The sequence below is a fragment of the Paenibacillus sp. FSL L8-0638 genome (assembly GCF_038593075.1).
In the GTDB taxonomy this organism is placed as follows: Bacteria; Bacillota; Bacilli; order Paenibacillales; family Paenibacillaceae; genus Paenibacillus; species Paenibacillus polymyxa_D.
Genome location: NZ_CP151960.1, coordinates 3,116,372 through 3,174,042 on the forward strand (window position 1 = coordinate 3,116,372; position 57,671 = coordinate 3,174,042).

Sequence of the window (57,671 nt, forward strand, 5' to 3'; positions counted from 1 at the left end):
GTATCGGAATGGCTGCCGTTGTTACGTCCCCCGCACTTCCCATAGTTTGGGCCAGCATTTCAGCACTTGTCTAACCGCATGCTGTCCCGGTAAGTTTTGGCTTACTGCATAATATCACAATTTTGTAACCTTATCCGCATGAAAATGTTGGGAACCCTGAACATCATACTACACTCGTTACAATTTTGTCATCAAGAAATCGATATTTGTTACGAAAGTATGGGGAAATGGTGACAAAAAAAGAAGAGCCCTCCGTCAACGGAGAGCTCTTTTATGATTAGATCAACACTTTCTTACAATACTTTGGCAAGAAAATCACGAGTGCGATCATGGCTTGGAGTGCCAAATACCTGGTCTGGTGCACCCTGCTCCACAATTTGACCGTTATCCATAAAGATAATTCGATCGCCTACCTCGCGGGCAAAGCCCATTTCATGCGTTACAATTACCATTGTCATACCGCCTTCGGCGAGCTTCTTCATTACATCCAGAACCTCTCCAACCATTTCAGGGTCCAATGCAGAAGTCGGCTCATCGAACAGCATTACGTGCGGCTGCATGGCCAAAGCACGCGCAATCGCAATACGTTGCTTCTGACCACCGGATAGCTGGTTCGGATAGGTATTCTTCTTATCCTCGAGCCCCACGGTACGCAGGAGTTCTAATGCAATTTTTTCCGCTTCCTTACCTGACTGTTTTCTAACCTGCGTCGGTGCAAGCGTCAGGTTCTGCAACACTGTTTTGTGTGGGAACAGATTAAAATGCTGGAACACCATCCCCATTTTTTCCCGGGTTACATTAATATTATGACCACGAGCTGTAATCGGCTCGCCCTCAAATAAAATCTCCCCATCCGTCGGCTGTTCTAACAGATTCATACAACGCAAAAACGTACTCTTCCCCGAACCGCTGGGACCGATGATAACGACAACTTCTCCTTTGGCGATATCTATATCAATGCCTTTTAAAATCTCATTCTTGCCGAACGATTTACGCAATTGTTTAACGGTGATCACTGGCTCTCAACTTCCTTTCCCATAAACCAAGCAGCTTAGACAAGCTGAATGTCATTACAAAATAAATAGCGGCTGTGATTATGAACGGACTTAATCCTTCATAGGTAATATTCTTAATGACCTGGGCTTGATACATAATATCCACCATACCAATAGTCGAAATAATGGAGGATTCTTTAATAATTGTAATAAACTCATTACCGATAGCAGGCAAAATAGATTTAAACGCTTGCGGCAAAATGACGTGACGCATAGCTTTGCCTCGTCCCATACCCAATGAGCGTGCAGCCTCCATCTGTCCACGGTCTACTGCCTGGATACCTGCACGGAAAATTTCAGCCAGATATGCCGAGCTATTCAGAGACAATGTGATTATACCGGACTGGAGTGGAGTAAAATTGACACCCAGCGTCAAAGCAATCCCGTAGTGAATGATCATGAGCTGCACCAGCATAGGTGTGCCACGCAGGATCTCCACATATGTGGTACCTAACCACTCAATGATGCGTATACCACTCATCCGCAGCAAGGATACGATCAGACCAATGATAAATCCAAACAGTACTCCGAGTGCAGACAGCAACAGAGTGTAACCAATACCCGTAGCGTAAAGACTGCGGTATTTCCAAAAAATATCTACGATGTTATTAGAAGAAACCTGTCGATCTGCCGAGAGTGCACTCGCTTCTGTAGAAAACTTTTCAATCGACCCGTCCGCTTTCAGGCGAGCCAACGTTTTATTTACAGAGGCAAGCAATTCTGCGTTCCCCTTACGTATACCTACAGCAGTTTCTGCTCCGGCATCCTCAGGTACCGCTTTGGCAAGTGTTACGGTGCCATCTAACGTGTACCCTTTAGCAACCGTATCTTCGATCACAACAGCGTTGATACGCTGGGTCCGCAGCTGGAGTACCAGATCGGATATTTTGTCCAGTGAGGTTACAGAGGCATTGGGTACTTTTTGAGCAATTTCTTCCTGAATACTTCCCTTTTGCGCGCCAATCTTCTCGCCTTTCAAAGCAGCCATCGTAGGATATTTGTCTTTATCCTCTGGGCGTACCATAATGACTTGCTTGGAGCGATAATATACATCTGAAAAATCAATGCTTTTTCTACGCTCATCCGTCGGTGTCATACCGGACAGTACCAAGTCTACGCGACCACTTTGCAGAGCAGGTAGCAAAGAGTCAAAACTCATGTCCTCAGGGACCATCTCCGCACCCAAATCTTTGGCGATTTCCTTCGCGATTTCCACATCGAATCCAACAATAGTATCCTTACCGTTAATAACTTTATGAAACTCATACGGCGGAAAGTCGGCACTCATGCCCACTACAAGTTTTTTCTGTGGCTTTGCTTCCGTTCCGTATGCATTGAGCATGGGAAGACCCGTCAACAGCAAGATAACCGCCGTCAAAACCAGGGCGGTAAAACGATATGCCTTTTTCAATCTTTTTTTCTCTCCTTAAATTCTTTATAATAAATAAGATTGTGTCATTATAAATGAATATGCATGATTATGCAATGAATGTTATAGTACAATTTCAGCATACCTAGCGCAGTACCTACATTACAGCTTATATAAAGGAGTTTTCAGCATGGATTTTAAACAGACCATTCAAAAGACAATTGAGCAGCATGCCCCACGCTTTAAGGACATTTCGTTATATATTGGGGCAAATCCTGAACTTGGAAACGAGGAATTTCTGGCCGCTGCCCGTTTAAAAGAAGAACTCATTTTTCACGGTTTTGAGGTCCAGGCACCCGTTTTGGGCATAGAAACAGCCTTTATTGCAACTTACAAAGCTGAAAAATCCGGACCGATTGTCGCTTTTCTGGCAGAATATGACGCTCTGAAAGGTTTAGGACACGCCTGTGGGCACCATCTGATATGCATGATGAGTACCGGTGCTGCCGTTGGCCTCAAGTCGATCATCGACGAAACTGGTGGAGAAGTACGGGTATACGGCACACCTGCCGAAGAAACTCGTGGTGCTAAGGTCCCTATGGCCGCTGCCGGTTTGTTTGATGATTGCGACATAGCACTTATGACGCATCCTTATGATCGTTACGAAAAATCAGGCAAATCGCTGGCGATTGATGCTGTACAATTCGAATTTTTTGGTCAATCCGCTCACGCGGCTGCCAGCCCGCACGAAGGCATTAACGCGCTGGACGCTGTGATTCAAACGTTCAATGGCATCAATGCGTTCCGTCAACAAGTAAAAAGTACAGTGCGTATCCATGGGATCATTAATCAGGGTGGGCAAGCAGCCAATATTATTCCTGATTACGCCTCAGCCCAATTTTATGTAAGGGCCGCTACACGTCAAGAACTGAACCCGCTGACTCGCCGTGTTATTCAAATTGCTGAAGGAGCTGCTTTACAGGCCGGGTGTCGTTTGGAGACCTCCAATTATGAGACTTCTTATGATGAAATGGTCACGAACCGTGTACTTTCCGATGCGTTTACCGCAAATTTGGTGCAGGCTGGCATTTCGCAAGAAGATATAACGGAAGGCGAAGATCATGGCTCCATGGATATCGGAAATGTATCGCTTCATTGCCCTGCTATCCATCCTTACATTCAAGTTATTGACGAGAAGCATGCCTTGCATACACCAGAATTCCGCGATTTGGCGATGCAGGACCGAGCCATGGAAGGAATGCTGCTGGCTGCGAGAACTTTGGCATGGACTGCTTGCGATGTAATCACGAATCCTGAACTGCTAGCCCAGATAAAAAAAGAATTCGCTCTGCTGAATAACGAACGCTAAATCTTAATTCCGTGTTATTTCAGAAAGGAGTAGCCAGCCATGGATAGTATGAGTAGCTTTTGGACGTTGTTTATTGTGATAGACCTCATCATTTTTTGGTTTATATTCCGTGCAATACGCAGGAACCGGGGAAACAGAAAAACACGGCGCCGGAATGCTTTTTTCCTCAGCTCCCCTTCTCCTTCTTCCCTTACGCAGGAGCGTCATCCAGAGATTACGGAGCTGATGCAGCTATTGGAGCAATCCATTCCCGTCTCCTATGCTCATAGCGTAAGGAATCGTGTAATGGAAGCCCACCCAGAGATTACGGAGCAAGAATATGATTGGCGTTGGCATGAGCTAAAACGATATTTTATGCTATGCGCGATTATGAATCGTGTGCCTATGTTCAGTAGTGATGTGGATGAATTATGGCACGAAATGTTGATGTTTACCCGCGAATATCAGCAATTCTCGGAAGCTTTTTTTGGTCGTATGCTTCACCATGCGCCCCATTCTGGCGGCTCTCAGCCGATGCCGGAGGAGCGTGCGTGGTTTGATTGGTTGTATGTGGAATGCTTTGGCTGGAACCGCTATAGCGCCAGTTTGTGGGGGACTTTTTTTAATCATCCATTACCGAACGACGAGCTTTCACACTATTACAAACTCACAACTCCAGCAGGTAACCGTTGGAATACTCAGGAGAATATAGCCATTTCACAGCAAGCCCAACAAGCGGTTCATAAGATTGTACAACATCTGCGCGAGCGGGTGAATAAAGCGGTGGATGATCCTGAGGGTAAGCAATTGCCTAAGGTCAACTATTTACAGGTCGACTATTTGTTATTAGCTGTTGTGTGGTACTCATGGTATCAACCTGAACAATTTGCCATACACATGCACCCGGATGCTACAGGCAATGCCGGATTAGCTAGCTCATCTGGTTGTAGCTCGGCAAGCGGCTGCTCGAACTGGGATACGCATCACTCGCATCATCATTCCTCCCATGACAGTTCTCATCATGGAGGCTCTTCTCACCATGATTCAGGCGATTCTGGTAGCCATTCTTCGTGTAGCAGCGGCTCTTCATGTGGAAGCAGCTGTGGTGGCGGGGGCGACTGATCATAGCAAAAAAGGGAATTCCTCAGCCAAACACTGGCTAAAGGGATTCCCTTTTTCATTAATATGAATATGGTGTTCCTACTCCGCTCAGTCCGTCTTTGTGAGCAAATGGTAAATATCCATATACGCTTCGGCTGAAACATCCCAACTATATTCTCCTGCGAAAGCCGTCTGTGTAAGCTTCGACCAATGCTCAGATTGGCGATAAAAATGAACAGCACGACGAATGGTGTTCAGCATATCATGTGCATTGTAGTTCGTGAAGCTAAATCCATTTCCTTCCCCTGTAGACTCATTGTAAGCCTGCACGGTATCGTTAAGGCCCCCAGTTTCTCGCACAATAGGGATACTTCCATAACGAAGCGCTAGCAGTTGGCTGATCCCGCAAGGCTCAAACCTTGATGGCATAAGATACATATCGCTTGCCGCATATATTTTTCGTGACAGAGGTTCGCTAAAAGCAAGCTGCGCCGACATTTTCAGTGGATAGCGTCCCGCTGCCTCACGGAACCAATGCTCAAAAGCCGGATCCCCTGTTCCCAAAACGACAAACTGGATATCATCATAATACAAAATTTCATCAAGCACTCTCGTTACCAGATCTAGCCCCTTCATATCTACAAGTCGGGTTACCATGGCAACCATAGGTACGTCCGGCCGTACCGGCAGACCCAGCTCCTTTTGCAGACCAATTTTGTTTTCCTTTTTCTTTGTCAGACTCGTTCGGTACTTCGTATAAATACGATTGTCCGTAGCAGGATTATAGCTTTTGGTGTCAATTCCGTTCACAATCCCTGTTAAGCGACCCTGATCTCCCAATTTACGAAGCAGACCCTCAAGCCCATATCCGTAAAATTCCGTTTGAATCTCCTCTGCATAGGTTGGACTCACGGTCGTGACATGATCCGAGTACGTAAGCCCACCTTTCATAAAATTCAGTCTGCCATGATACTCCACACCCTCGGAGGTGAAATAGCTCCCATCCAGGTTGAGCAGCTCAGTTAAGACCTCATACGGAAAATCCCCCTGATACAGCAGATTATGTATCGTAAACACCGTGCGAATATCGCTGTAGAAGGGTAAATGTCGATAATCGGCATTCAGAAGTAACGGAACCATCGCCGTATGCCAATCATGACAATGCAAAATATTCGGCTGAAAGTTCAGTTCAGGCAGCACTTCTAAAATCGCCCGGTTAAAAAAAGAAAAGCGTTCGCCATCATCCATATAACCGTAAATACCGTCACGACCGAAGTAATACTCATTGTCTATAAAATAAACCTTGATTCCGTCTAATGTCAGTTCCTCTATTCCACAATATTGATTACGCCAGCCTACGGCTACTTGCTTTACTGCTACCGGACGTAGAGAATTTTTATAAGTATCGGGAATCCCCGCATATTTAGGCAAAATGATTCGGACGTCGCACCCCGCCTGACGAAGTGCCTTCGGCAGTGCGCCAATGACATCAGCCAACCCGCCTGTTTTAATAAATGGATGTGCTTCTGCTGCCGCAAACAAAATGTTCATATATGCTTCCTCCTTATGTGGTTAATCTGCTTTTTTAGGCCTCCGAGGCGCTTTCTTGAGTATAACGATGCTCAGGGGTGGTATGGTCACCTCCAAGCTGTGAAGCTGACCGTGGCAAGGAATACGGGCGGTCCGTATCATTCCGGTATTTAGCTGGCCACTTCCCCCAAAGTCCTTATGATCACTGTTCAGCAGTTCGATATAACTCCCGGCCTTTTCCAGCCCAATTCGGTAGTTCTCTCTCGGTACGGGCTGAAAGTTAATAAGCACGACCAATGTATCTCCTGGCTTTTTACTTTTACGTAAATACGTAATTACGCTCTGCCCACGGTCCTCCGCCTCAATCCACTGATATCCATCCCACGAATGATCCAGTTCCCATAGTGCCTTTTCCTGAATATACAAATGATTCAGCGCTTTCGTAAAAGCGTGCAGCGAACGGTGACTGTCATAATCCAGCAGAAACCAGTCAAGCTGCTCCTCATCCTTCCATTCGATGAATTGGCCGAATTCCCCTCCCATAAATAATAGCTTTTTGCCCGGCGAAGTGAGTTGGTAACCGAGAAGCGCTCGAAGCCCGGCAAATTTTTGCTCATAGCTACCCGGCATTTTATCAAGCAGCGACTTCTTACCATGAACAACCTCATCGTGCGACAACGGCAGTGTAAAATTTTCGCTGTACGCATAAGCTATGGGGAATGTCAGCAAATTATGGCGCTCCGGCCTCTGATCGAAATTCGTTTCGATATAATCAAGCGTATCGTTCATCCAGCCCATATTCCATTTGTAATTAAAACCGAGTCCTCCATCGCTTACCGGGGAAGTTACCATAGGCCAGGCACTGGACTCCTCTGCCATCATCAGAGCATACGGATAATAGCGGAATACTGTTTCATTCAGTTGTTGAAGGAAGGCAATAGCCTCCTCATTTTCAATACCTCCCTTAGAGTTAAAACGATATTGACCGTCCTGCTTTTCAAAATCCAGCCGTAGCATACTCGTCACAGCATCTACCCGCAGGCCGTCAATATGGTACATATCCATCCAAAATAACGCATTAGATATCAGGAAAGAACGCACCTCCGGTTTGCTGTAATCAAACGTCAGCGTTCCCCAGCCGGGCTTTTCCGCAATCAGCGGATCCGCATATTCGAACAGGGGCGATCCGTCAAACATCCTTAATCCATGAGCATCTTTTGCAAAATGGGCTGGGACCCAATCCATCAGCACTCCAATTCCCGCCTGATGGCAACGATCCACCAAATACATAAAATCATGCGGTTCTCCATAACGGCTTGTGAGTGCAAAATATCCAGTAAGTTGGTAGCCCCAGGAAAGATCATACGGATGTTCACTCAGCGGCATCAGCTCAATATGTGTATACCCCATATCAGCCACATAAGGCACAAGAAGCTCAGCTATTTCCCTGTATGTATAAAACGTACCATCTTCTTTTTGCTTCCAAGTGCCCAGATGAAGCTCATATATGTGTAGAGGCTTTCCATACGGTGCTCTACGTTTTCGGCGCCAAATCGCATCGTTCCAAGTATAACCATCTATAGAAGCTACCACAGAAGCCGTTGCCGGTCTCACTTCAGCACGTACCGCATAAGGGTCTGCTTTCAGAAATCGTTCACCGTTTGCACCCGTAATGTCGTATTTGTAAAAAGTTCCTTGGGATATCCCCGGAAAAAAACGACTCCAAAAACCGGATTTGGGAACCCTATATAAGGAATCCTGTTCCCCATTCCAGTTGTTGCGATCTGTAGCAAGCCCGACATGGAGAGCATGAGGAGCCCAGACCGTAAAGCGGACGCCCTGTTCTCCGTTCTCCACAGTAAGGTGGGAACCCAAAGATCGGTAGCTGTGATAAAGCGTTCCTTCATGAAACAAATAAATATCTTCCGATGAAATAGCCTGTTGCGGAAGAGTTTGGTCTGTCATCACGTCACCACCCTTATATGTTTGTAAGTAAAAATGTATGAATCAGTAATGCATTCGCTTTTGGGTCAAAGCTGACTTGAGTTATTACCCCATTCTAGCCACAATGAACAGAAAAATGACTAGGAAAAAAATAAACCTTAGTTTTTGGGGAATCTTATATACCTAATGGTTTCAAGAGTACCCCATACCGTTTATGTATGTACTACACTGACAACTAAACCGGGAGGGAAACGAAATGTTTAATAAAGAATGCATTGCCATGCTGCTGGCAGGCGGAGAGGGACGCCGTCTTGCTCCCCTTACTTCAACGATTGCAAAACCCGCCGTACCTTTTGGCGGTCATTACCGAATCATCGATTTTCCTCTCAGTAACTGCGTAAATTCAGACATTGATACTGTAGGTGTACTGACGCAATATGAGGCAGAATCCTTGCACGAACATATCGGGGATGGAACACCATGGGGTCTTACAAAAACAGATGACAAAGGAATTACCCTGCTTCCATCTTACAACACAGGTAACGCTGAATACTTAGGAACGGCAGATGCTATTCATAAGAATATTGAATATATTGACAGCCAAAATCCGGAGCATGTGCTTATTTTATCCGGTGATCATATCTACTATATGAATTATCGCGAAATGCTGAACCACCATAAGGAAAAAGGAGCTGCGGCTACCATTTCTGTCATGGAGGTACCTTGGGATGAAGCACACCGTTTTGGTGTTATGAGTGCGGATGAAGATCTACGTGTCACAGAATTTGCAGAGAAACCTGAGAAACCGGAAAGTAATTTGGCCTCTATGGGTATTTATCTTTTCAAATGGGATTACTTGAGAAACTACCTGTTAGAAGACGCACAGGATGCTCAATCCAGTCATGATTTTGGTAAAGATATCATACCTAAAATGTTAGCGGATCAAGAATCCTTGTACGTTTATGAATTCCAGGGCTATTGGAAGGACGTAGGTACCGTTAAAAGCCTATGGGATTCACACATGGATTTGTTACACGAGAATTGTGCGATCGACCTTCAACGTAAGGATTGGCCGATGTATACACGTGAACGCCGCACAAGGTTGAGCGCACAAAAGGTACCTAACCGTCAAACGCAACCATTGGGCAGCTTGTTGCATGATTCCTGTCAAGTAGAGGGCCGAATTGAACGCTCCGTTGTATTTAGTGGTGTCGAGGTAGGTAAAGGATCAGCCATCAAAGAAAGTATCGTTATGCCGGACACACGCATTGGACGTAACGTGCATATTGAACATGCGATTATCGGTGAAGGTGCTGTGATTCGCGATGGTGCTGTCATTAAAGGCAGTCCGGGCGAAATTATGGTCATCGGACCCAATGAAGTGGTATTTGGTAAAATGGCGGTACGGCCGCAAACTACACGTATGCTGAAAGAAGCTTACGAGCGCAATACACGCTTGCGTGCCGAAGGTTTTACTTCATAACGTTACCCCCAATCAAAAACAGCCAGCCCTCCCGATTTGAGAGGACTGGCTGTTTTTCTAATTGCACCTATAAGTAGGCTTTAAATCTATTCTTCAGTGAGTTGTGGTGGTTCCACGGATTGTTCTGCTTGCAGAGCAGGTAATGAAACTGTAATAGTGGTGCCCGCCCCCAGTTCACTTCTGATGAGCATCTGACCATGATGGCGCTCGACAAACTGTTGTGAGATTGCCAATCCCAGTCCAGTACCACCGTTTTGGTGGTCTACCTGGAAAAAGCGGTCTCTTACTCTGGCAAGATTTTCAGCACTAATTCCAATTCCTGTATCTTGTACGGATATCTCGATATTGCCATCAACCCGTTGAAGCGACAGAAAAATAATTGAGCTTTCATGCGAAAACTTGATAGCATTATCCACAATGTTCAAAAATACCTGTTTTAGACGGTTACCGTCTCCATGGACGAAATATGCCGCTTCTTCCGAATCAAGCTGAAGTTTTATTTGCTTCATTTCTGCTTTGGCCCATACGTTCAGCATAATTTCCTGCAAAAGCTCCCGGAGATCTACCGTTCCCATTACAAGCTTCATGGCATTTTGCTCCAGCTTGGAAAAATCGAGAATTTCCTCCACCAAGCCAATCAGCCGATCCGTCTCTTTAGAGATAATCTTCATCCCGATTTTCGTCTCTTCGGGGTCATAGCCGCCAGAATTTAACGTTTCACTCCAACCCTTAATAGATGTAAGCGGAGTACGCAATTCATGAGATATAGATGAAATAAAATCATCCTTGATTTGATTTGTTCTGACAATTTCCTGTGCCATATAGTTCAGAGTCGAAGCCAGTTCACCCAACTCATACCGATAATCGCCTTCAATGCGTGTATCAAACCTCCCCTGAGCCATCTGAGCAGATACATCGCGGATATTATTAATCGGTCTAACAATGGAATTCGCGAGCCCTGTACTGACCACAAATACAATAACCAGTACAGCTGCCATGATGCCAAGAGAAAACAGCGTAATCGTAAACAGCTTATCATTTACCAATTCCAGCGAGGTTGTATACCGAATAACGTACACCTGGTCTCCGACGATATTGTCCAGTTTTTGAGATACCGCCATCACCTGCTGTCCCGTGCTCGGTTGCTTTCCGATCCATTTGCCCGTATCTCCAGCTAATGCTTGTGTCACATCACTTGTTTGCACACTTAGATCTGCTGCAAAATTCGTCGAGTTATCAATTACATTTCCCTGTTCATCGAGCAACTGCAGTTCAGTAAAGGGCAGAGAAAATGTATTTAACAAATACGATTGCAAAGACTGTTCCGGCTCTTTAAATTTGGGTGCAAATTCACTTACCGATTCGATACGGCTTTCGATATGTTTGTAAATGGAATCGTAATAGTACGACCGGAGTGCAAACATAAAAATGACTTCTACTAACAGAAGCGCTAAGAACACTACGAAAAAATAGTGAAGCACAATCTGTCGGCGAATTCCCTTTTTGATCATTGAGACTGACCTTTCCATTTATATCCATGTCCCCAAACTGTTTGTAAAAAAGCTGGCTCGGATGGATTGTTTTCAATTTTCTGCCGAAGACGTCGGATATTCACATCTACAATTTTCGGATCGCCCATATACTCTTTGCCCCATACGTGATCAAGTAGAACATCTCGGCTGAGCGGCGTGTTCTCTTTTTCCAGAAAAAATTGAATCAGGGAAAACTCAGTCGGTGTCAGCTCAATCAGCTGCCCGTTCTTCTTAAATTGCTTAGCAATCAAATCTAGGGTGAACGGTCCAGACTGGAAGGACACTTTGGCTGCTGTTTCACGATGAACATTCACCCGACGCAATAACGATTGAATACGTGCAATCAGCTCCGTTGGGCTAAAAGGCTTGCTCACATGATCATCGGCCCCTACAGACAAGGCATAAACCTTATCCTGCTCCTGTACCTTCGCTGTGAGAAAGATAATGCCGATGCGCTCATTCGTCTCCCGGATTCTCCGACAGACTTCAAAACCATCCATACCGGGCACCATTACGTCAAGCAGTGCAATATCAATATCCCGCACCGTGTTCAAAATATTCAGAGCCTCATGCCCTTCCGACGCCTCCAGCACCTCAAAACCGTTACGTTTCAAATTAATGACGATAAAGCTGCGAATGGATTCCTCGTCTTCCATGATTAAAACTTTGCTCACTCTACTCTACCTGCCTTTCCCCCAGCTTGTTTTTAATGGTTTTACGCGGTTCCAGCTCACTGGATCGCTTAATGCCAATGACCTGCGCATTCGTTCGCCACAGTTGGCTATACCCTTCGTTGTTTCGCTCCCATTGTGACAACGAGAAAAATTTAATTTCCGCTATCGTTTTGTCTGTATCATCCAAAATAAAGCGCAAATAGCTGTCCTTTTTCGAAACTTTCGGATCAATCGTCACCTTACCATGCAGCTCTTTCGGTAATCTGAAGTAGACCTGTTCATTAGAATCACGATACTGCTGCTGCTTAAAAATCGTTCCTTTCGCCCCGTCCCACTGATAGAACGACACAAAATATGGAACCTCATCCAGCGGCTTGTTACTCCAACCTTTAGGCTTCTCCAAATTACCAAATTCCAGAATACCGTCACCATCCACATCACCACTGGCGATGGTCGCATCCTTGAAGGTGACATCCATAAGATTAAGCTTCCTGAGCTTGCCGTGATCCATCACAATAACATTGGAAACGGTAGTGGTCTGAGCAATTTTGGTGTCTATAATAATCCCCTGCCTACCCTCGGCTACCTTGCCAGCAACGACATTATAGACATCTAAGACCTGACTGTCCAAATCCAACGATCCGATTTCCTTAAAGGTTCCCCCACTGAATTGGAATGTTTTAACTGTAAAGAATTCATTACGTCGCAGCGTGATAATCGTCAAATCATTCAATTTATCCCCGTTTAAGTCCATCTTGTTATGGTTAAAATCATCTACGACGAAGTCCGTATAACCTGTAGCATATATTTTCTCCAGAGTTCCTCCGGTATAGGAATACACGATGAGTCCCTTCTGGTCCCCGCCATCGCCACTATCTCCGCTGGAAAAACCCGCTACAATATCGAGTGTTCCATCATTCGTTAAATCCACGAGCTTAAATGACTCCAGCACAGTGCCTTCCCCATCAAACGTCAGCTTCTTTACCCACGTTCCGCCCTGATCTTCAAACAAGGCACCATGTATTTTTACGCTCTCATCTGGCGTTTCATAAAAGAGCACTGCTTCGTCTGTGCCATCATTGTTCAAATCACCCGTTCGAATTGGCGTCGGGTCATCTGGATCATTCGGCCTTAAAGGCTGTACCGCCCCTAGTTGCGTATTCACTGCACCATTCAGTTCCTGCTTCTCGTCAGACATCGTCGGTGTCTCCATCAGCGAAATGGGATCGCTAATAACATTACAGCCGCTTAAAAATCCAGCAAGGAGCAGCAAGGAACAGCAGCCAGTCACCATTCTCAACAGCATTATTTTCACTTCTCTTGCCGTCCCCTTCACAATTTGTTCTTTTCCGCTTGTGTCAATCGTCTTCCCTGAATATCAAACACCAATTCACCATCATTCAACCCCCATATACGGGAAGCAAAGCGTTCAGCCATTTCCAGCGGCAATACAGTCATGATCGTCACCCGCTCGTCAGAACACAGCTTGCGAAAAGTCTCCAATACATGCGCTGCCGAAGCTGGATCAAGTCCATTTACAGGCTCATCAGCTAAAATAACTTTAGCTCCGTGCACGAGAGCACGCGCAGTCGCTACCCGCTGCCGCTCGCCACCGCTGAGCTTGTCGCATTTATCATGCGCCTTATCCAGCAGACCCAGATCCTCCAGTACGTCCATCGCTCCCATATAATCGTCGGAACGCACCATACCGGTCACCATTCTCCACATTGGAGTTTGACCGGATCTGCCAATGAGCACATTTTTAAGAGCGGTTCGATTCATATTTAGATGCGGGTTTTGCTCCAGGTATGCCCATTCCCGCTTTATTTTCATCTTGCCAGTCCAACCGGATTTCAGCACATCATTGCCACCTACAATTAAACTGCCTTCATCCCATGGCTCTTGTAAAGCAAGACAGCGAAGCAGCGTCGTTTTGCCGCTTCCACTTGGCCCCACTATGGCTATGAATTCGCCTTGATGAATTTCAGCATCAATTCCTCGAAGTAGCTGGGTCCGTTCAGGTCCCACTTGTTTGGTCAGCTTCCGAATTTTAATCATCTAAGTGATTCCCCTTTGCGCACCATCAATACTGTTTATATTTTATAGTAAATGTGAAACAAATACCATGCAAACCGCAGTTTTAAACCGCCGTTACTCTTTTTCTGGAAAACAAACCTAACAATCCGAAAACAATGTAACTACCACCAAGGACAAGAAACATGCTGCCTTGAGTTCCAAAGTCCAGCAACCCCCCGCTAATATTAGGTCCGATCACACTTCCCAGATTAAAATGAAAGGATGCCAGTACATTCGCGGCTGCTAAAAATGATTTGGGCAACAGATCAGCGGCGTAGGCCAAACCGAGGGAGAAAAAGGAGCCTACTAAACCACCTGCTAGGGTCAGCAATATCAAAGTGAACATAAAATGATTGCCGCTCCATGGTAGCAACATAAAGGTCATTCCCCCTGCTATGCCTACGCTCATTAGCACCTTTTTACGTCCCCAACGGTCACTCAATATCCCTAGCGGCAGCTGCAGCACTAACCCTCCCAAACTGACGAACGGCAGCAAGGCGGCGATTTCATCGGTATGAAAGCCAATACGCAGGCCATAGACTGGAAAGTTACTGTTCAGGCTCGCTTCCATATAGCCATATAGAAATGCAGGCAAAAGAGCGTACCATGCCCAGCTGTAGCTGCGACGAAATCTTTGAGTGGGACGCGCCTCGGACTCCAGCTTCTCTGGTCTGGAGTCCGGCAGCTTAATTAACACCAACAACAAAACAAGCAAGCACAATAAGGCCAACGCAGCAAATGGAACCAGCATTCCATAATCGAGTAGCCATAATCCCAATGGTCCTAATGCAAAACCCAGACCGTAAGACATACCATAAAAGGAAATGTTTCGCCCTCGCTTCTCTGCTGGAGTCACCAGCAATATCCATAGCTGCGCAGAGTAGTGCAATGCACTGTCACCAATACCTACTAGCAGACGCAGTATGAACCATACCCGAATATCAGGGATTAGCGGAAACAGCAGCAGCGTAATGAGCACTAGCACAAGCCCACCGGCCATCAGCTTTTTAAACCCTAACCAGCCCAATGTCCGTTCTGCCACCAACGTCATTGCGAATGAACCAATATACAGAGCAGCCGCATTCATTCCATTTAGTGAAGATGAAACTCCCATTTGTTCCAACGAGATAGACAAAATAGGTAATAATAAACCTTGGCATAATCCGGCAACAATAATAACAGCAATTAAAATAAAATAATGAACCCGTAACGACGACGACATCCTAGCTCCTCCTGATCTAACAAATAAAATAATTAAAAATCAATATTATGAAATGATTTGCATTTGATTCCATAATCAATAATAATTCTTATCACTATGTATTCCATGCCGTCCTGCCAAACCGGCAAATCACATACAAATTCAGGTGTAATTTGCGTATTAAAGAAGAGAAGAAAAAAATCGCCATCTGAGATGACGATTTTACGGAAAGAGCTTGTCTGGTATGTATCTGACTCCCTTCGGTTAAGGAGCCTCGTATGTTCAATCCGAACCCATTCACGTCACAACGCACTATTTCATATTATAGTGGACAATCCCTGGCAGAACAAGCCATAATAAATAAATGAGCAATTATTAAAATGCTCATGTTTTGCTTATGGACGGGCTTAATTACGTTCACCGCTCTGGGCTAGAAGACAGAATAGGAGGCATTGGGTTCCATGAGTTATCAAATTAAAATAGACACTTCTCCAATTTATGAATTGCTCGGCAGCTTCATGGCCTATGTGACTAAAAAGTGGGTTCAAGATATGGACTTGGGCCATGAATGGATCGACAAGGTAGATGCACGACTACAACATGAAGTTCGTACTGAGCTGGCTACAGCTCAGGATTGCCCTTTTAGCGATTATGACGCACTCTATGCTTGGGCGTTACTTCGTCCGGAATCAGATGAAATATCTGATTATATCTCTTATTTGGACCACGGTCCGGATAAAGATATGTTTGAGTTGCTCGTTCCGCATATCCCTTTTTTAACCTTTGAAGAATCTTTACGCATTCGTAAGGTATACGCACCACTCCTCAAATTGTGGGATCGTGATTATTTTCGGGCCCTGGAAGGCGAACTGCGTGTGTTGGCAGAAGAAGACGCTGCGGAAAAGCGCATGCTGCTGAGTAAAATGGAACCGGAAGCACTGGTTGAATATGCGACAGCTGGACTAGTCGTGCCACACATGGAAGACCTGGATACAGTAGTCCTATTTCCAGTTGTCCATAATCGCCCGATTAATTCATACTGTTTTTATACCCGCACACTGCTGATCCAGTATCCAGTAGATATCCCCGAGGAGAGCGAGGAAGAACCGCCTACGCTTCTGCTACGGCTCACTCGTGCGGTTAATGATCCGCAGCGGCTACGAATTCTGCGTTATGTAGCTCAAGGTCCTAAGTCTCTCGAAGATATGCGCCATGATTTGAGCCGTTTGGAAGATACACTCATGTCTGATATGATGATTTTACGAGTGGCTGGTCTGCTTCGTATTCACATCGGACGTTATCATAAGGAAAAATTCAGCATCCGTCCCGATGGCGCGGCTGATTTACAAGTATTTTTGGAATCCTATATTGGATTGTAATTTGAATTGTACTTTTAGTTATAACCGAAGCAGCGTTAAAGCTTTGGCTTGGAAGGAGTATGCATCATGTCGTATCCGAAGCAGCACATTTTATTTGATCTTGATGACACCTTAGTCCACTGCAACAAGTATTTTGACCTGATCCTCAACCACTTTTTCGATTTGCTTCAGGAATGGTTTGCAACTCATAACCTAACGAAAAATACGATTCGTGAAAAACAAATCGAAATTGATGTGGCTGGAGTTCATCAAGTAGGCTTTGCCAGCGAGCATTTCCCACAATCTTTGATAGATACGTACCAATTTTTCTCAGAACAATTCGGACGCCGTCTCGATTCTCGGGAAGAGCAGGAGCTTCGCTCTCTTGGCCGAAGTGTGTACGAACAGGAAATCGAACCGTATCCAGGCATGGTCGAAACGCTGAACTCCCTCCAAAAAGCAGGGCATTCCCTCCATCTGTATACTGGCGGTGAGCAGATCATTCAAGAAAGAAAGATTGAACAAATGAAACTGGCTACCTACTTTGATGACCGCATCTACATTCGTCAGCATAAAAATGTCGAAGCCTTAGAAGAAATCATCCAAATGAATCGCTTGGACCGAAACATCACTTGGATGATCGGGAATTCTCTGCGCACTGATGTATCTCCAGCCCTTGCCGCAGGTATTCACGCTGTCTATCTCAAGCAGCCTAAGGAATGGATTTACAATATGGTTGAACTGCAAAAAAACGTAAACTCCGTGATGTATACGATACAGAAGCTAACGGAAGTACCACGGGTTATCCACGAAAGCATACAATTGCACCAACAAAAAAGGACCCTCGGATAGGGTCCCTTTTTTGTATTTAAAATGTTATTCAACCTTTGATTCAGCCAAAATAGTGGTCTAAACCCTGTCTCAGGATTCCTCTCGAACGCTAAGTTGTCCTGTACCAGGTTTATTCAGAACAATTCGCGCTTTGACGGTCGATCCATCTTTACGCTTAAAAGACAACAATTGCGTCTGTCCCTTCGTCAACAAGGACTTGAGCATCGTTTCGGTAATCTGCTTTCCAGCATATTCCTTCCAGACGACAAAGCCACAACCCTGCTTGTAGTGGCTGCACCCATACCCTTTACGGCCTTCAATAATGCTTCCGCCGCAATTAGAGCGTGGGCAGCTACCTAAAGCTTGCCTTTGGCTTCCTGAAATGCCTGAGGATCCGTCGGAAGAGCTGCGTGCTGGTGGTGCTGCTTGCTCTAGCGTTGCGCTTCCAGCGCTGCCACCGCGTCCTGATGTAGCACGGCCCACCCCTTTGGCGGCGGTGCGTCCGCTCGCACGCGCACTACGTGCGCCTTCTTTTCCAACCGCACGCTTCCCCCTTGCTTCCTCACCAAAGGCATTTGCCGGAGCCGGCGGCTGCTGCCTCACCTTATCAATGATGGACAACGTAAATCTTTTAACGTTCTCCATAAACTTCTCTTGAGCCGCCTCACCCTTGGAAATTTGATGTAGGCGACGTTCCCATTGACCTGTCATCTCCGGGGAGGCTAATAGATCAACCCCGGCATGACGGATCAGGTCAATAGCCATCTTTCCTTTTTCCGTAATAAGAATCTTTTTACCCTTCATTTCAATATAGCCAACTTTTTTCAATCGTTCAATTGTGGCGGCCCGCGTGGCAGGTGTGCCTAAACCGGCATCCTTCATGACCTCACGCAATTCCTCATTCTCCATCTGTTTACCCGCGCTTTCCATCGCCTTAAGCAATGTACCCTCCGTGTAGCTTTTAGGGGGCTGAGTCGACTTTTCTTTCATCTCGGCGCGAACACAATCCACGGGACGCCCCGCATCAATCTCAAACTTCTTGTCCGTCCACTCGTCCGTTTCCTCTTCATCTTCTTTTTTCGGTGATTTGCTCTTTTTACCTTTATCCTGATCAACCTTACTTAAAACTACTTTCCACCCCAAGGAAAGAAGCTCTTTAATATTTGTTTTAAACAGATGCTTGTCCACCTGTGTCATTACGGTATGCATTTTGTATTCAGCAGGCGGAAAAAAATGCGACAAAAACCTGCGAATAACCAGGTCATATACATTTTGCTCTTCTTTGCTTAGTGTTCCTGGCCTTTTTAACGTCGGCAAAATAGCATGGTGATCCTCAACACGAGATGGATTGCAGACCGATTTATTCTGTTTATGAACCAAATTGGGGTTGGCTTGTTGGACCAGATCAGCATAAGGACCTGTCCCCAGCATCCGTAGTGCCTTGTGCATGCCGTCTATATTTTGCTCTGTCACATAGTTAGAATTGGTACGCGGATAGGAAATGACCTTGTGGCGCTCATAAAGCGCTTGTGCCACATCCAGTGTTTTTTTGGCCGAATAACCGTACTTGGCATTCGCCTCGCGTTGAAGCAGCGTTAAATCGTACAATTTAAAAGGATACTCTTTTGTCTGCTTGGTGTCATATTTGGTGATTTTACCTATTTTTCCGCGAACAGCCGCAGCGATTTCCTCAGCTTCCTCTGGCTTCGTCAGCCTATCCCCCTGCCACACACCTTTGTACTTGATCTGATCTTGCTTAAATTCTGCCCACACGTCATAGAAGGTTTGAGACTGAAATGCCTCAATTTCTTTTTCCCGGTCATGAATCAGTGCCAGCACGGGAGTCTGCACCCGTCCTACCGACAGCAGTGTGTTATGTCGTGTTGTGAACGCTCTGGAAGCGTTCATGCCGATCAGCCAGTCCGCTTCACTTCGTGCCCGCGCAGCTTGAGTCAGAAATTCAAACTCCGAAGCATCTCGCAATCGTTCAAAGCCTGTCGCAATACTTTCCGCTGTCAAGTCTGAAATCCACAGTCGCTTAACTGGCTGACGCAACTTTAATTGCTGTTGGATCAACGCAAAAATATATTGCCCTTCCCGTCCAGCATCACAAGCATTTACGATGGCATCACAGCGTTTGGCCAGTTCACCAATCATTTTCAGCTGATCTTTTGTTTTCGGATTCGGTACAATTTTGAACTGCTCAGGGATAATAGGAAGATCCTTAATATTCCATCGCTTGTACTTAGCATCGTATGCATCCGGCTCAGCCAAACCCAGTAAATGCCCGATCGCCCAGGTTACAATGTATTTCTCCCCTTCCAAATAGGTACGGTTATTTTTAGCCCGCGGCTCCATAACAGCGGCAATCGTCCGTCCCATATCCGGTTTCTCAGCAATAATCAACGTCTTCATTCATACTCCATTCCTTCCTGACGGCCTTCTGTTTCTCCTCCATGAATCATACATATACATGGATATTAATGAAAACACAGGTATCCCGGCCTCATGCAAAAGGAGCCTTCTCTCGACGAAAGCTCCTTTGTAAATTCATTTAGTCAAACGCTTCAACAATATACGTGTATTATACCATAGATACCATGGTTCTCTCAGGTCATGATTTTAAATAGTCAACGAAAGTTATGTATATGTTAATTTATATCACATATATATCGGATTTTATCAAATTTTCTTGTGAAATAATTCTTTTTTCTATAAAAAAGCTACACCAAACACTCTTTTTTATGTTATGATCAATTTAGATAAGAAATATATGGTGATACGATTAAATTTAAGTTATATTATATAACATATATTTCACAATGTTTCACATCTCAATAATCATTTATTCATTTTTCGCTTCTGGCAGACTCAGCTTGAAATACAATAAAGCCCCATCCGAAGATGGAGCTTTGACTGATCCGTAACATAAAATTTATAATTACACCAAAACGGTAGCGCCCATGAGGTATTTATCAACTTCTCGTGCAGCTTCTCGACCTTCATTAATAGCCCACACAACAAGACTTTGTCCGCGACGCATATCGCCTGCAGCAAAAACCTTATCCACATTAGTAACATATTTTCCATAACGTGCTTTAACGTTGGAACGACGATCCGTCTCCAAGCCAATTTGCTCTACAATCGTTTGCTCAGGACCATCAAATCCAATGGCAATAAGAGCAATTTGTGCAGGGAATACGCGCTCCGTACCTGGAATCGGTTGATAGATTTTGCGCCCTGTTTCATTAACAATCCGTTGAATTTGAATGGTGTGCAGCTCTTTCAGATTACCGTTTTCATCACCTACAAATTTGGTCGTCATGATGGAGAACTCACGTGGATCTTCTCCGAACAACGCCTTAGCTTCTTCCTGTGCATAATCAAGAGAATACACGTTTGGAAATTGTGGCCAAGGATTGGCAATCGGGTCACGCTCCATAGGTGCTTTGGTATGTGTGCCAAATTGAGTGACACTCCGACAACCATGACGCAAAGAAGTAGCTACACAGTCCGAACCCGTATCACCGCCACCGATTACAATAACGTCCTTACCTTGGGAAGACAAATAGTTGCCATCTTCCAGATTGGAGTCCAAGTAACTTTTGATGGTACCATTCAGATAATCCATCGCATAATGAACACCCTTCAAATCGCTACCTTCAATGTTGAATTCTCTTGGCTTCGTAGAACCACCGCATAGAACAACAGCATCATATTCACCAATCAACTGATCGGTAGGGATATCTTTGCCGATTTCCGTATTGGTGATGAATTGAATACCTTCAGCCTCCAGCAAATCCACACGCCGCTGAACAACCTTTTTATCCAATTTCATGGACGGTATGCCATACATCAACAATCCACCCACACGATCTGCACGCTCATACACAGTCACGCTGTGCCCTGCTTTGTTAAGCTGAGCCGCTGCAGCCAAACCTGCCGGACCTGAACCGACAACAGCCACTCGTTTGCCTGTACGCTTTTCTGGCGGATTAGGGACAACCCAGCCTTCCTCAAAACCTTTTTCGATAATAGCTTCCTCAATGGTTTTAATTGTAACAGACTGTCCGATCAGTCCCACAGTACATGAACCCTCACATGGCGCAGGACAAACACGACCTGTGAATTCTGGGAAGTTATTCGTTTTGTGCAGCCGCTCTAGCGCTTCCTTCCACAAACCACGATATACGAGATTGTTCCATTCCGGAATGAGATTATGAACCGGGCAGCCTAAAGTTGCTCCCATGATATCCATCCCCGTATGACAATAAGGGGTTCCGCAGTCCATACAACGCGCCCCTTGGGTACGCAGCTCTTCCTCAGACATATGCTTATGGAATTCTTCCCAATCCTTTATACGCTCTGCCGGGTCCCGGTCTGTAGGAAGCTGTCGTGTGTATTCCATAAATCCAGTTGGTGTAGACATGTTACGTTCCCCCATCTCTTCGCTTATGAACCCCGATCATCCATTCAGAATTTAAGTCAAATTCGAATTTGTCTATTTGTGTTATGAAAGGGTCTGTTCTCATTGAATTTGATTTATTGTATCACAATACAGCGTAAAAGTGATGAAAACTTATGCAACTTTCTGCATCAACAGCCAAAAGGATTTTTTATATGGTTTATTAATTTTTCAAATGAGTGGGGTCGGATATAGTCTATTCTTATTCGGTTCTCTCGTAAACAACAAAACGATACTCATAGGGATTTTTGTCATCCTTGATACCTGGGGTCTCACTAACTATATTCCAGCCGTTCCAATCCAGCTCAGGGAAGGTTGTATCGCCTTCAAAAATCTCCTCAATCCGAGTCACAATCAGCCGATCAGCATGTGGCCAAAACAGTGAATAAATCTCTGCTCCTCCGATGACCATTAACTCTTCCTGCTTTGCTAATTGGAGTCCTTCTTCCAGTGAATGAATTACTTCCGCACCTTCCGTCTGATAGCGCAGATCTCGGGTCAAGACAACGTTACGCCGGTTTGGCAGGCTTTTTCCTCCAAAGGATTCCCACGTTTTGCGTCCCATGAGTACCGTTTTATTAATCGTCTGCTCTTTGAAAAAGGCCATGTCTCTAGGGAGGCGCCAGGGAAGTTTGTTATCTCGGCCGATCACACCATTTTGTGCCATAGCCCATATCATTGAAATGCCCATTTTCCCACCTCCTCTAATCAAATGGCGACAGGCGCCTTAATCCCTGGATGATATTCGTAATTTTCAAAAGCAAAATCGTCGTAGGTATAATCAAAAATCGAATCCGGCTTGCGCAGAATTTTCAACTGAGGCAACGGATAAGGATCACGTTCCAACTGTGTATGCACTTGTTGCATATGATTTGAATAAATATGCACATCGCCGCCTGACCAAATAAATTCGCCGGGCTCCAAACCGCACTGCTGTGCAACCATATGCGTTAGTAATGCATAACTTGCGATATTGAACGGCAACCCTAAAAAGGTATCCACAGAACGCATCGTTAGCATACAGGAAAGCTTCCCTCCAGCTACATAGAACTGAAATACAAAGTGACATGGCGGCAACTTCATCGATTCGATTTCAGCCACATTCCAAGCACTGACAATGTGTCGACGTGAATCCGGATTTTTTTTAATAGCTTCAATGACATTCGCAATTTGGTCAATATGTTGTCCGTCTGTTGTTTCCCACGAGCGCCATTGCGACCCATATACAGGCCCCAGATTCCCCTGCTCGTCTGCCCACTCATCCCAAATGGTAACTCCGTTCTCCTTGAGATAAGAAATGTTGGTATCTCCCCGCAAAAACCATAACAGCTCATGAATAACGGATTTCAAATGTACTCTTTTGGTGGTCACCAAGGGGAAGCCCTTGGCCAGGTCAAAACGGAGTTGCCTTCCGAAAACAGATAGTGTACCCGTTCCTGTACGATCCTCTTTTTTTACTCCATTCTCTAAAATATCCTCCAGCAGTTCCAAATAGTTACGCACGTTATTCCTCTCCTTTGAGCATGAATAAAACCTGGCATCGCCAGATTCTAATCTTTAAAATTCTTTTCTGCACCCATATCTATAGTTAGTTTATCATGTACGGTACTTCGTTGACCATGTACTGTGTGAATTTTCATGGTAGTCCTGAAAATCCTAAAGTTTGAAAAAAAAGAGACAAAGAGCGCAGATATAGCGCTCCTTGCCTCTCTTTGTCATGTATGAAAACGAAAACGAGATAATGAAAAAAGGTATTAGCGACGTGGTGCCAATGCGTGGATCGGATGACCCAGCACGACTTCCGCTGCTTCCATAACGATTTCGCCCAGTGTAGGGTGAGCATGAATAGTCAAGGAGATATCTTCGAGTGTAGCACCCATTTCAATCGCCAGACCCAGCTCAGCAATAAGGTTGGAAGCTTCCAGACCTACGATTTGCGTACCCAGTACCAAACCTGTGTCAGCGTCAGCAACGATTTTCACAAAACCTTCAGCAGCGTTCAGGGAAACCGCACGACCGTTTGCTCCATAAGAGAACTTGCCAACTTTGACATTGTAGCCTTTTTCTTTGGCTTGTGACTCTGTGTAGCCTACGCTGGAGCATTCTGGATCCGTGAAAACGACAGCCGGCATACACTTGTAATCTACTACAGACGGCTCGCCTGCAATTGCTTCAGCAGCTACTTTACCTTCGTAAGAAGCTTTGTGCGCCAGAGCAAGACCAGCTACGATATCGCCGATTGCAAAGATGTGAGGAATGCTAGTACGTCCTTGGTGATCAACTTTCACCATTCCGCGCTCATCCAGTTCTAGGCCGATCAGATCCAGACCCAGTTCACCGTCTGTGTTTGGACGACGTCCAACAGTTACAAGCAGATAATCAGCAGTTACTTCTTTGCTTTCGCCGTTAACGGAGAATTTCACTGTTACGTCTTTATCTGTTTGCTCTGCACTTTCCGCTTTAGCGCCAGTGAAGATTTCGATGCCCGTTTTCTTCATGCTTTTCGCAACGATCGAAGTCATATCTTTGTCGAAACCAGGAAGCACTGTATCCATACCTTCAATAATCGTTACTTTGGAACCGAATTTGGAGTACATTTGTCCGAGCTCTGCACCAATGTATCCACCACCGATTACGATCAGGCTTTTCGGAATTTCAGGCAGGTTCAATGCTTCTGTAGAAGACAGAATGCGTCCACCAAAAGGGAATGGTTTCAGTTCGATTGGACGGGAACCTGTTGCGATAATTGCATTTTTAAAACGGTAACGTGGTGATTCATGTTCGTTGAATACACGCGCTTCGTTTTCGTTGATGAACATGCACTCACCATTGAAAACTTCAACTTTGTTGCCTTTGAGCAAGCCACTTACGCCGCCTGTCATTTTCTTAACAACGCCGTTTTTGAATTCTTGTGTTTTAGCGAAGTCTACTTTTACATTTTCAGCCGAAATACCGAAAGACTCGCCATGTTTAGCTGCTTCGTATTGATGAGCTGCAGAGATCAAAGCTTTGGATGGAATACATCCACGGTTCAGACAGACACCGCCCAGCTCAGATTTGTCAACGATCAATACGCTTTGTCCTAATTGTGCGGCACGGATGGCAGCTACATAGCCGCCAGGACCCGCACCGATAACCAATGTGTCAATATCCAGAGAAGCGTCTCCTACTACCATTGATTACACCTCCATAACAAGCAACTCAGGGTTAGCGAGCAGCTGTTTGATATAGTTCATGAAGTTTTGAGCAGTTGCACCGTCAATAATACGGTGGTCAAAGCTCAGAGAAAGAGCCATTACTGGAGCGGCAACAATTTCACCGTTTTTCACGACTGCTTTTTCACTGATGCGGCCAGTACCCAAAATCGCAACTTCAGGGAAGTTAATGATTGGAGTAAAGAACATACCGCCTGCGGAACCGATGTTAGTGATGGAGATTGTGCTTCCTCTCATCTCATTCGCTGCCAATTTTCCATCACGACCGCGCACAGCCAGATCACGAATGGAATCAGCAATCATCCAGATACTCTTACGATCAGCATCTTTGATAACAGGAACGATCAAACCGTTGTCTGTATCTGTAGCGATACCGATGTTGTAGTATTTTTTGTAGACAATTTCGTTTGCTTCTTCGTCGATTGAGGCATTCAGAGCCGGGAATTGACGGGAAGCAGCAACCAAAGCTTTTACGATGAATGGCAGGTATGTTACTTTTGTGCCTTTCTTCTCAGCAATTGGTTTGATACGAGTACGGAAAGCAACCAGTTCAGTTACATCTACTTCATCCATAATCGTAACGTGCGGAGCCGTATAAGCCGATTTAACCATAGCATTGGAAATAGCCTTGCGGATACCTTTAAATGGTACGCGCTCTTCCTCAGCACGTGGATCTGCTGCTGGTGCGGATGCTGCTGCAGCTTTCGCTTCTTTCTTAGCAGGCTCTTGTGCTTTTGCAGCTTCTTTCGCTACTGGTGCAGCCGCTTGGCCTCCACCATTTTTGAAAGCTTCTACATCTTCTTTGGTGATTTTACCATTTTTGCCGGAGCCACTCACTTGAGCGATGTTTACACCTTGCTCACGAGCAAATTTGCGGACGCTAGGTGTAGCTAGTACATCTTTGTTAGAAGCAGCAGGGGTTGCAGCTGGTTTAGTGTTAGCTCCGCCTTGTGCAGCATCCTGTTCTTGTTTAGCAGCAGCTGGTGCTTCTTCTTGTTCAGGAAGTTCACCCTCTGCAGCGATTACAGCTACGACTTGACCTACGTTAAAGATGTCGCCGTCTTTGGCAAATACCTCTTGTACTGTGCCATTGACCGGACAAGGAACTTCAACTACAGCCTTATCGTTTTGTACTTCCATGATGATATCTTCATCTGTTACTTTGTCGCCGGCCTTGATGTGCATCTTGATGATTTCGCCTTCGTGAAGACCTTCACCCAGCTCTGGGAATTTATATTCAAATCTAGCTGTACCTGCAGCTCCGCTTTGTGCAGCAGCACTTGGCTCAGGGCTAGCAGCTGGTGCTTCTGGTGCATCTTCTTGTTCGGGAAGTTCACCTTCTGCATCAATTACAGCTACGACTTGACCTACGTTAAAGATGTCACCGTCTTTGGCAAATACTTCTTGTACTGTACCATTAACCGGACAAGGAACTTCAACTACAGCCTTATCGTTTTGTACTTCCATGATGATATCTTCATCTGTTACTTTGTCGCCGGGCTTAATGTGCATCTTGATGATTTCGCCTTCGTGAAGACCTTCACCTAGCTCCGGGAATTTATATTCAAATTTAGCCACGTTTAAAACCTCCCAAATTTACGGTGTGCTTTAATTAAAATTCCAATACTTTATTAACCGCATCAATGATACGTGTTGGCGTTGGCAACCAAGTATCTTCAATTTGAGCAAAAGGATAAACGGTATCCGGACCTGCTACACGCAGAACGGGTGCTTCCAGATGCAGGATTGCTTTTTCGTTAATTTGTGCAATAACTTCAGCAGCTACACCGGAGCTCTTTTGCGCTTCTTGAACAACGATGGCACGATTGGTTTTTTGAATAGAAGCAACAACGGTATCAATGTCAATCGGGCTAATGGTACGCAAATCAATGATTTCTACTTTGATACCTTTTGTTTTTTCCAGCTCATCCGCAGCTTTAATCGAAGTGTGTACCATCATACCGTAAGTAATGATCGTCACATCGGAACCTTCGCGAACTACATTAGCTTTGCCCAGTTCAACTGTGTAATCATTCTCAGGAACTTCAGCGCGGAATGCATGATACAAGTTCAAATGCTCCATGAAAAACACAGGATCGTTGTCGCGAATAGACGCAATCATGAGACCTTTTGCATCATAAGGGTTGGATGGAACAACAACCTTGATACCAGGTGTTTGAGCCAGCAGGCCTTCCAAGGAATCTGTATGCAGCTCGGCTGCCTTAACACCGCCACCAAAAGGTGTACGGAATACGATTGGAGAATTGTAACGTCCACCGGAACGGTAACGCATACGGGATGCTTGAATTGCCATTTGATCAAGCGCTTCAAAGATAAAGCCTACGAACTGGATTTCAGCTACAGGGCGGAAGCCTTGAATACCCAAACCGACAGCAAGACCCCCGATTGCGGATTCCGCCAGCGGAGTATCGAATACACGTTCTTCGCCAAATTCTTTTTGCAGACCTTCTGTAGCGCGGAATACGCCACCTACATGACCTACGTCTTCACCGAAAAGCAGGACGTTAGGGTCGCGTTTCAACTCTACGCGCAGTGCGTCACGAATCGCTTCTTTCATGTTCATTTGTGCCATTTGCTTCATTTCCTCCTTAAACATTGACAGATCAATTTCAGTTCAGGTCAATCGAAAAGCAGACCGGATCGGGTTACCGCCCGGTCTCTTTCAAGTTCAATTATTTAAAATCAGCTTTTTGTTCTTCCAAGTGCTTAGGCGTTGTTTCGAACATGCTATCGATCAGGCCAGGAATTGTCATTTTCTCTGTTTTCTCGGCTTTTTTGATCTCTTCGTTCACTTTTGCCTTAGCTTCTTCTTTTACGCGAGCTGTATCTTCTTCAGTCCAAAGGCCTTTTTTCTCAAGGTATTTCGCAAAGCGGGCAATTGGATCTTTCGCATTCCATTCGCCTTCTTCTTCTTTAGAACGATATTTTGTTGCATCATCAGAAAGGGAATGCGGACGGAAACGGTACGTTACGGCTTCAATCAAAGTAGCACCTTCACCATTACGTCCACGCTCTGCAGCTTCTTGAACGGCTTTAATAACTGCAAGCACGTCCATGCCGTCAATTTTCACGCCTTTAATACCAGCAGCTACTGCTTTATGAGCGATCGAAAGAGCAGCCGTTTGTTTTGAGAATGGAGTCGTGATCGCGTAACCATTGTTTTGCACAAAGAAAATAACTGGCAACTTGTATACACCAGCATAGTTCAGGCCTTCGTAGAAATCACCTTCGGAAGAACCGCCGTCACCTGTATATGTAATGGCGACTTGTTTTTGTTTTTTCAGCTTGTAACCCATAGCAATACCCATAGCATGCAAAATTTGCGCGCCAATGATGATTTGCGGCATCAGTACATTAACACCGTCCGGCACTTGGCCGCCGTGTTGATGACCACGGGAATACAAGAAAGCTTGGTATAATGGCAGGCCATGCCAAACGATTTGCGGAATATCGCGGTAGCCTGGAGCAATAAAGTCTTCTTTTTGGAGCGCATATTCGCTACCAACCATGGTTGCTTCTTGTCCGGATACCGGAGCATAGAAACCGAGACGCCCTTGACGGCCTAAGTTAACGGCACGGTCATCCCAAGTACGTGTAAATACCATTCGATACATAATTTCTTTCAATTGATCATCTGTAAGTTTAGGCAACATATCTTTATTGATAATTTCACCATCCGGAGAAAGTACGGACAGCGCCTCAACTTCCTCTGTGTAAACTTCATAAGGAACCTTGCTCATTTTCTTCACCTCAACAAAAAAATTTGAATATCAAGTTCCGCTGTTATAGGATTATTATACACCTGTTATATCGCTCGCGTCAAAGATTTAGTTATTTTTTTTGAGTTTGTCACATTTTTGTGTGTGTAACAGGGTATGTTTTTTACTGTAACAGCTTAGTACATGATTGAAATTTTAAACATCTATTGCAATCAGGGTAATCTTAACTTATTGTGATCCCGAATGCAAAATAATACCCAAGAAAGGTGACGAAAAATGACGGATTCTCGGTATTTAAAACGAACCATCCTTAAAGACGAAGTAGACAGCCGCTTTCTTGGCGAGACCAGAACTCTCCGGATTTATTTGCCGCCCGGCTATAATGAAATATTGAGCTACCCGGTCGTGTACTGTCAGGACGGAGAAGAATTTTTCAATTTTGGCCGCATTGCAACTCATGCCAACCGCCTCATTCTAGATGAGGGCGTCGAACCCTTCATTATTGTAGGTGTGGAAGTGAATACAAAAATTCGAACGCAGGAGTATGCTCCCTTTGGCAATCGTTTTGAGGCATATACCGCCTGTTTTGCAGAAGAGATTATTCCCTATGTAGAGCAAAAGTATCCTATAAGAAAAGATGCAGCGTCCCGTATTTTGGCGGGGGATTCACTGGGAGGCAGTGTGTCTCTGCATTTGGCTTTGATGTATCCTCAGTTGTTCAACCGCATTATCAGCCTCTCAGGTGCTTACTATGAAGCTTCGCAGGAAATCATCGCCCGTGAGAAAGATCTGTCTCATTTGCGGGTGTGGATGACGGTTGGCCTTCAGGAAGATGCATTTGAGAGTGATACTGGCATTTACAACTTTGTAGAGCTTAACCGTCAATGCACAGATTTGCTGCGCGAACGGAACGCTGAAGTTTCTTACCGTGAAAAGGATGGCAAACATTTGTGGGGCTTTTGGCAAAACGAGTTGCCTGACGCGCTAATGTATTTTTTGGATCGCGCCTGAGTAAAAATTCTCCCAGGTAACTAAAGGGAATGGAGCATTTGACCTACTAGGTCATAAAGCTCCTTCTTCTTTTTCATGATTTGGTTGCGCTTTCAAAAATGTATAACGAAAAACGGCAATGATTGCCGTCATCTGTCGTTCACATTATAGCTTTTCTTCTACGATCTTGTCCAGCAAGGCGTCGCAACCTGCGTCCATTAATCGATAGGTCTCTTCAAAATTCCCTGTAAAATATGGGTCGGGTACTTCTCTTAATTTTTCTTGAGGGAGCAAATCCATAAATTTTAGAATATCTGCCTCCGCTCCACCTGCAATCTTTCGCATGTTTCGTTCATTAGAGTCATCCATGCACACAATATAATCAAACGCGTCAAAATCACGGCCCGTTATTTGCCGCGCCTGTATGCCTTGTTCGCTGATTCCATGCAGTTTAAGTTGCTTTAGTGTTCCCTCATGCGGAGGATTTCCGATGTGCCAGTCGCCTGTCCCGGCCGAGTCCACCCCGATTTCTGCACCCAATCCCCGTTCCTGCGCTTTATGTCTCAGTATTGCCTCCCCCATCGGAGAGCGGCAAATATTGCCCAAACACACAAACAAAACGTTAATCATTTCGTTCTCCTTCCTATTACACGTTACACTTCCTTTTTTCTGTTTCATTGTAGCCATGTCCTCCAAAATTGTGCAAGCCATATTTAACGCGGTATACTTAAAAACGATGGTATATATAGGATCGTATCAGAAAGAAAGGATGTTGATTATGACAAAAAAACGAGCGATTGTATTTTCAGGTGGTCGTCTTAATGAAGAAGATTTACATCAAATACAACCCGATGATTTTATTATAGGAGCAGATAAAGGTGCTCTTTTCCTGATCGAGCACGGTATTACACCACATATCTCTGTAGGAGATTTTGATTCAATCACACCAGAGGAAAAAGAAAAGGTAGAATCAGCAAGCCAACGTATGATTGCGTGCGATCCAGTACTTAAAGACTTAACAGATACTGAGCTTGCTTTAGAAATCGCTATGGACGAACAGGCAGATCAAGTACTGATGCTTGGTGTGACTGGCACCCGGATGGACCACACATTGGCTAATGTTCAAATATTGGTACGTGCAATGCAGCATCATATTAGCTGCGCTATTATGGACGCACATAATTATATTGAGCTCACCGGATCAACGCTTGAAATCCAACCTATGGGCTATACATATACATCGCTGCTTCCTATGACCGCCGAAGTAACTGGCATACAACTAGAAGGATTTATGTATCCGTTACATAATGCCACCCTCAAAATGGGACAATCACGTGCTGTCAGTAATAAGCTAACGGCTTCAAAAGGTACGATTTCCATCAAAAGCGGTCTACTACTCGTTATTCAAAGCAAGGATTAATTATGACATTGTTGTAACCATTATATAAATTGTTTTTCACTCAAAACCCTTGATGAACAAGGGTTTTTCCGTTTATAGAGATCAATGAATCGATATATTTTTTACAAATTGTAATTTTTAATCGTTTTTTAATAATCGCTGTGTAAGTCTTGTCCCTCAAGCATTTGAGAGTTCTTTTCCAACTATTAGGCGGCTTCAAAACTGTTATACTCAACGCTGTCAGTTAGTTAGCAACTCAGCAAAATATTGCACAAATCAATTTTTGGAGGTATTTACAACATGAATATGCAGAAAATCATAAAAAAGGTAATTATAGCAGGGGTCGCAGCCACGATCGGCTTTGGCACATTTGCAATTGAGGGAACAAATACGGCACAAGCCGCCACTACGACTTCGGTAGGCCAAAAAGTGATTAACTACGGTGAAAAATATATGGGAACTCCTTATAAGTTTGGAGCTTCCACAAGCACTACACGTAATTTTGATTGTTCTTCTTTCATGAAGCACATATTCAAGAAATACGGAGTAAATTTGCCGCGTACTTCTGTTCAACAGTCTAAAGTTGGACATGCCGTATCCAAGTCCAATTTGAAAAAAGGCGACTTAGTTTTCTTTTCAAGCGGTAGTCGTGCTACAGGACGCAACATTACCCACGTAGCAGTCTATATGGGCGGGGGTAAAATTTTGCACACTTACGGCGGACCTGGCGTGACCATCTCCAATTTGAACTCTGGCAACTGGAAAAGAACATACATTAAAGCACGCCGCGTGCTGTAGTATGAAACTCATTTTGAAATATGCGAGCCGGGACGAAAAGTTCCGGCTTTTTTTATATACCTAATACTATTCTGATACGGTTGGTGTTCTGAGTGAATAACCAATACCTCGTTCCGTACGGATCATTTTAAACTTATACCCCTTATCTACTTTAACCCTCAAATGTCTGATATAGACATCTACAACGTTCGTATCAACGATATAATCATGTTTCCAAACATCCTTCAGAATTTTCTGCCTGCTACAAACTTGGTTAAGATGTATCGCCAGATGAAGTAAAAGATCAAATTCCTTCGGAGTTAATTCCAGCTTTTGTCCCCCTCTGCTCACCAATCTGCTTGCATTGTCTATATGTAAATCACCCGCCTCGATTGCCCTTTTTACATCACGTTCAATACCAAAAATCCGCAATAAATTAGCCACTCTAGCCTGAAAAACTCTAGGATAAAAGGGCAGAACGATCACATCATGTGCTCCTTGTTCAAAACAGGAAACAATATGGTCCTCCTCATCTGATGAAGTCATTGCTAATAGCGGGACATGAGGATGGTATTGCTGCAATATGCGAAGCAAGCCTTGCGAAACCGTCTGTTCATCTTCTATATTGAGCAGCAGCAAATCCACAGGATTATGGGCTACATAAGAGCTTGCATCCGTCGTATTGCTAACATGAACCACCTGATAACCTTCCTGCTCCAATGGACGAACAATTACGGGAGACGCTTCATTTACATCCACAAGCAAAATTAACGGGCTCACCTTTTCACCCACCTGGTTTGGACATAGCATTACATATTGGATACGAACAAGTTTGTGTTATAAGCCATTAAAGCATAATAATATTATTGTAACAAAAAAGCAGAAAATCATTCTCCAAAGAATGGCTTTCTGCTTTTATGGTTTAACCCAAATAGCGATGATACAGACTTCTTGCTTTTGCCACGTCCTTTGTCCCATGAATCAACGCTCTGCCATCTGCAAAAACAACCAACCGATGCTCGCTTGTACTAAAGGAAACCAAAAACGGATTCCGCTCTACTTTTCCTTCTCCCAAAGAAGCAAATCTATCTGCTGTTTCTGCAAGATTCAGATGTGTCGGGTTTGCTGGTCTAATTTGAACGGTATCCCTACCGCACAAAACATCTGTTTTCTGCCGATGAGAGGCCGACAAATAGGGATACGTCGGTTGACTGCCGCAAGAAGGACAGTTCTCCTTTTTAACGCTATCTACTGCTATCGCTACGTACTCATTTTTCCACAAATCAAACGAAAGTAACTTTCCTCTCAAATCTTCCAGATATCCGCCAAGAAGTTTGAAAGCTTCCGTAGTTTGGTTAGCCGTGACCATCTGTACAGCCTGCGGAATAATCCCGGCGGTATCACAGGTTTCCCCACCAAACGGTATAGTTCCCAGCAGACAGTGAAGACAAGGCGTTTGACCCGGTAAAATGGTGTAGGTTACACCATAGCTGCCTACACACCCCCCATAAATCCAAGGTATCCGATGCTTGAGTGCCATGTCGTTCATAAGAAGTCGGGTATCGAAATTATCGGTTGCATCCATCAAGAGATCTACCCCTTGGATCAACTCTTCCAGCTCTTCCACCCCAACATCCAGTACATGTGCATGTATAACCGTTTCCGAATTAATATCCTTTAATCTTCGCTGAGCAGCTACTACTTTGGGATATCTTTGCGCAGCATCACTTTCCTGAAAAAGCTGCTGGCGCTGCAAATTGCTCCATTCCACATAATCCCGGTCTACGAGGCTCACTGTACCTACACCCCCGCGAACGAGCGTTTCCGCAATACCTGTACCTAACGCTCCGGCACCTATGATTAGTACGTGGGAAGAAGCAAGCCGACGTTGTCCTGTCGGTCCAAAGGGCGCGAATCTTTCCTGTCTGGAATAACGGTCACTTGAATGTGTTCCTCCTGCACCGGATTTGTCAGTTACCTTCATGCCTGAACCATACCTTCTATCGGACTGCTTGCTGAAGCGTAACGTTTTACAGGAATCATCCCCGCCTCAAAACCATATCTTCCAGCACGAACAGCCAGTTTCATGGCCTCGGCCATTTTTACCGGGTCCTTCGCTCCTGATACGGCTGTATTCAACAAAACAGCATCTGCCCCTAACTGCATCGCCATGGCCGCGTCACCGGGTGAGCGAATACCCGCATCGACAATAACCGGAACCTCCGCCTGTTCAATAATTAGACCTAATGAAAACGGATTAAGCAAACCATGTCCTGTACCAATCGGTGAAGCTCCAGGCATAACGGCATGTACTCCAAGCTCTTGTAGCCTCTTTGCTAGAATCACATCGTCCGATATGTAGGGCAGCACGATAAAGCCTTCTTCTAACAGCTTTTCACTAGCTTTCAACGTTTCAAATGGGTCCGGCAGCAGTGTCTTGCTATCCCCAATGACTTCCACCTTAATCATATCGCACAGGCCGGAGGCTTTTGCCAATTTGGCAATACGAATCGCCTCCTCTGCTGTTGTAGCCCCAGCTGTATTGGGAAGAAGTGTATACCGGGTCAAATCCAGCATATCGAGAAAATGCTGCTTGTCCCGTTCCTCCAAGTTCAATCTCCGTACAGCAAACGTCAATATTTCCGTCTCAGCAGCCTCTACGGCTTGGGATTGGATATCCAGATCAGAGAATTTTCCTGTTCCCAACAACAACCTCGAGGTAAAAGATGCTTTTCCAATGGTTAACATAATCAACCGCCTCCCACAAAATGTACGATCTCTAGGCAATCTCCATCTTTCAGTACCGCTTCATCATGATCTTCACGGGTCAATATATGCCGATTCAGCTCCACCACTACGGTTTTCACCTTTACATCAAGCTCATATAGCAATTGATCCACATGAGTGATTCGATTAGAAAAGGTCAGGCTCTGGCCGTTAATCGTCAGCTTCATAAGCTTTTCTCCTTGAGGAGCTCAGAAGAAAAACTACTTATCCCAAGTTCTGCTGCACAAGCCCCATTAAGCATAGCTGCCATCGCACGCCCGGTAGCATCACTCAGCAGGACACCGTTGCGATAATGCCCGACTGCAGCATATACGCCCTCGACCCCAGGAACAATGCCTATAAAAGGATGACCTGATACAGCCTGCGGACGTAAGCCCGCCCAAGCGCGTTTAAAAGAAGCTTCACGGACGCGCGGCAGCCAGGCAGAGGCACGTGCCAGCAACCCTTCCAAGCCTCCTACGGTCACCTCTTCGTCATATTGATGCGGAAGGCTCGTTGCCCCAATCCAAAGCTCGTTATTCTGTTTAGGCACTAGGTAAATATCATCAGCGTAAATGGTGTATTCTAACGGGTGATCCTTCAAGGAGACCGCTACCGCTTCGCCCTTGACCGGATAAAGTGGATATTCAAACCCAACCTGCGCTAGCAATTTCATGCTATCCAAGCCTCCGGCAATAATGACCTGATCGCAGGAAAAAAAACCACTATCTGTGCGGACACCGCAAATTCGACCATCCTGTATGACCAGTTGCTCTGCCTGTGTACCAGACCATACCGTTGCTCCCAGCACCGCAGCAGCACCTGCATAAGCACGGCAAAGCTGGACAGGAGCCACTTGTGTCTCCTTTGAACGATATATTGCCCCGATCGCTTGTTCATCCAAACCTGGAATTCGTCGGGCCAATTCTTTCGCATCCCACCAGATAGGACAATCACCCTCTCGCGTTTTTGCAGCTTTCCAGCGTTTTTGGCCTTCAGTCTCCGTACGGAAAGGGGTCACAAACCCTTCAGTACGGAATTCCACCGAAATACCTGACAAACGCTCTAGATCACAGACAAGCTCAGGGAATGCATCTCGACTTATGCGAGCAAATCGTGATAGCTCAGAGTCGGTGAACTCTTCACTTTCCGCTGCCAGCATTCCAACCGCTGCTCCTGAGGCTCCCTCACCCGGGATCAATCGTTCCAGCATAATCGTACTTCTTCCCTCTTTGGCCACATGATAAGCAATGGAACTGCCGATGACACCTCCACCTATGACCAAGCATTCAGCGTGTCCTATCACTCTTTCCTCTGTGTGTATCTTTAGCATTTGTTCCGTATCTCCTCTCCATAAACCCTTCTGCTTTCAGCTTGCCTCTACTCTCGTTTTCTCGCTACAGGCTGTGAACTACAAGGTCTGCCATTCGCCTATACTCCATTGCAGCTGCAACGGGCGACTCAGCCTCCCATATACCAGACATCACTGCAATTCCGCTTGCTCCGGCCCTATAAAGCTCCGGGATATGATGCGGTTGTATGCCGCCTAACGCAATCACCGGAATGTTCGACAACCTGCAAATATGTTCAAGCTGAGCTAAACCCCGCGGTACAATACCGGGCTTACAATGGGTCTCATATACGTGACCATAAAGTACATAGTCCGCTCCTGCCCGCTCAGCAATTTGCATCTCCTCCACGGAATGTACAGACACTCCACAGCGTGTACCCTTTGGAAGTAGGCTTTTCACATCCACAACAGGTAATCCATTAGCTGGTAATTGAACGGCTCCGACCAAAGTAAGTAAAGCTACATCCACACGATCATTTACTACAATTTGTTGCAAAGGAACTTCCTGCTCCACCAGGCTGCGAGTCAAAGAAAGCAATGCAGAGGCACCATTCTGTTTTAAACGTGCGTGTACATAATGAACATACGGACAAATCACAGCAGCCACTTGGGCGGCTTGTGCAAAAGTGCCCTTTTCCATCGAAATTGCGTGTAATTCGATTTTGTCTTCACCTCACATTGGACTAAAGGATCTAAGCTTAGCCAGCCACGTCTACCAGCAGGAATGAAAGGGGATTATATGTGAATCGTCTACGGAAGCTCGAACTACTTAAAATGAACGAAACGCAAAAAAACCACTTCCCCAAGGAAGTGGTTTAACGAACGTCCAATAATCGAACGGACCATGATATCCGTATACGTGTATCGTCCCACGCACAAACAAAAATAAAGAAGGTGTTGCCTTGTTTGTACGGCGCTCACTTCCCTACGCTGGCATAACCCAGATCAGGTGCAAAGGGTCCGAAATCCATTTATTCCGTCTCAGCCGCATGGGCGGCTCCCCTAGTGTGACTATTTTATTGTATAAGCTAAAGATAGCTTAGCATATTTTTCTAATTCTGCAAACCCCACTTCGTGTGAAATTTGCTGGAACTGGATTTAGCTGATTTTAGTTAACTTTACTTGACCACTCTTCCACATTCCACGTTTTGGTTACCCAATCCTCGTAAAAGTCCGGTTCGTGAGATACAAGCAATACGGTCCCTTTGTATTCCTTCAAGGCACGTTTCAGCTCATCCTTTGCTTTAACATCCAAGTGGTTGGTAGGCTCATCGAACAGTACCCAGTTGCTTTCACGCATTAACAGTTTGCAAAGACGGACTTTAGCCTGTTCTCCACCACTGAGCGCAGATAGCGGACGCGTGATATGCTCATTTTTCAAACCGCAACGCGCCAAATGCGCTCGTACTTCATGCTGGTTCAAATGCGGAAATTCATTCCACACATCGTCAATCGGTGTAATTTTCTCGGCCTTTACTTCCTGCTCAAAATAAGCGGGCTGCAAAAAATCACCTTGATAGGTTTTTCCACTGATTGGCGGAATTTTTCCCAATATGGTTTTGAGCAATGTCGATTTACCGACACCATTGTAGCCGACAATTGCAATCTTTTCGCCACGTTCAATCGTCATGGACATTTTAGGCAAAAGGGCATGTGTATAACCAATCTCAAAATCAATACCCTCAAATACCGTCTTTCCGCTTGCACGTGCCTCTTTGAATTGAAAGGTTGGTTTTGCGGCTTCTTCAGGCTTATCAATACGTTCGATCCGATCAAGCTGCTTTTCACGGCTCTTTGCTCGGCCTGATGTAGAGGCACGCGCTTTATTACGCTGAATAAAATCTTCCTGTTTCTTAATAAAATCCTGTTGCTTCTCATAAGCATCAATATGTTGGGCTTTGTTCAGATCCGCCATTTCGAGAAACTTTTCATAATTAGCTGAATAACGGGTCATCTTGGCAAATTCAAGATGGTAAATAACATTAACGACCTGGTTCATAAATTCAGTATCATGTGAAATAAGAATAAAAGCATAAGGATAATCCTTCAAATAGCGCGTAAGCCATTCAATATGCTCTACATCCAAATAGTTGGTAGGTTCATCCAGCAACAGGACGTTCGGCTTTTCCAACAGCAACTTAGCAAGAAGAACTTTTGTCCGTTGCCCGCCGCTAAGTGCGGATACATCCCGATCCAGTCCTATGGCCGACAGACCTAGTCCATTCGCCATCTCTTCAACCTTTACATCAATGAGGTAAAAATCCCCCATATCCAGTTGCTCCTGAATTTCACCCATCTGTTCCAGCAACACTTCCAACTCATCAGGAGAAGCATCCCCCATTTTGTCAGTAATCTGCATCATTTCCTTTTCCAATTCCAACAAAGGAAGAAAAGCATCCTTCAATACATCACGTACCGTTTTGCCCGGTGTCAGCTTGGTATGCTGATCCAGATAGCCGTAACGCACACGTGGAGTCCATTCCACTTTACCCTCATCCTTAAGCAATTTTCCAGTGAGAATGTTCATGAGTGTCGATTTACCAACACCGTTAGCTCCTACCAAACCTACACGTTCCCCCGCAAGCAATCGAAAGGAAACATTTTTAAATAATGCGCGGTCCCCAAAGTTGTGGGATACATTTTCTACAGTCAATAAACTCATAAGCTGTTTTTGGCTCCTTATTGTCATCGGCGTTGCCGACTGTTCTTATTTCATATGCATTTCGTTTCTCTCAAAGCTTTATTGTAGCACATTCTGCAACCATATCGGAATATTGAAAACAGTGAATTTTAAGGTTTTTTGGTATGGATCTGCCTAAAAAAAGAAAAACCACCCATGAGGGTGATTATTTTAAGCCATTATAACATTTGTACTCAAAGTAACCCGCAGCTGCTGCAGATTTTTCATCCGTGAAACGTTCACTCGCTTTAAAGGGAGCTGGACATGAATCTCTATAAAAATACTTTATTCCAGTATCTGGTTCTATGCCACCGATAATGTCTTGCTTTCTAACGACTCTCCCACCACCAAATCCATAGTTATTGTAATACCTGTCTCCGACCGGAATGCCTTGTATAAACGCGATAAGCCCCACATCATCTACCGTGTTGTACCACTCCTCTTGCGGAATGATCGGTAGCGTGAACGAATAAGTTATGCCGTTACGCGCTGCTTTTTCGTTATGGACATTAATAATTCGCGCCAAGTCCTCTTGAACGCTGCGAACAATGGTGGAACGACGTATTTGCTCAAAAGTTTCTGAATTATTCAGCAAAGATATAGCGGTCTGATCCTGAAGTTCCTTTTGAAAGCCCTCTACCCACCTGTGATTCCGAGCATCGTATGCGTGCACATAATTATCCAAGGTGAACCCCACACTGTTGCCTACTGAATCAACATAGGCATATGGCTTTTTTTCGCTCCATTTGTGGCCAATAGCAGCTTGTCCATGCTCATCTGTATAGGCTTCTGAGGTGAACGCATAATAACCGTCATAATCCAGAATTACAATGGCCGGTATGTAATCCAATAATGCACGTTGTGCTACTAAATCCCCATCAATGCCTACATTAAGAAAAAGGGTGTGCAGGAACGTGTTCAGCGCTGCTTCTTTATCTACCCGAAAAAACTTATCCGATCCGTATCCGGCCTCGCGTTCCTGACGTTCATTCTGTGAGAGCACAACCCCTGCATCCTGAACTGCGGTACGGAGAGCCGACGTATATTTCATTTCTAGCTGCTGCACTTCACGCTGATTCTGCACCCGTAAGTCACTAACTACACCAAAGGGCAAAAACAAAAGTATAAATATGACCGCAAAATCAGTAATCTTCATTCAGAACCATGCCCCCGTAAGAAGCTGTAACTGCCGGCTTGCCGCTATCTGCCCCACCAAGAAGCCATGATTTGTACAAGTCCGCAGGAGTCCGATTCGTATTATGTACCCGGACCGTAAAATAATCCCCGGCCATCAAGGTATATCGACGCGTCTGATCTGATTTTGGCTGCTGATTGTCAGGAAACAGTACAGGAAAAATTTGCGAATTATAGTACCCATCATATACAGTTTCATAATTGCCCAGAAAACTGTCTGGCTTCGCGGCATCTGCATAGTCCGGTACATACTTTTTGTGCATATGTTCCAAGTCAACTTCGTACATATTGCCTGTCAATTCCAGATCACGCATAAAATCGTTATACATCGTCGGTGTAATGTAACCCTTGGTTCTTACCATATCAACAAAACGTACAGTTGAATGATATGTATTTAACCCGGATATATCATCCTGCCGTTCAGCAGCTTGAGCTGCGGGTACGATGTACAAAAGCAATACAGCGAGCAGCGCCCCCAACAGCTTCGATATTGTTTGAACCACTTCAGTCTTCCCCCAATTTCTCAAAACGTACAGATGTTATGTCCCCATTCCCATTACGCTGGGGGTACATGGAATATAATGAGGAAGCATCCAGGGTCGATACATCAGGCTCAAACGGTTCAGAAAATACATCATACTCTGTCCCGTCGACTTGAATCGAAATCCCCTCCTGTAAGTTCATGCGAATTGCCTGTATGACCTGAGTTCCTTTAATCCGCTCCGGCAACCCCACCCCAGCAGTACGGGCTATTCGCCCTTCAGAATGCTCCTCTTGCTGTGATCTTAATTCCAGTGCACCATCCAGCTGGCTGGACAAGTCTGCTGCCGTTACACATGCGGTTATGAACAGAATAACTGACACACCAAGCTGCAGCATACTTGAAGCGTGATCAGACATACTCTCATCCCCTTTATGATTATTATCTCTGCTGTAGTGCTTAGGACTGGGTAAACAACAACCCACGTACCACGTTCGATTTGTCTTTGACGATTTCAGCTTTAAATTTACCACTCGGATTTACGTATTCATTCTCTTTCTCATTAAGTGTATTCGTGATTTTACCTGTCTTATCACTGCCACCATTCACGGCGCCATACTGTTCACTGTCTGGGCTAATGTTCAGAGCATTACCGTACCACTGGCCTGCCATATTTTTGCCGGTTTTAATCTGAATGCCGAATTGGTCCTTCCCCTGAAACTTCCGCAGCGCATTGGTCACCTGGGAACCGCTAATCGTTGTGCCGTCATATACCGTAAAAGAGGCTTGAGACAATTCGGTCTGAATATCAGCAAAATTATTTTGTGCCGTTTTAGTCGCCTCCTGGGCTGAAATAAATAGTATAACTACAATCGTAATTAGAGCGATGGTCAAAAATATCCCAGCGGCTACCTTTAAAGCTGTTGATGCGTTATTCATTATTTTTCTCTCCTAGCTTGTTATTTTGTATTAGTCATAGGTTAACTTTCTTACTGAATTTTTTGTATTTGTTCATAATAGTTATCCATTTGAACAAAGCTCATGCCGATCAACGGAATCACCAAATATAAAAAGATAAGACCATACATCGGGGCAAAACCAATCATCCTTCCCCAGATAGCCTTACTGTCTATTATTTTTTCATACTCCTGTTTTCTTTGTTCGAAATAGTAGGACATATGGGATTCCAAATCATCAAAGGCCTCCCGAATCGTAATTTTACCTAAAGACAAATGAAGCTTATCCACGAGACGTTGAAATTCCGGCAAAGGCGCTTCTTCTTTTAGCAAGTCGAGAGCTGCCTCTGGCCCATGTTCATAATGAAGCAAACATTTTTGCAGAGGTCTTTTGAATATAACTGAAAATCTGTTCAGCCACTCCAATATTTCCTCGACAGACATTCGTTCCATAACCCGTAAAATGGAAATAACTGTTTGAAATTGATACACCTCATGCCTCATATCCAACCGACGCATTTTTCGTTGCAAATATAATAAAAGCATAGGCATTTGATAGGCTGCGTACCCAACAATCAAACTAATCAGCACTTCCCACCACTTGATGTATTCATCATTCCAATCTTTTAGCTTTTGGAGGATACGCCAAGTATTTGTGGATAACTGTTCAGGAGTAGCAGTTCCATTAGCATTATGCTCTAAAGCAGCGTACGTCTGTTCGTATGTGCTGTTTGACCTCATGTTCAGCGAATGCATGATTTTGCGATCAATCTCACTCTGCTTCAAAGCTTCTTTTTGCTCCACCGGACTTAAACGTCCAAACATTTGACCCGATTGCACTGGTGCGTGAAGGATATGCGTTTTCTCAGCTTCATGTAAAAAAAATATCGTACTGATACTGAGCGCCAATCCTATAATACAAAGAGCCATTCTGCGTATGTAGAGCCACTCCAGCCTAATCTCCGCACCACTTTCCTTTAATAGGCGGGTTATTTGAAAATAAGAAGACATATGCTGTCGCGGAATTAAAGAATCCACCACATTACGAATGATAGGAAAACGGTATAGCTTCTGCTCCCAAACCCTCCGTCCTCTACCCGCACGATATCCTGTCTCGTCGGTCTGTTGTAGCTTCTGTAACAGGAAATAAGATACGATTATCACAATATAAACGGATAATTTTGTGATATAACCCAATTTTCCCCGATAAAACTCATCCATGGAGGGAAAGCTGGACCTCGCCCATGTCTCGATTGGGGTGGTAAAGAAAACTGGTGCTAGTGCGATCACGTTTAGACTTTTTAACAGATAGTCCAGTTTATTTCTTCGCAGCAACTCCAACTGGATTTCGCGTGCGAGACTGCCGAGCCCCTTCAAGTAAATGGAGCCGCCCTCCTCAACCCGATCACCAAACTCCATTACCATATACGAGATACCGGCAAAAGCTTTTAAAAATCGATTAGGAGCCGATTCATAGTATCTTTCCAATGCTTCGTGCGGATCAACATCTGTTAGCGCCTCATGGATGAGTCGTGCGTGTCTCCCGGCCTCTGCCTCCGCCAAATCGGCCGCTTCGGATATAGCTTCCTCCACCATACCGTGCTGATGGTAATAGTGACGCACATTGGCGAATAATTCGATCATCTGTGCAAGTAGCCTTTTTTCCATCCGGCTAATGGCCATATCCAAAATAAGACTGTTGATTACCACCCCGCATAAAACGGCTAATATAGCAAACTCTATTCCTGGCTTCATCATGACCAGCACAACACCACTGCAAGCTAAAGCTCCCCAGATGAACAGTGTCATCTTTATCGTCTGTAGGCGAAGCTTGTACTCATCGTAGGCATGCTGACCAGCTAGTCGCTTACGTATTCTCGTGATGTATCCGGATAAGAAAGGGACCTTCATACACAGCGTGTACAACTTATGCAGTAAGGCTTGTAGCTCACGTTGCAGTACCGCTTTTCCCTTGCGACCTTCCTTCACAGAATAAATTCGTCCTCTGCGAACTGCATGACTACTGCGCTTACGCAACCCCCATAAAGCTATATATAGAAGCGTAAAGCCCCCACCTGATATAAGTAAAATCCATACTAAAATTTCTTTAAGACTCATAGTCTTCCTCCCAATAGCGGGTCAAAAAACTGCGGAAATCTCTGGCATCATTTACATTCATCTGCTCATACATTTCTTGTACACTTTTGGCTGTTAAGGGCTCCATCGGTATATAGCTTCCGTTCCGATATTCCATAACGTGGCGATAACTGTAGCTTGATGAAGCATTGGAGCCTGCATCCGTATGATCCGGGTCACGCGGCACACATTCTGTGATCCGTTCGATGTAGCGTCGCCCTTCCGCATCACGTTTGAGATGCACATCAAAGTTAATGACATGAACTACCTGTTCCTCAGCAATGCCTTCATGCTGAAATACTCCTGTTTTGAGCAATGAATTACGAAGTGAAAACACGAGATCACGAAATGTTTTGGCATGATGAGTAAAAATGGTGAACAGACTGGCAACCTGCGACATTTGAATCATCCAAGCAGCTACTTCATCACTTGCTACTTCGCCTAGGATATTGACGGTTCCATCTGTTTTTTTCTGTAAGTCAAGCCCTTGTTGTCCTGAAATATGATCCGTTTCTCGAAAGCTAAGAATATTACGGCGACTGTAGATGCTGCGTAGATGCAGTTCAAAAGCCATTTCCTGAACGCGAAGCGTATACGAAGCATAAATGTGCTTGACCATCGCCATTAACAACGTCGTCTTACCTGAGCCCTGCGCGCCTGTGATAGCAGTAATCCGGCTGCCTTTCATTAAATAAGAAAGTAGCTGGATTGGAAAATCAGCATTTTGTCCCTTAATTAATTGTTCCAGCGATGCGCTTTGAATATCAAATTTACGGACAAAGAAAGCCCACGATTCTGAGAAAGGAGGTCGTACCACCACTACCCGTGACCCATCCTTCATTTCATTGACCTTATAACCATTCGCTTCGGAAAGCTGTCCCGGGTAATTGTATTTGTAAATATTTTGGCACACCCTTTTAAGTTCACGCTCAGATCCGAAGGAAAGGAACGAAAGATGGATCGTTTTACCTTTATAAAAAATCCATACGCTCTCATAACTATTGGCAGTAGGCATAGTTGTTTGTTCAAATACATACCCATCCGAAGGCCAGTCTGATGATGCAGGAATCCCACCTTCCGGCATACCACTGACGCCCCCACTTACACCGTCGATCCGCTGGTCACGAATATCATCAATGACGGAAAAGCCTTTGTAATGCTGATAAATCCGCTGGACAATAATATCCACCTTTTCCAAAAAGGAAAGGGGCCGGTACTCACAATCATAGATATAACGAATGTCCTCTGCGGTAACGAGATAACTTCCATCTTCTTCACCTTGCTGTGAATATCTCATTTCGGCCAAGTCATAAGTATCCAGTAAACGTGATAGTGCATCAGCGCCAAACTTCTGCTGGTATTGGTAAAATATAATTTCGAATTGATCCTGTATGCTAAACAACTCAGGTCTGGAGAATGGCATAACAGTATCGACGATTTTCTCGTTCAAGCCGTAACCGTGAATCAGAAGCTCAGCCATCAGATTTTTAACAAAACGTTTATCTCCACTGCTACCATTGGCACAGTCCTTTAAAGCCCTGCGTAGTTCCGCCCTTTGATGGATACGCCGTCTATATTCCTCTTCATGCAATCCAGCATCCGCCATCTGGCTATGACTTAGTTCATGAAGTGCATTTTTGATATACTCTATTAATGTTTCGAATGTGGCATCTTCGTTCTTTTTTTCTACCCGAAGTGTTGAATGTCGCGAGTGAAAATTCCCTCGATATTTTACAATAATCAGTACGATGCACATCAATACTATACAGGTAAGAATCAATCCGTTGATCATTTGAGCGGACAGCATTTAAGCGCCCCTCTCCAAAGCCTTGAGCCGAAGATCGGACTCTGCCGCCTCCAGAATAGCTTTGCTGATATGACGTATACTCTGCGCCCATCCTACAGTCATAAAAAGCTTGCGAGGCTGCCCTTTTCCACTTCGTACCTCACGCTGCACATGGCCGATCACATCCCTGCGGTTCCATGCGTCCATAAATCCGGTGTTATAAGGGACTGTATACAGAGCACCTTTGTAGCCATATCTCCTGCGAATATTCGTTTCATTCACTTGAGAATGCACATCATATTTTCCAAGTACTATTAATAAGGGTAACGATGAGTAGGTAGATAACGGAGACACGGATTCAAAATAAGCGTCTAACTCTCGCATATTCTGAGTGAGTGAAAGAACAGCCAGTTTGGCTCGTGCACATGCTTCATGCTGTACAGCCCCCCATCCTGCTCCACTTCCTGCATCAATTAGCGTTAAATCATAATATTGGTTCGCTGTATCTATTACTGCCCGTACAAGCCCTGGAGACAGTAACGGCGGTGCAGCTCCAAAGCTGGAGGTTCCCTCAAGTACATCCAAAGTATGTTCGAGTACAGGTGTCGTATAATTACGAATATTTTCTTTAGACAGTGTCCCTCGCAGAACTAAACGTGCGGCAGCATCCCAGCCCCCTTCCTGAAGCTGTAGGGTTGGATCATCCATACCATACTCTTGTATAGGTAATCCTGATTCAATACCGGTATGTCTACGACCCAAATGAGTCAATAATAGTCTTCCTCTATATAGATTGCCTATGGTAATTGCTATTGCTGCCGCCAAAGAGCTACTTCCACTAGCCCCCTTAATGGGGCTCCAAAACAAAATGGTACTCATGCTCTACTCCTTTCCGCACGCTTTAGCGCACGACGAATCACCTTTAATTCCCAACTCATCCATTCTCCAATACAACGGCATAATTCTTTCTTATATATTCTGGATAGCGGTTTTAGTATTAGCTGTTTTTTATGCTCATTTTCCAGTTTCAGAGCAAGCAACCCCTCATCCCATGGCAGTATATATGGCTCTTGCTGCCAAGATGCCGGGAAATGGTTCATGTATTCCCACAGATACGGCTCCTCCAGACCACAATCCACGGCCTGTAAAAATAGCTTGTGAAATACAAGATCTTTGGGAAATTCAGATTGACTGAATAAATGCTGAAGCCAATTCTGTCCGTTATGCATTAGCATGCGGCTATAATCACTGACCCAAACTCGCAGTTCTGCCCTTTTCCAAACAGAAATTGGACAAAAATCAAGTAACTCTACATCTAAAATAACAATGTCATAAACCTGCTCTGCCTTCTGATCAGCCGTCATACCTATATGCAGGTCTTCCCATGCTGTAAATCCAATTGCTACATCAAAACCACTAAACTGCGTAATGGGAAGTGGTTTGTCAAGCATCCCTATGCTATACCGATACCGTCCCCGCAGCGTAGCATCTACAAGCAGTACCCGTTGGCCGGAAGCTGCTAATATGCTGCTGATGTATAACAAGGTATCGCTTTTGTCACAAAGCCCGGCAAATATCCATGTTTTCATACTTCCGTTCCTTTTCTCTCAATTATTTGGCATACGGGTCAGAGCTTCCACCCTGCGTCAGAATCTTTGTTTGTTCTTGATGGTCCTGCTCATTCTCATATTCATTTCTTGTAACATCAATCCCGCTTGTTGGGTTTTCTATAGTAGCACCCGCATGTTGAGCTGCAATTTCCTCACTCAGACTTCTTTCCACGGGTGTTGAAATTACACTGTTTGATGAACTAATTGCATTTTCAAGGGAATCCCGCAGCTGCTTAGACAGCTTTTGTTCAGCAATGTGTATCAAATTCGGATCACTATTCATTAACGCTAACACCTGCGCGTTAGGTGGATAGGTCGGGATTGCCTTAGGCTGAAATTGGGGATCGACATACGTCAGAGCATAAATGGATGCTTTATGCAGATAGGCATCAACAATCGCGCTCGAAAGCGATAATATTTCCTGCTCATTCAAAGTAACCCAGACAATTGGACCTTCCAGTCGGGAAATCTTCTTTTTGGATAATAGAATGTAATCCTGACCTGTTGGAAATTGTATGCGGATATCTACTTCGTCCCCCGACTTTAGACTGTTGGGTAGTACCACCACCTTTAGCTCACGGTTGCGTAAATCTTTAGGTGTGGGTTCATCAGCAGTAATCATAGACGATGTAAGCACAGATCCTTTTTTAAGCTCAATCTTGGCTGTGGTTCCGGAAACTTCACTTTTATTTGCCAGCAAATTTGATGGAGCCTGAGAACCGGGAACTTTAATTCCCTTCAAATCATTAGATGCAATCTGTTCACCTGGAGAAATATCACGGACAACCGCCCAGCCTTTTTTCGCGGTTCGTTGCTCTTGTTCATACACTTTCCATTTCAGTTCTGCCTCTACCTCAGCCTGTTTCCTGACCTCATTCATTTGATGGATATTAACCATAAGGTAGCCGGCAAAGATAATGCCAACAATCCCAGCGCCAATGCAACCGGCATACAGTTTTTGTTTACTGCTTTTTCTTAGCTTGGACACACAACTTCTCCCCTGCCTCTTTTTGATATATACTTTTTCTATTTAGCGCCGTCGCTTAAGGAATGCGAAGCGTCTTCTCCGTGTGTCTGGAATAACTCCGCGAAACAGCTCGTCCAGCACCTGATCCATCTCATCATCCCGTTCGAAGGGGTCTGAGTGGAACGGTAGAGCAAATACTTTATCGTGATCCAGCTCCTTACGAAGCCTGCGAACCGCCTCCGAAGTTGCCAATGGCAAGCAGTAATTCCATTTGTGCTGTGGGTGGCGCTGAAGAGATCGGGCAAGCCCTGCTATATCCTGAACCCTCCATTCGGCCCCTGAGCCAACGACGAGCGGATAATCGGCTCTCAAGAATTCTTCCAGACGTTCATTATCCTGCCCACTCCCCAGGTCCAGTACGATAAATCTGTAAGAACCACCCAACAAAGAAATGACATCCGCACGCGATGTTTGTCGCCAGTAATGTACTCCATCGACTTCAAAACGCCGACTTGAACTCATTTGTCCAACGGATGTGCCTTCTACGACTTCTTGAAGTCGGGCAAATGCTTTGGCTGTGCTGTGCAGCTCAACCAAAGCTACGGAGCGGGATCTTCGAGCCAGATAGTGGCTCACCGTAATTGCTGTATGCGTAGCACCGGAGCCGGCAGATACACCCAGTACAGCCACTACCCTTGTGCCTGCATAATCCATTGAGGCATCATTAACGGATATTCCTTGTTGAGCAGGTTGAAAATCAGCACTGCGACGCAGTTCTCCAATGACCTCCCCGGCGGATTGAAATCGTTCCTCAGGATTCTGACGCAGCAGTTTTCGAATTACTGGAATCAAATGACGAGACAATTCCCCGCGTATATATCCTTCTACTCCCGCAGTCCACTCGCTATATTTGCCTCCTGTACAGAGATACAATAGCAGCGCTCCCAAACTGTATAAGTCTGAACGAGCATCCGTCTGACCTGCTCCATATTGCTCCGGGGCAGCGAAGCCCACTGTGCCCAGCTTTACCGTATCTTGATCCAGCTCAGCCTTGTAGCTCCTCGCTATTCCAAAATCAATCAGTATAAATTCCATTTCCGGTGTCAGCATAATATTCGTTGGTTTCAGATCCCGGTAAATGACTGGTGGTTGACGGGTATGCAAATAATCCAACACATCCAGTACCTGCAAAGCGAATGGGACGATTTGCTCCTGTGGAATATAGCCTTGGTAGCCCTTCATATATGCTTCCAGCGTAATTCCTTCGATGTAATCCATAACCAGGTATACCGCACCAGATGGGGGATGCTCAAAAAAATCAACAATTCTTGGTAAACGTGGATGGCTTAGTGAAATTAGCATCTCTGCCTCCGTGCGTACAAGCTTCATCACTTGTGGCTCGGCAACCGACTCCTTCACTGCCCATTGCTTGCCTGGCAGTTTTAAATCCTCTGCCATGAACACGCGGCTCATTCCTCCCGAACCCAATGTGCGCACAATACGGTAACGCTCACCAACAATTGATCCGAATTCCAACTGTGATGGTTGCTTCATTATTCTCCTACCTCCTTTCTTAAGCAAACAACGCAAAAAAGGGAAAGCTACCGCAAAATCAAATTTCCATGTCGCCATGAAAACCGTTTTCGCGGGATGCTTTCCCTTGATTTAAACATCATTATTATTTTTAAGGAACAATTTGGATTTATTATATAGCACACCTGTATCTATTGTAAAGTGTTATTTTCCATACTTAATCATGTACAGGGTAATCTCATCTCGATTATGGAATAGCTGCTTAGCTCGCTGAATCTGCATGCCGGACTCCTCAAATGAAGCAATTACATCATGAATGAGCGCCAAGGGCTTTTTATGCATTAGCTTGACCGTAACGATAGCAGTACCACCACTTCGCAAACTATATAGTAAATCAGTAACGAGCCTTGCCATTTGCTTAGGACTCCAGCTCATATCACAAACCAGCAGATCGAACAAATTCTCTTTAAATTTGACTTCACTTGCATTTTTACACAAAAAAGTCAGATTGGCGTACTTCATCAGTGATGGCTCCATCTTTGCCGGATCAACCGCAGTAACTTTCAGTCCCCGCTCCAGTAAGAAGGAAGTCCATCCACCCGGTGCTGCCCCAATATCCAGTCCCTGACGGAAAGCGCCAAAATCTATGCCGAACGTTACTTCTGCTTCCAATAGCTTGAATTTGGCACGGGAAATTTGTCCGTCTTCTTTCTGAAAACGAACCGCACCTCCGCTCCAATCCGATAGGTTGTCCTCAGGACGTGATACACCTGCATACCACGTATCTGTATCTGCAAAAACGGACACAATAACATCGGCGCCTTGTACTGTTTGCTCCATAGGTAGATCACTTAATTGTTCACTCAAAGCCTGCTTAAGTGCACCTGCGCTTTCAGTCCAACTGCTATTAGATCCTTTGCGCACTTGTAAAGAAACACGTTGATCCATCAGTTCCTTGCGGTTACGGATGAATGCAATCAGACGTTCCTGTACCTGAACCAGATCCGTTCCTTCTTCCTGAAAATGAACAGGAAATAAGTGACGTAAAAACATCGGCGGCTGACCTGTAATTGTCCTCACTGCCTCAATTTCTTCCGCAGGTAATGTAGCTAGAAAAATTTCACCAGGTAAAAGCATGGTGCTTTTAACAGAGCCAAATATTCTTCTAAGCTCCTCTTGAGCATAGGGTGCAAAACCGTGATTGGCCGTACAAATAAATCTTGATGATGACAAAGTAGATTCACTTTGTTCATCTGTACTCATATATAGTTCCTCCAAAATAACATTACCCTCCAGCGCACACCCGAATCCAGGGACGTTCTCCATCCCAATCCAGCTCAACCGGAACTTCATATGTGTGCATAATCAATTCTTTCGTTAAAACTTCTTTTTTCGGTCCAGCTGCTGCAACCTTACCATCACGAATCAATGCAACATGTGTAAATAGGGGGACAATCTCCTCAATGTGATGAGTCACATAGACCACTGATAAGTCCCGCTTGCGGAGCCGATCAATCTCGACCAGCATTTTTTCCCGCTCAAATAGATCCAACCCAGCACAAGGCTCGTCCATAATTAGCAGACGAGGTTCTGCCATTAGTGAGCGGGCCAGCATCACCTTTTTACGTTCTCCTTGAGATAACGTCCCCAGCGGATGATGAATCAAGTCACCTAAATTCATACCCTCCAGCAAAGATATGGCCTTTTCTTTTGCCTCTGTTGGAATTTCCTGATAAAAGCGCAAAAAAGCATACGCACCTGTAGCGACCACTTCCCAAACTGGATCTTTTAGCGCCAGCTTTTCCAATAAGGTCTGACTGATATATCCGATCTGCTTGCGGACCTCCCGCACATCACATTGACCATACATTTGCCCAAGCACTTCAACCGTACCACGACTTGGGAACATATACCCTGTCATCATTTCCAGCAAAGTTGTTTTACCGGAACCATTGCGACCCAGAATAGCCCAATGTTCACCTTCTCGTATATCCAGGCTTACATCGTCCAATATTCGTCTTTCTTCCCGCTGCAACGTAATGCTCTTCATGGATATCATTCCATCACGCTCCTTATTTTGCTCAGCAAGTGTTCTACAGATTCCATTTTGTAGATGATTTCAGGATTATTGTTTTCACCATTATATATAAGAAGCGCGGGAACGCTGGATATCCGGTACTCCTGTACCATTTCAGGAATATAGTTAATGTTGCTCTGCACCACTGCTCCTTCGGGGAGCAAATGCTCTGCTACCTCCAGCATTTTACGGGCAGCTGCGCATGTTCCGCACATGGGAGTGTACACAAACAAAGCCAGCTTGCATCCCTCCCATATGGCACGGCGCGCGTCTTTTTGTCCGATCTCTTTCATTGTTCAGACCCTTTTCTGATCTCTCGCATACGCTCCTCGGGTATGGGCCCATTATGCACGGTGACTCCATCTGGCTTATTCGCATAGAGCAGCTCATACATGGCTCGCCGCCCCTCTGGACTGGAGGAATGCAAGTAAATTTCACGTGGATATAACCGTTTCCCTGCGATAGCAGCAGCCACATCTTTTCCCGTAGGTTGACCTGGACCCAAATCATAATCTAGCGATAGTATCGTAATAGGGTATTCATGAAGCAGCAGCAGACACTCTTCCGCATCTCTTGCCAGCTTAAAGCCCGGAGGACAAGGCCGATAATCGTCCATAAACAAATACATCAACTTCTCCTCCTTTTCCCATATATGCAAGCTCACAAGCCTCAAAGATAGTTATTATCAATCAGACTGATTTACTCCCAGCTTAGAATCATTTGAATATCCTCCTGATGTGTCCCATCAGATCCCGTCTCACTCTCCAAAACGATAGGAATGCCTCTTACAGCCTCCTGATCTGTCATCCAGCGCATGCCCTCAGTACCAATGTAGCCTTGCCCCACACGAGCGTGTCTGTCTTTTTTAGAGCCATACGGGTATTTAGAATCGTTCAAATGAACTCCGCATAGAGCTGACCAATAGCCGAGACGGTTTCCTTTATCGATCAAAGCCTCGTCCATTCCACCGTTCCACAATCCTGCTGCATACGCATGACAAGTGTCCAAGCAAAAGCCGATACTGTCAGGATACCGGCACAACCGACGGATTTGCACCATTTCCTCAAGCGTGGTTCCCATAGGTCCATGATCCCCCGCCTGATTTTCAATCAATATTTTAGCATTTCCCTGCCAGCCTTCCAGCACATCATTAAAACAGTTAATGATGTTACGATAGCCCTCTAGAGGGTCTAACGAATGCATGTGACCAAAATGAACGACAATCCCTTTTGACCCACAGGCTTCAGCAATATCCAGATCATTGCGTAATGAAGCAATCGTCAGCTCATAAAGTTCCTGACCACGCTCGGACCCATGAGCCGGATTAACGGGATATGGCGAATGAGCAATGGATTGAAGCTGGTGCTCTACACAGTAAGCGTTGCAAGCAGCAGCATCAGTAGCACTCCATTCCTTCAGTCTCAGACTACGAGGATTTTTCGGGAAATATTGAAATGAACGCCCCCCCTGCTCTCGCGCACGCATAGCGGCTTTGGAAAAGCCACCACGCGTACTCACATGGGAGCCGATGAGCAATTTAGGCATCATGCTGCTGTACCGGGCAATAAAATGCTTTTTTCCCCGCCAGTTCAACCCTTACAATTTTTCCGCCACTTGGAGATTCTTCTCCTTCGCGGTCATATACTCGACACTGATGATCAAATCCACCTGTTAGCGTGTCTCCCTCCATTAGAGGCATTTCCATGTACCCACCTTCCGCAGTAGCTTCACGTAGTACGGATTGAGTGGCATGGTATAGCTTTTCCACTTTTTCTGGCGACTGCACAATGTTTTGTACTTTGGAACCCGGTGTAAATCCGGCGATATAAGCAATTTCGTCCGAATAACAATTGCCAATACCTGAAAAAATCTGCTGATTCACCAGTGTTGTTTTTAAAATCCCCCGGCGTCCCTTCAGCCGTGCTGTAAACTTTTCCAACGTCATGCGGCGGTCTAACGGGTCAGGTCCCAGGTCTGACAAAGCCTCCTCTGTTTCTTTAGCCGTCAGCAAGTGCAGATAACCTAAACGCAGTCCGATAAAATAAAGCTTTACTCCACTAAAATCTAATTCGATCTGAACTGTACGATCTGGACGCTGCTCCTCCGTTCCCAGAAATAACAGCCCTCCCAACATCAGATGAAGTACGAGCCGCCCGCCCGTGTTTAAATGAAAAATCAAATGCTTGCCTCGACGCTCTAAATATACAACGGTCGTTCCGAGCAATTGCTTCTCAAACGTTTCCACTTCAGTATTAATGGACTTTTCACGGCTAACCGTCACTCCAGTAATCGGAATGTCCAAAATTTGTTTGGATAATAAGATTCTGTAGTTTTCCATTTCAGGAAGTTCCGGCATTTCAACATCTTCCTTTCGTAGCTACATAGCTTTTAATGCTCGCAAGTTTTCTAAGACATATACTTTTTTCTATTATCTCAGCTCTTCTTTCATCCAGTCCTGCAATTCAGCGAGATTTTCAAACATCAGGTCAGGTTTTACTCCAACGGTACGCACATGTTCGTCCATATTAGCGCGGGTCGTCACGCCCGACAGGATCAGAGCTGTTTTACAACCTGCTGCTGCACCTGCCGCAATATCTGTAAGCATATTATCGCCCACAACCAGAGCTTCATCCGCCCTAATGTTTAAGCGGTTCAGTGCATAATTCATCAATACGCTTGAAGGCTTACCGATGACAATAGGCTTTACCTGTGAAGCCGCTTCAATTGCTGCTCCAATCGTACCTGCTCCTGGCGTTAGCCCATCATGTGAAGGCAATTGGAGATCCGGGTTTGTCAAAATAAAAGTGGCTCCTTCCCGAATCCAACGCATGGCAGCGGCCAGCGCATCATATGTAAATTGACGATCTATCCCCTGCACCACATAATCAGGATGGTTTTCAACAAGCTGCAAACCGGCTCCTGTGAGTGCATCACGTAATCCTGTCTCACCAATACAATATACACGAGCTCCAGGACTTTGCTGTGCTACATATTGTGCAGCTGCTAACGCCGAAGTATATACTTCATGGCTGGCCGCTTTAATTCCCATACCAACCAAATGCTCAGCCACCGATTCGGGTGTGCGTGAAGCATTGTTTGTAACATAAGCATAAGGTATCTGGTCTGTACGCAATCGGGATATGAACAGATCCGCACCCTTGATCATCCGATTTCCATGATAAAGGGTTCCATCCAGATCAATTAGTAACGATTTTATCGCAATCCCCTCCCCCACTTCAAATCCATTCACATCATAGCATTGAAAATTATAATTCATCCTATGAACGATGTTCTCCTTCTTATTTAACCACCTTAATTATTCAGGTCATAAAATAATCGGCCGTCTCCATTCATCTCATCTATCTTAAGTCAAAAATGCTTATGAAGTCCATGAATTGCTGGTAAACCGTGCAAAATAGCGCCATTCCTCGCTAAAAGCCGTCGCTTTCACATGACATAAGTTCACATCTTCGTCGAAATCCATCGAAGGCGCTATTTCCTCAAAGGAAATCTTCTGTATTTCCTGGTCATGCTCAAGACATAAAATTCTTTAAATTCGATATATAGAAACGCGAATATGACATACCTCCATATGTGGTAGAACAAATTCATCCCCACCACCGTGTGCGGGTTCTCATCTCTTGTCGCATCCTGCGCTTTCCCGGAAAATAATTTCGGTGAAAAACAAAGGCACCGGAGCAAGCCCCGGTACCCATGCACATATCTTTCTCCAATCGTTTATTAACCGATATCGGGTACCGGTAACAACACATGCTGCTCCGCAAGCAATGAATTGGGAAATATGCTTCGCGCTTCCTCCAGCAATGGCTGAAGCTGCTCCTGATCTTTATACCTAGAACTAAAATGCGTCATGATTAGCTGACCCGCACCTGCGGCTTTTGCAGCCTCCGCTGCCTGAAGCGCCGTACTATGATGATACTCGTACGCTGTATCTGCTAGTTCATGCAGAAAAGTGGCTTCATGAACGACGACAGTTGCATCTTGAGCCAGCACTACCGTATTCGGGCAAGGTCTCGTATCCCCCAAAATCGTGATGATACGCCCCTTTTTCGGCGAACCCAATACATCCTGAGGGTGCAAAATAACTCCACCCTCTACCTCCACGCTTTCCCCACGCTTTAACTTACCGTACACCGGGCCGGGCTTGATTCCATATCGCTCCAACAGTTCTTGGTTAAGCTTACCGGGCTTATCCATCTCTACAACTCGGTAGCCATAGCTGTCGATCCGATGATCTAGCAAAGCTGACTCCACCCGGAATTGACCGTCATCAAACAGAACCCCACCCGTATGCTCCACAATATGTAGTTGGTAATTAATACGCGATTGGCTGATCCCTAAAGATAGCTCGATATATTGCTGGATTCCAGGCGGTCCATATACCGTCAGTGGTGTCGTTCCCCCCTGGTACGCTCTGCTCGACAGCAGCCCCGGCAGACCAAAAAGATGATCCCCATGCAAATGGGTGATAAATATTTTTTCAAGTCTGCTTAGTTTGAGCGGCGAACGCAATACCTCTTGTTGAGTGCCTTCACCGCAGTCGAACAGCCACATGCTTCTCCGTTCTTCCAGCAAACGAAGAGCGATGGACGTTACATTTCGCTGAATCGTAGGCACCCCTGCATTTGTACCGAGAAAATAAAATTCCATAACATTAACCTTCTTCCTGCTGACCAGCAAAAAACCTCCGAAGCTCGGAGGGTATTTGCTATCCCATCTGATAAAGGTGTTAAACCTTTTCGACGTTAAAATACTGCGCCTGAGGGTGGCTGAACACCATGGCTGATACAGAAGCCTCCGGTTCCATCATAAACCCTTCCGTCAGCTCAACGCCAATATCCTCAGGTTTTAACAACTGGAACAACGGCCCCTGTTCCTCTAGATCTGGACATGCAGGGTAGCCAAAGGATACCCGAATGCCTTGATATCTGGCACCGTGCCGCTGTTTCATTGTCATATCGGCAGGGTCCGGAAAACCCCAGCTATCCCTGATAATATGGTGAAGCCGTTCCGCTAACCCTTCTGCTACTTCGAGTGCTACCGCTTGAAGTGCATGCGAGCGCAGATAATCCCCTTTATCTTTCCACTGGGTAGATATCTGCTGAATCCCATGACCAGCTGTAACGACCATGAAACCTACATAGTCCATAACTCCGGATTCCACTGATTTCAAGAAATCAGCCAGACATAGATAAGGCTCTACCTGCTGGCGCGGGAATGTAAATGTGTGCAGTACCTTGCTCACATCCGACGGATCATAGATCAGAATTTGATTTCCTTGCGACTGCGCTGGAAAGAAACGATACATGGCATGTGCCTGGATGATTCCGTCTGTCACAGCTTCAAACATGATGCTGTCCACGGTTTCCTTCAACTGAATCGCTTTCGGATCTTCCGAAGCCAGCAGCTGCTCAACATTGCCTTTTAAACCAAGATGATGCCCCATTAGCATCTGCATATTCACGTAAGGCAAAATATAATTCAGTGGATAGTTGCGCAGTACATGGCGATCCGTATCTGGCGGAATATAGATGGGCAAATCCTGAGCAATGTTAGAGCGCACAGCTCGAGTGAGCTTAGGGAGCGGCTTGGCTTCCACGACGATTGCCGCTTCAGCCTCCCGCTCAGCTTCCATCTCCTCGGCCATTTTTTTACGGGACTCGGGATTCATAAGCTTATTGGCAATATCCAGGCCATCCATAGCATCCTTTGCATAGGCAACCAGACCATCATACTCAGGACGGATACGATTTTTAGTGAACTTACGTGTTAAAGCAGCTCCACCAACCATTATTGGAATATCAATATTCGCATTTTTTAAATCCTGTGCGGTCAGCACCATTTGTTGTGCCGATTTAACAAGCAGTCCAGATAAGCCAATCATGTCGGCCTTTTCTTCACGGTAAGCCTCAATAATGCGTTCTGGTGGTACTTTTATACCCAGATTCACAATATGGTAACCATTGTTGGATAGAATAATCTCCACCAGATTCTTACCAATGTCATGCACATCGCCTTTGACCGT

Annotated in this window: 52 protein-coding genes and 2 riboswitches (2 of these 54 running past the window's edge); of the genes, 8 read left to right on the forward strand and 44 right to left on the reverse strand. The window is 45.1% G+C overall.

Annotated elements, in window-relative coordinates; genetic code table 11:
- Positions 1 to 63: riboswitch (cyclic di-AMP (ydaO/yuaA leader) on the reverse strand (it extends 106 nt beyond the left edge of the window).
- Between the two features lie 230 nt (positions 64 to 293).
- On the reverse strand, positions 294 to 1,016 hold the full coding sequence (locus MKY35_RS13530; protein WP_029517461.1) for an amino acid ABC transporter ATP-binding protein: 723 nt from the start codon (positions 1,014 to 1,016) through the stop codon (positions 294 to 296).
- A complete protein-coding gene (locus MKY35_RS13535; protein ID WP_322252732.1) occupies positions 1,003 to 2,466 on the reverse strand; it encodes an ABC transporter substrate-binding protein/permease in 1,464 nt (487 codons plus the stop codon). The genes MKY35_RS13530 and MKY35_RS13535 overlap by 14 nt, the downstream gene beginning before the upstream one ends.
- A gap of 148 nt (positions 2,467 to 2,614) precedes the next feature.
- Between MKY35_RS13535 and MKY35_RS13540 the strand changes: the two genes are divergently transcribed.
- Together MKY35_RS13540 and MKY35_RS13545 are read left to right on the forward strand one after the other, a co-directional pair.
- The gene (locus MKY35_RS13540; protein ID WP_039273268.1) at positions 2,615 to 3,793 is read left to right on the forward strand and encodes a M20 family metallopeptidase; all 1,179 of its coding nucleotides are present in this window, start codon (positions 2,615 to 2,617) and stop codon (positions 3,791 to 3,793) included.
- A 39-nt stretch (positions 3,794 to 3,832) separates the two neighbouring features.
- Complete coding sequence (locus MKY35_RS13545) at positions 3,833 to 4,894, forward strand: hypothetical protein (protein WP_342443976.1); 1,062 nt, start codon at positions 3,833 to 3,835, stop codon at positions 4,892 to 4,894.
- Positions 4,895 to 4,981: 87 nt separating this feature from the next.
- Here MKY35_RS13545 and glgA read toward each other — a convergent pair whose 3' ends face one another.
- Positions 4,982 to 6,424 (reverse strand): glycogen synthase GlgA, encoded by a 1,443-nt coding sequence (gene glgA / locus MKY35_RS13550; RefSeq protein WP_342443977.1) that lies wholly within the window; start codon positions 6,422 to 6,424, stop codon positions 4,982 to 4,984.
- A 21-nt stretch (positions 6,425 to 6,445) separates the two neighbouring features.
- On the reverse strand, positions 6,446 to 8,368 hold the full coding sequence (glgB, locus tag MKY35_RS13555; RefSeq protein ID WP_342443978.1) for a 1,4-alpha-glucan branching protein GlgB: 1,923 nt from the start codon (positions 8,366 to 8,368) through the stop codon (positions 6,446 to 6,448).
- Positions 8,369 to 8,603: 235 nt separating this feature from the next.
- Between glgB and MKY35_RS13560 the strand changes: the two genes are divergently transcribed.
- A complete protein-coding gene (locus MKY35_RS13560; protein ID WP_029517455.1) occupies positions 8,604 to 9,830 on the forward strand; it encodes a glucose-1-phosphate adenylyltransferase in 1,227 nt (408 codons plus the stop codon).
- Between the two features lie 86 nt (positions 9,831 to 9,916).
- Here the strand turns inward: MKY35_RS13560 and MKY35_RS13565 are convergent, their stop codons facing one another.
- From MKY35_RS13565 to MKY35_RS13585, 5 genes are all read right to left on the reverse strand, one after another.
- Positions 9,917 to 11,341, reverse strand: a complete 1,425-nt coding sequence (locus MKY35_RS13565) for a HAMP domain-containing sensor histidine kinase (RefSeq protein WP_029517454.1) — start codon at positions 11,339 to 11,341, stop codon at positions 9,917 to 9,919.
- Positions 11,338 to 12,036 (reverse strand): response regulator transcription factor, encoded by a 699-nt coding sequence (locus MKY35_RS13570; protein WP_007432526.1) that lies wholly within the window; start codon positions 12,034 to 12,036, stop codon positions 11,338 to 11,340. The genes MKY35_RS13565 and MKY35_RS13570 overlap by 4 nt, the downstream gene beginning before the upstream one ends.
- A 1-nt stretch (position 12,037) precedes the next feature.
- Positions 12,038 to 13,372, reverse strand: a complete 1,335-nt coding sequence (locus MKY35_RS13575) for a hypothetical protein (protein ID WP_342443979.1) — start codon at positions 13,370 to 13,372, stop codon at positions 12,038 to 12,040.
- A complete protein-coding gene (locus MKY35_RS13580) occupies positions 13,369 to 14,094 on the reverse strand; it encodes an ATP-binding cassette domain-containing protein (RefSeq protein WP_029517452.1) in 726 nt (241 codons plus the stop codon). Before MKY35_RS13580 ends, MKY35_RS13575 begins: the two co-directional genes overlap by 4 nt.
- 82 nt (positions 14,095 to 14,176) lie before the next feature.
- Complete coding sequence (locus MKY35_RS13585; RefSeq protein ID WP_069011733.1) at positions 14,177 to 15,334, reverse strand: MFS transporter; 1,158 nt, start codon at positions 15,332 to 15,334, stop codon at positions 14,177 to 14,179.
- Positions 15,335 to 15,774: 440 nt separating this feature from the next.
- Between MKY35_RS13585 and MKY35_RS13590 the strand changes: the two genes are divergently transcribed.
- Positions 15,775 to 16,692, forward strand: coding sequence for a hypothetical protein (locus MKY35_RS13590; protein WP_023988964.1), 918 nt, complete (start codon positions 15,775 to 15,777; stop codon positions 16,690 to 16,692).
- 66 nt (positions 16,693 to 16,758) lie between these two features.
- Positions 16,759 to 17,523 carry an HAD family hydrolase gene (locus MKY35_RS13595; RefSeq protein ID WP_342443980.1) on the forward strand — a complete coding sequence of 255 codons (765 nt, stop codon included), beginning with the start codon at positions 16,759 to 16,761 and terminating at the stop codon, positions 17,521 to 17,523.
- Positions 17,524 to 17,592: 69 nt separating this feature from the next.
- On the opposite strand, the gene MKY35_RS13600 is transcribed toward MKY35_RS13595, so the two are convergent.
- The 8 genes from MKY35_RS13600 to pdhA all read right to left on the reverse strand — a co-directional run bounded on the left by MKY35_RS13600 (position 17,593) and on the right by pdhA (position 28,943).
- On the reverse strand, positions 17,593 to 19,917 hold the full coding sequence (locus MKY35_RS13600) for a DNA topoisomerase 3 (RefSeq protein WP_342443981.1): 2,325 nt from the start codon (positions 19,915 to 19,917) through the stop codon (positions 17,593 to 17,595).
- Positions 19,918 to 20,443: 526 nt separating this feature from the next.
- Positions 20,444 to 21,931 carry a glutamate synthase subunit beta gene (locus tag MKY35_RS13605; protein ID WP_342443982.1) on the reverse strand — a complete coding sequence of 496 codons (1,488 nt, stop codon included), beginning with the start codon at positions 21,929 to 21,931 and terminating at the stop codon, positions 20,444 to 20,446.
- 238 nt (positions 21,932 to 22,169) lie between these two features.
- Positions 22,170 to 22,658 carry a dihydrofolate reductase gene (locus MKY35_RS13610; protein ID WP_039271314.1) on the reverse strand — a complete coding sequence of 163 codons (489 nt, stop codon included), beginning with the start codon at positions 22,656 to 22,658 and terminating at the stop codon, positions 22,170 to 22,172.
- A gap of 17 nt (positions 22,659 to 22,675) precedes the next feature.
- Positions 22,676 to 23,470, reverse strand: coding sequence for a thymidylate synthase (gene thyA / locus MKY35_RS13615; protein WP_069011721.1), 795 nt, complete (start codon positions 23,468 to 23,470; stop codon positions 22,676 to 22,678).
- A 251-nt stretch (positions 23,471 to 23,721) separates the two neighbouring features.
- Positions 23,722 to 25,143, reverse strand: a complete 1,422-nt coding sequence (gene lpdA / locus MKY35_RS13620) for a dihydrolipoyl dehydrogenase (RefSeq protein WP_039271311.1) — start codon at positions 25,141 to 25,143, stop codon at positions 23,722 to 23,724.
- Positions 25,144 to 25,146: 3 nt separating this feature from the next.
- Positions 25,147 to 26,760: a 2-oxo acid dehydrogenase subunit E2 gene (locus tag MKY35_RS13625; RefSeq protein WP_277397970.1), complete on the reverse strand. Its 1,614-nt coding sequence runs from the start codon at positions 26,758 to 26,760 to the stop codon at positions 25,147 to 25,149.
- A 34-nt stretch (positions 26,761 to 26,794) separates the two neighbouring features.
- Positions 26,795 to 27,775, reverse strand: coding sequence for an alpha-ketoacid dehydrogenase subunit beta (locus MKY35_RS13630; protein ID WP_013310510.1), 981 nt, complete (start codon positions 27,773 to 27,775; stop codon positions 26,795 to 26,797).
- A 100-nt stretch (positions 27,776 to 27,875) separates the two neighbouring features.
- Positions 27,876 to 28,943: a pyruvate dehydrogenase (acetyl-transferring) E1 component subunit alpha gene (gene pdhA, locus MKY35_RS13635; RefSeq protein WP_029517443.1), complete on the reverse strand. Its 1,068-nt coding sequence runs from the start codon at positions 28,941 to 28,943 to the stop codon at positions 27,876 to 27,878.
- A 255-nt stretch (positions 28,944 to 29,198) separates the two neighbouring features.
- Here pdhA and MKY35_RS13640 point away from each other — a divergent pair, with 255 nt between their 5' ends.
- Positions 29,199 to 29,933: an alpha/beta hydrolase-fold protein gene (locus MKY35_RS13640; protein ID WP_342443983.1), complete on the forward strand. Its 735-nt coding sequence runs from the start codon at positions 29,199 to 29,201 to the stop codon at positions 29,931 to 29,933.
- Positions 29,934 to 30,077: 144 nt separating this feature from the next.
- Here the strand turns inward: MKY35_RS13640 and MKY35_RS13645 are convergent, their stop codons facing one another.
- Positions 30,078 to 30,542: a low molecular weight protein-tyrosine-phosphatase gene (locus MKY35_RS13645; RefSeq protein ID WP_029517442.1), complete on the reverse strand. Its 465-nt coding sequence runs from the start codon at positions 30,540 to 30,542 to the stop codon at positions 30,078 to 30,080.
- Positions 30,543 to 30,690: 148 nt separating this feature from the next.
- Between MKY35_RS13645 and MKY35_RS13650 the strand changes: the two genes are divergently transcribed.
- Positions 30,691 to 31,332: a thiamine diphosphokinase gene (locus tag MKY35_RS13650; RefSeq protein ID WP_029517441.1), complete on the forward strand. Its 642-nt coding sequence runs from the start codon at positions 30,691 to 30,693 to the stop codon at positions 31,330 to 31,332.
- Positions 31,333 to 31,611: 279 nt separating this feature from the next.
- Positions 31,612 to 32,109 (forward strand): C40 family peptidase, encoded by a 498-nt coding sequence (locus tag MKY35_RS13655; protein WP_039271305.1) that lies wholly within the window; start codon positions 31,612 to 31,614, stop codon positions 32,107 to 32,109.
- A gap of 66 nt (positions 32,110 to 32,175) precedes the next feature.
- On the opposite strand, the gene MKY35_RS13660 is transcribed toward MKY35_RS13655, so the two are convergent.
- The 26 genes from MKY35_RS13660 to metH all read right to left on the reverse strand — a co-directional run.
- Positions 32,176 to 32,868 carry a response regulator transcription factor gene (locus tag MKY35_RS13660; RefSeq protein ID WP_342443984.1) on the reverse strand — a complete coding sequence of 231 codons (693 nt, stop codon included), beginning with the start codon at positions 32,866 to 32,868 and terminating at the stop codon, positions 32,176 to 32,178.
- A 142-nt stretch (positions 32,869 to 33,010) separates the two neighbouring features.
- Positions 33,011 to 34,072 (reverse strand): ThiF family adenylyltransferase, encoded by a 1,062-nt coding sequence (locus tag MKY35_RS13665; RefSeq protein ID WP_342443985.1) that lies wholly within the window; start codon positions 34,070 to 34,072, stop codon positions 33,011 to 33,013.
- Positions 34,069 to 34,836 (reverse strand): thiazole synthase, encoded by a 768-nt coding sequence (locus MKY35_RS13670; RefSeq protein WP_342443986.1) that lies wholly within the window; start codon positions 34,834 to 34,836, stop codon positions 34,069 to 34,071. The genes MKY35_RS13665 and MKY35_RS13670 overlap by 4 nt, the downstream gene beginning before the upstream one ends.
- 2 nt (positions 34,837 to 34,838) lie before the next feature.
- Positions 34,839 to 35,042, reverse strand: a complete 204-nt coding sequence (gene thiS, locus MKY35_RS13675) for a sulfur carrier protein ThiS (RefSeq protein WP_342443987.1) — start codon at positions 35,040 to 35,042, stop codon at positions 34,839 to 34,841.
- Positions 35,039 to 36,187, reverse strand: coding sequence for a glycine oxidase ThiO (gene thiO / locus MKY35_RS13680; protein WP_342443988.1), 1,149 nt, complete (start codon positions 36,185 to 36,187; stop codon positions 35,039 to 35,041). The genes thiS and thiO overlap by 4 nt, the downstream gene beginning before the upstream one ends.
- Positions 36,188 to 36,251: 64 nt before the next feature.
- Positions 36,252 to 36,845 (reverse strand): thiamine phosphate synthase, encoded by a 594-nt coding sequence (locus tag MKY35_RS13685; RefSeq protein ID WP_342443989.1) that lies wholly within the window; start codon positions 36,843 to 36,845, stop codon positions 36,252 to 36,254.
- 265 nt (positions 36,846 to 37,110) lie between these two features.
- Positions 37,111 to 37,219: riboswitch (TPP riboswitch) on the reverse strand.
- Positions 37,220 to 37,313: 94 nt separating this feature from the next.
- Entirely contained in the window at positions 37,314 to 38,867 is a 1,554-nt protein-coding gene (locus tag MKY35_RS13690; protein WP_029517433.1) for an ABC-F family ATP-binding cassette domain-containing protein, read from the reverse strand.
- Between the two features lie 184 nt (positions 38,868 to 39,051).
- Positions 39,052 to 40,041, reverse strand: a complete 990-nt coding sequence (locus MKY35_RS13695; protein ID WP_342443990.1) for a hypothetical protein — start codon at positions 40,039 to 40,041, stop codon at positions 39,052 to 39,054.
- Entirely contained in the window at positions 40,028 to 40,582 is a 555-nt protein-coding gene (locus tag MKY35_RS13700; RefSeq protein WP_342443991.1) for a hypothetical protein, read from the reverse strand. Before MKY35_RS13700 ends, MKY35_RS13695 begins: the two co-directional genes overlap by 14 nt.
- Before the next feature lies 1 nt (position 40,583).
- The gene (locus tag MKY35_RS13705) at positions 40,584 to 40,979 is read right to left on the reverse strand and encodes a hypothetical protein (RefSeq protein WP_342443992.1); all 396 of its coding nucleotides are present in this window, start codon (positions 40,977 to 40,979) and stop codon (positions 40,584 to 40,586) included.
- A 40-nt stretch (positions 40,980 to 41,019) separates the two neighbouring features.
- A complete protein-coding gene (locus MKY35_RS13710; RefSeq protein ID WP_023988985.1) occupies positions 41,020 to 41,499 on the reverse strand; it encodes a hypothetical protein in 480 nt (159 codons plus the stop codon).
- Positions 41,500 to 41,549: 50 nt separating this feature from the next.
- Positions 41,550 to 43,634 (reverse strand): hypothetical protein, encoded by a 2,085-nt coding sequence (locus MKY35_RS13715; RefSeq protein ID WP_342443993.1) that lies wholly within the window; start codon positions 43,632 to 43,634, stop codon positions 41,550 to 41,552.
- Positions 43,624 to 45,459 (reverse strand): ATPase, T2SS/T4P/T4SS family, encoded by a 1,836-nt coding sequence (locus tag MKY35_RS13720; protein ID WP_342443994.1) that lies wholly within the window; start codon positions 45,457 to 45,459, stop codon positions 43,624 to 43,626. Before MKY35_RS13720 ends, MKY35_RS13715 begins: the two co-directional genes overlap by 11 nt.
- Positions 45,460 to 46,317, reverse strand: coding sequence for a hypothetical protein (locus MKY35_RS13725; RefSeq protein WP_342443995.1), 858 nt, complete (start codon positions 46,315 to 46,317; stop codon positions 45,460 to 45,462). It abuts the gene before it with no gap.
- The gene (locus tag MKY35_RS13730) at positions 46,314 to 47,027 is read right to left on the reverse strand and encodes a hypothetical protein (protein WP_342443996.1); all 714 of its coding nucleotides are present in this window, start codon (positions 47,025 to 47,027) and stop codon (positions 46,314 to 46,316) included. Before MKY35_RS13730 ends, MKY35_RS13725 begins: the two co-directional genes overlap by 4 nt.
- Before the next feature lie 22 nt (positions 47,028 to 47,049).
- A complete protein-coding gene (locus MKY35_RS13735) occupies positions 47,050 to 48,036 on the reverse strand; it encodes an SAF domain-containing protein (RefSeq protein WP_029517425.1) in 987 nt (328 codons plus the stop codon).
- 42 nt (positions 48,037 to 48,078) lie between these two features.
- The gene (locus MKY35_RS13740) at positions 48,079 to 49,572 is read right to left on the reverse strand and encodes a serine/threonine-protein kinase (RefSeq protein ID WP_322252558.1); all 1,494 of its coding nucleotides are present in this window, start codon (positions 49,570 to 49,572) and stop codon (positions 48,079 to 48,081) included.
- Between the two features lie 180 nt (positions 49,573 to 49,752).
- Entirely contained in the window at positions 49,753 to 50,811 is a 1,059-nt protein-coding gene (locus tag MKY35_RS13745; protein ID WP_342443997.1) for an SAM-dependent methyltransferase, read from the reverse strand.
- Positions 50,812 to 50,833: 22 nt separating this feature from the next.
- On the reverse strand, positions 50,834 to 51,607 hold the full coding sequence (locus MKY35_RS13750; RefSeq protein ID WP_342443998.1) for an ATP-binding cassette domain-containing protein: 774 nt from the start codon (positions 51,605 to 51,607) through the stop codon (positions 50,834 to 50,836).
- Positions 51,604 to 51,918 (reverse strand): thioredoxin family protein, encoded by a 315-nt coding sequence (locus MKY35_RS13755; RefSeq protein ID WP_342443999.1) that lies wholly within the window; start codon positions 51,916 to 51,918, stop codon positions 51,604 to 51,606. The genes MKY35_RS13750 and MKY35_RS13755 overlap by 4 nt, the downstream gene beginning before the upstream one ends.
- The gene (locus MKY35_RS13760) at positions 51,915 to 52,253 is read right to left on the reverse strand and encodes a cyclic-phosphate processing receiver domain-containing protein (RefSeq protein WP_039271272.1); all 339 of its coding nucleotides are present in this window, start codon (positions 52,251 to 52,253) and stop codon (positions 51,915 to 51,917) included. Before MKY35_RS13760 ends, MKY35_RS13755 begins: the two co-directional genes overlap by 4 nt.
- Positions 52,254 to 52,324: 71 nt before the next feature.
- Positions 52,325 to 53,173, reverse strand: coding sequence for a deoxyribonuclease IV (locus tag MKY35_RS13765; protein ID WP_342446649.1), 849 nt, complete (start codon positions 53,171 to 53,173; stop codon positions 52,325 to 52,327).
- Entirely contained in the window at positions 53,163 to 53,981 is an 819-nt protein-coding gene (locus tag MKY35_RS13770; protein WP_025724124.1) for a DNA-formamidopyrimidine glycosylase family protein, read from the reverse strand. The genes MKY35_RS13765 and MKY35_RS13770 overlap by 11 nt, the downstream gene beginning before the upstream one ends.
- A 72-nt stretch (positions 53,982 to 54,053) precedes the next feature.
- A complete protein-coding gene (locus tag MKY35_RS13775) occupies positions 54,054 to 54,902 on the reverse strand; it encodes a TIGR01457 family HAD-type hydrolase (RefSeq protein ID WP_081317588.1) in 849 nt (282 codons plus the stop codon).
- Between the two features lie 464 nt (positions 54,903 to 55,366).
- Entirely contained in the window at positions 55,367 to 56,296 is a 930-nt protein-coding gene (gene rnz, locus MKY35_RS13780; protein WP_029517417.1) for a ribonuclease Z, read from the reverse strand.
- Positions 56,297 to 56,375: 79 nt separating this feature from the next.
- Positions 56,376 to 57,671, reverse strand: the 3' end of a protein-coding gene (gene metH / locus MKY35_RS13785; RefSeq protein ID WP_342444000.1) for a methionine synthase. 2,145 nt of this gene lie beyond the right edge of the window; only the last 1,296 of its 3,441 coding nucleotides appear in the window; the start codon falls outside the window, past its right edge — the gene reads right to left on this strand; the stop codon is at positions 56,376 to 56,378.

Bases quoted from the DNA above. Each gene is read 5' to 3' on its own strand.
- MKY35_RS13540 (WP_039273268.1), top strand. From the start codon at position 2,615: ATGGATTTTAAACAGACCATTCAAAAGACAATTGAGCAGCATGCCCCA.
- MKY35_RS13545 (WP_342443976.1), top strand. From the start codon at position 3,833: ATGGATAGTATGAGTAGCTTTTGGACGTTGTTTATTGTGATAGACCTC.
- glgA (WP_342443977.1), bottom strand. From the start codon at position 6,424: ATGAACATTTTGTTTGCGGCAGCAGAAGCACATCCATTTATTAAAACA.
- glgB (WP_342443978.1), bottom strand. From the start codon at position 8,368: ATGACAGACCAAACTCTTCCGCAACAGGCTATTTCATCGGAAGATATT.
- MKY35_RS13560 (WP_029517455.1), top strand. From the start codon at position 8,604: ATGTTTAATAAAGAATGCATTGCCATGCTGCTGGCAGGCGGAGAGGGA.
- MKY35_RS13565 (WP_029517454.1), bottom strand. From the start codon at position 11,341: ATGATCAAAAAGGGAATTCGCCGACAGATTGTGCTTCACTATTTTTTC.
- MKY35_RS13580 (WP_029517452.1), bottom strand. From the start codon at position 14,094: ATGATTAAAATTCGGAAGCTGACCAAACAAGTGGGACCTGAACGGACC.
- MKY35_RS13585 (WP_069011733.1), bottom strand. From the start codon at position 15,334: ATGTCGTCGTCGTTACGGGTTCATTATTTTATTTTAATTGCTGTTATT.
- MKY35_RS13590 (WP_023988964.1), top strand. From the start codon at position 15,775: ATGAGTTATCAAATTAAAATAGACACTTCTCCAATTTATGAATTGCTC.
- MKY35_RS13595 (WP_342443980.1), top strand. From the start codon at position 16,759: ATGTCGTATCCGAAGCAGCACATTTTATTTGATCTTGATGACACCTTA.
- MKY35_RS13600 (WP_342443981.1), bottom strand. From the start codon at position 19,917: ATGAAGACGTTGATTATTGCTGAGAAACCGGATATGGGACGGACGATT.
- MKY35_RS13605 (WP_342443982.1), bottom strand. From the start codon at position 21,931: ATGTCTACACCAACTGGATTTATGGAATACACACGACAGCTTCCTACA.
- MKY35_RS13610 (WP_039271314.1), bottom strand. From the start codon at position 22,658: ATGGGCATTTCAATGATATGGGCTATGGCACAAAATGGTGTGATCGGC.
- lpdA (WP_039271311.1), bottom strand. From the start codon at position 25,143: ATGGTAGTAGGAGACGCTTCTCTGGATATTGACACATTGGTTATCGGT.
- MKY35_RS13630 (WP_013310510.1), bottom strand. From the start codon at position 27,775: ATGGCACAAATGAACATGAAAGAAGCGATTCGTGACGCACTGCGCGTA.
- pdhA (WP_029517443.1), bottom strand. From the start codon at position 28,943: ATGAGCAAGGTTCCTTATGAAGTTTACACAGAGGAAGTTGAGGCGCTG.
- MKY35_RS13640 (WP_342443983.1), top strand. From the start codon at position 29,199: ATGACGGATTCTCGGTATTTAAAACGAACCATCCTTAAAGACGAAGTA.
- MKY35_RS13645 (WP_029517442.1), bottom strand. From the start codon at position 30,542: ATGATTAACGTTTTGTTTGTGTGTTTGGGCAATATTTGCCGCTCTCCG.
- MKY35_RS13650 (WP_029517441.1), top strand. From the start codon at position 30,691: ATGACAAAAAAACGAGCGATTGTATTTTCAGGTGGTCGTCTTAATGAA.
- MKY35_RS13655 (WP_039271305.1), top strand. From the start codon at position 31,612: ATGAATATGCAGAAAATCATAAAAAAGGTAATTATAGCAGGGGTCGCA.
- MKY35_RS13665 (WP_342443985.1), bottom strand. From the start codon at position 34,072: ATGAAGGTAACTGACAAATCCGGTGCAGGAGGAACACATTCAAGTGAC.
- MKY35_RS13670 (WP_342443986.1), bottom strand. From the start codon at position 34,836: ATGTTAACCATTGGAAAAGCATCTTTTACCTCGAGGTTGTTGTTGGGA.
- thiS (WP_342443987.1), bottom strand. From the start codon at position 35,042: ATGAAGCTGACGATTAACGGCCAGAGCCTGACCTTTTCTAATCGAATC.
- thiO (WP_342443988.1), bottom strand. From the start codon at position 36,187: ATGCTAAAGATACACACAGAGGAAAGAGTGATAGGACACGCTGAATGC.
- MKY35_RS13685 (WP_342443989.1), bottom strand. From the start codon at position 36,845: ATGGAAAAGGGCACTTTTGCACAAGCCGCCCAAGTGGCTGCTGTGATT.
- MKY35_RS13690 (WP_029517433.1), bottom strand. From the start codon at position 38,867: ATGAGTTTATTGACTGTAGAAAATGTATCCCACAACTTTGGGGACCGC.
- MKY35_RS13695 (WP_342443990.1), bottom strand. From the start codon at position 40,041: ATGAAGATTACTGATTTTGCGGTCATATTTATACTTTTGTTTTTGCCC.
- MKY35_RS13705 (WP_342443992.1), bottom strand. From the start codon at position 40,979: ATGTCTGATCACGCTTCAAGTATGCTGCAGCTTGGTGTGTCAGTTATT.
- MKY35_RS13710 (WP_023988985.1), bottom strand. From the start codon at position 41,499: ATGAATAACGCATCAACAGCTTTAAAGGTAGCCGCTGGGATATTTTTG.
- MKY35_RS13715 (WP_342443993.1), bottom strand. From the start codon at position 43,634: ATGAGTCTTAAAGAAATTTTAGTATGGATTTTACTTATATCAGGTGGG.
- MKY35_RS13720 (WP_342443994.1), bottom strand. From the start codon at position 45,459: ATGCTGTCCGCTCAAATGATCAACGGATTGATTCTTACCTGTATAGTA.
- MKY35_RS13725 (WP_342443995.1), bottom strand. From the start codon at position 46,317: ATGAGTACCATTTTGTTTTGGAGCCCCATTAAGGGGGCTAGTGGAAGT.
- MKY35_RS13730 (WP_342443996.1), bottom strand. From the start codon at position 47,027: ATGAAAACATGGATATTTGCCGGGCTTTGTGACAAAAGCGATACCTTG.
- MKY35_RS13745 (WP_342443997.1), bottom strand. From the start codon at position 50,811: ATGAGTACAGATGAACAAAGTGAATCTACTTTGTCATCATCAAGATTT.
- MKY35_RS13750 (WP_342443998.1), bottom strand. From the start codon at position 51,607: ATGATATCCATGAAGAGCATTACGTTGCAGCGGGAAGAAAGACGAATA.
- MKY35_RS13755 (WP_342443999.1), bottom strand. From the start codon at position 51,918: ATGAAAGAGATCGGACAAAAAGACGCGCGCCGTGCCATATGGGAGGGA.
- MKY35_RS13760 (WP_039271272.1), bottom strand. From the start codon at position 52,253: ATGTATTTGTTTATGGACGATTATCGGCCTTGTCCTCCGGGCTTTAAG.
- MKY35_RS13765 (WP_342446649.1), bottom strand. From the start codon at position 53,173: ATGATGCCTAAATTGCTCATCGGCTCCCATGTGAGTACGCGTGGTGGC.
- MKY35_RS13770 (WP_025724124.1), bottom strand. From the start codon at position 53,981: ATGCCGGAACTTCCTGAAATGGAAAACTACAGAATCTTATTATCCAAA.
- MKY35_RS13775 (WP_081317588.1), bottom strand. From the start codon at position 54,902: ATGAATTATAATTTTCAATGCTATGATGTGAATGGATTTGAAGTGGGG.
- rnz (WP_029517417.1), bottom strand. From the start codon at position 56,296: ATGGAATTTTATTTTCTCGGTACAAATGCAGGGGTGCCTACGATTCAG.